This is a genomic window from Rhodoferax sp. GW821-FHT02C08 (assembly GCF_059421805.1).
In genome coordinates this window covers 1-57,671 of sequence record NZ_JBWKVR010000024.1, presented here as the reverse complement: position 1 = coordinate 57,671, position 57,671 = coordinate 1, and the positions used below count along the sequence as shown (strand labels likewise).

The following is a 57,671-nucleotide window of genomic DNA, read 5'->3' as shown; positions in this document are numbered from 1 at the left end:
CTGCTGTACTGTCAAAACGCGTGGCAAAAAGAGCATCCAGCCTACCCCAGGCCGGTCTGGAAATACTTTGTGTTCGTCGTAGAAAAATGGCCCGAATGACATCAATCCGACAGGCCAAATGTTTGCGGCACTTTGCATCCATTGCAGAGGGACCTGCCAGTCCGACAATGTCGGCTGCATTTTCAGATTCAGCGCGACGGTATCTGGCCGCCCAAGCACATTGTTGCGGGAAGAAAGGCTGGCACCTTCCGCCGCAACCTCTGCTCCGTTCCAGATGGAAATTGAGCGAACGTCCACAACGCCCTTGTTCTTGGTTCGCAGCACCGCGAGCGCTGCCGTCGTTGGCCCTTGGCTATCAAATGCCGGATATAGCAATGCTTCGCTTTTGCTTTTGTCGGAAGCGAGGAACCACTCCTGGAGCAAGGGCGATGCCTCGCCAATCACCTGGCAGAACTGAAACAGCTCATCCAACTGGTCTTCAATAGGAACCAACACCTGGTCAGGCCGGCGGAAGAAAATGTCTAGGGCTGGGAGCGAGGGGGTCATGGTTGGTACACCACTTCAAGGTCAGGATACGCAGCAGTAAAGATGCGAGAAAAATAGCGGTAGCTGATGGGCTGCATGAAGTGCCAGCGAAGTCGTATGGGTGGACGTGGTTTAGCGGCAGCGCCTTGTCTCATCGCTTCGTTAATCAATCCGTCTGCACCGGCAGTCCACCATGGTTGGACTTGGCGGAATTCGTCAAAAAACTGATCGTACCGAGCTTTTGCTTCTTTCAAAAGGCACTGACTCGAATCAAAGCCATCGAACTGGACGCCGTTAAAGCTCCATTCACCGATGACACCTGGGCCGATGGCCGGCATGCCTCCAATGCGTTGTTGGTACTCAATCGAATCCGCAGACCATCCTGCCGTGTTTCTAGGATAGATCGTTCCACAGTCTGGAGGGCACTTATCGCAAGCCTTGCGCTCCTTGGGGACACTGGCCGTCTGGGCCACCGCCTTGTCCTTGGCTTCGCTGGCTACTTGGTTACGTTTGCGGACCGCATCCGATACGACTACAGCACCGCCTACGGTGGCAGTGCCCCCCAACAAGACCGCAGCCGCTTCGGCAGCGCCTTCGACCAAGGGGACGACAAGAATAGCCATTACGGGGTTTCCTTCCGCATTTTGGAATTGATCACGGCCACCAGGTCCGTCCAGCGCTGTTCTGCTGTGGCGCCGGGCTTGCGCAGCCAAGCATCCACCGCCTGCACCGCGTGTAGGCCCGGTGCCGCAGCTTCGTAGTACAGAAACTGGGTCAACAGCTCCGGGCTGTGCAAGCACAGTGCCACTGCATAGTCATAGGCCCCGTACAGCCGCTGACGCAGCTGCTTGACGTCCTGCTCGGGGTGTTCGGCCACGATGTCGTCATATACCCGGTCCACGTAGCCGTAGGCTTCCAGCTGGGCGAGCTGCTGAAGTTGTGCTTCGGAAAACTCAAGCATGCGGACGTCCTGTCCAGACTCTTTGGCCGTGCCGCAGGAAATGCCACTCCTCGATCAGGTCGAAGAAGGCGGCTTTTTGGTCCTGCGTCATGACTGCGAACAGGTTCCCCAGCACGCGGGGATCTGCAATTCGCAGCAGCGCGGTTTGCCCGGTTGGGAGACGCATGTCCATGCGAAGCTGCAGCACCTGGGCCAGGCCTTCCATGTCCATTCTGGTGATCAGCCAGGACAGGGAGGGCTTTGCCGCTTCTAGGGCAAACCATGCGGAGATTTGTTCTGTGGAAACCTTGTCGATCTGGACCAGCCAGGGGCCTGCATGCGCCAAGGGGGCATCCTGCGTACCCTCAAAGAGAGCCCGGTTGACGCCATAAGTAGCTTGCAGGCGTTCACCCATGAGTTCTTCGTAGGCCAGGCCATCGATCAAGGCATACAGCCGCAGTGTCCGGTCTCCTTCATGGAGCGTGGAAAATCGCTTGATGACATCCATGCTCAGCTTCGCACCACCAAGGCTGCGGCATTGGCAGCGGCTTTTTGCAAGCACTCCAGGCAGATAGTGGGGGCCTCCTTAGCCACCAGCGCGGAAGCCGCAGCCAGATCCTCGGATGAGGCCGCGGCGGCCGCAGCGCCAGAATCGCTTGCAGTGCTCCAAGTGGTGGTGCTTTGCGCGGCAATGAGGGAGGCACCGCAGGCCGTCTTGTCACCATCCCGTGCCGGTGCCTGCCCCATGGCCGTCATGGTGGAGGCACCTTCCGTGATTGGGAATTGGCCTTTGCAGCGGGGGCATACCGTCATATCGCCTACGCGGGCGAGGTACTTGCCGTTGATGCTGGTGGTGAAGTCGGCGGAGACGACGGTGCCGCCATGGCTGGTGCGGTCACCGAGAACGATAAAGGGGCGGGCCAAAAGCTACCTCCGGTTGCATGCGCTGCCGGCACCGTGCGGCTGCGAGCTGTGGAAGATAGCGGGGAAATATCAGGGAACCGGCCTAGGTCAGCGCGAGGTGCGAGCCATTCGACTGCTCCTTCATCAAAAAGCAGGAAAACATGGACCGTTCCCGAAGGTCGATCGCTGGCTCCTGCTCAAGACGCGATGAAGCCACCATCCGCAGCCAAGCCATGGCCCACAACAGACGAAGCTTTGTTCGACGCCAGCCAGACGGCGGCTTCAGCGGCTTCTTCCACTGGCATTCCTTGTTGGAGCTTGATTTACAAAATGCGGTGCCTGGATACAGAATCGACACCGTCTTCAACCCACCACGATTCTTCCCAGGGAGGCCTTCATGCCCGACGACTCAATTAAGCCGGCAATACGCACGGCGCTGCGCTTGCACGAGATCGGAGATGACACCCCGTACAAGCTGTTCTTTGCTGGAAAGGGTAAGAGCGGGGGGAGTTTTGGCTTCATGCAAGGGGACCTCGCGGCGGGTCAGGACAACGTCAAGTCGACGTTTCGCACCGTCCTTGCTGCGGCCGGTGTCGCGCCGACCAAAATACAGGCCATCGAAGGTGTGCTGTCGGTACATTGCATCAACAATCCTCTTAGCGCCAACGACACAAAATTGGTCAATAAGGCACTCGACTCAGCTACGGGGCGCCCCCTCGTCGACGCAATGGATGAGGCAATCCTCGGCGATATCTACAAAGACCTCGACAAATGTATAAATACCGCCGCTGCGGCTGGCCGAACCATAGAAACCAAGGCTTTGCTCTACCTGGCCATGTGGATCAATATGACAGGCCCGCCGTCAACAGTTTTGAACTGGCTGGCTGGCAAACCTGTGAACTTGGCCAAACCCATAGGCAAGCCAGGTTTGGTCGTTGACGGGCTAGCGATGGAGAGCTATCTCCGGGCAACCAACTACTACTCGGAAAATCCGGGAAATTTCCCTCACGCAATGCAGTGTGCGGCTGCCGGTATGGCGGTGCTGGGCTGAACAATGCCGGCACACAGATTCCAAGTCTTTTTTCGTTGTGAAAAGTAAATTGGGATATTGAGCACTTGGCGTTACGCCGTCTATTACAAATCTTTCACTGGATCCAAAACGTACTCGGCACCCGTCACGGGTGACCAAGTTTTAAAACTGCTTCCACAGTCGGCCGCCATTTCTGTGCAAGCTGGCTGTAGCCATGTGCGGTGGGGTGGATTTCGTTCTCCCAGTCGTTGGATACACCCGCAGTATTTACATCGGCGCGCACGATGGTTCCCGCTGTGTCCACCACGTTGAGATTCATACCAGCCCTGTTTGCGGCGATGGTGTGCATCATGGTGGCCATGCGCAGAAACAATTCATCCGTCAGCGCAACCCAGTCTTCCTGTGGAATCGCATAAATATCGTGCAGCGCTTTGTAGAGCCACGGACCGGCTCCTGGAAAGGCCGGCGCATTGCGCGGTGTCGGATAGTCGTAGGTATGGAAAAACACCGGGATACCAGCATTCTGGCCGTTATCGCGCTCGGCCAAAAACAGATCAAAAACCGTTCCCATGTGCTGCACGAACGCGGTCCATCCGTCTTCACTGATATACCGGGCGACTCCAGAATCAGGACTTCCCCAGTCGCTGCGCAGGATACGCTGCTCCGGCTTGTTGGTCGGCGGCGCTTGCAAGGCATCGATCAAGTCGTTGCCGCCGCCGGAGAGGAAGATGCCATCCCACTTGTAGCTCAGATTGCCGCGCAGAAGGCGCAAGAAAGGTTTTTGCCAGACGGTATCCGTCATATGCGCAAGTTCTTCGCCTGGCCGCGCACAGTTCACCAGCACCATCGAGTCAGAAAACACCATCTGGTCTAGCAAGTTCGTGGTGGACCACGGCGGAATCGCGCCAATCGAAAACCAAGAGTCCCCTTGGGCCAAACACTTGTACGTATACCGCTCCATGGGGAATGGACTCTGGTTGCCCACAGGGGCCAATTGGCCGGGAGCAATGATCTTGGCGACGATATTGGGCATGGCGCATCCGATGTCTGGATTCGGGATGAACAATGTCTGTCGGATTCGAAACGCTGTCAATATTGGCGCGGCAATGCGGACCCCTCTCGTGCTCGACTGCGACAACTCCTAAACCATCGCGGATCGCATGTCACTAAAATCGAATGCGGATATCCTCCAAATTGGGTAAAACCCAATTCTGCATTCCTTCTCCAACCACTTCAAAAACCTCCATGGCCAAAACCTTCAGCAGCATCCAGCGTCAAATTGACAAACTACAAAAAGAAGCAGCGGCCATCAAGGTGAAAGAAGTCGGTGGTGTCATCGAACGTATCCGCGGTGCGATTGACTTCTATGGACTGACACCTGCCGATTTGTTTGAAACCAAAACACGGGCGCAAGCAAAAGGCAAACGCGCGGGTGCTGCGGGTTCGGTCGCAAAGGTCGCCGCCAACAAGACCAAGAAGAAGACCGAATCCGTCATCAAATACAAAGATGAAGCTGGCAATAGCTGGACCGGCCACGGCAAACGGCCGGGTTGGTTCAAGGCCGCCCTGGAAGCAGGCAAGATGGCCGAAGACCTGTTGGTCAAACCATAACCGTTCTGACGTTCTGAATTACCCACGCTGTGAGACTGAACTGTCCACACCTTGATGTGGCCCCGCCCGGTAAACTCGGCGCCGCATGATCCAGAAGAAGTCCCGTAAGCGTCGCAGTACCCATTCCAGTTCTCGCCACAACCAGAATCTCCCCTCCGCGACGGTCCGCCGCTTTGGTGTCGCGCTGGTCACCGCAGCGATCGTTGCGTTTCAGACCACCAGCTGCGGTTTGCAGCCGACAGCGTCAGGACCACGTACCGAGCAGAGCCGTGGCACAACAACATCTTCCCGGTTTGCCGCCTGCCCGCAGTTCTTCGCCAATGGGATCGCTCCCATGGCTCCGGGCATTCCCCAGCAACGCGAGCTGTGCTACGAGGGTTTTGCGGTGCTGCACAACGGCAGTACGCGGACTCCCGCCTTTGTGGCCGAGCGCTTGAACCGGCAATTTCTCTTGCAGGCCCGCGAGCAAGAGCGTACCAATCGATTCTTTGCGGATGCGCGCCTGCCCCAGGCCGAGCGCGCTGAACTCAGTGATTACAAGGGATCAGGTTTTGCCCGAGGGCATATGGCACCTGCAGCCGACATGTTCAATCCGACAGCCATGGCACAGTCTTTCAGCCTGGCCAACATGGTCCCGCAAAACCCAAAACATAATTCTGGCGCCTGGGCGAAGATTGAAGAAGACACGCGTGCCTACGTCATGCGGGCACAAGGGGACGTGTATGTCATCACCGGGCCTGTGTTTGGCCCGGGAAGCCCGGTGATTGGCACCAACAAGGTGCATGTGCCTACGCATTTGTTCAAACTGGTCTACGACGCCACGACGCAGAGGGCCTGGGCGCATTGGCAGCAGAACTCAGCGGAGTCCCGTCCGGGGCCACCGATCAGCTATGGCGAGCTGGAGCAACGCACTGGGATGGAGTGGCTGCCCGGTGCGGCACTCAAGTGACGTTCACACTTGCCTGGGACGTGAAAGTTCAGACAGGTAACCCAGACAGGTCAACGCCGAGATATGCCCCCACTGCCGGCTCACTGTGCAGCTTCTGCCATTAGTTGCTTGCCGCTCGGGTAGGCCGGCTCCTTGGCTCCTCGTTCTTCAAGCCAGTGCGTGCCCTTGCCGAACTTTTCTATTCCCAGACGCAGCAGCTCTTCATATTGCTGGCGGTTTTCTACCGTATCCGGTACCCAGTCACAGCCCTGCCAGTGTTTACCTTGGGTCAGGCTGATGACGCGCGTTCGGTATAAGCGAATCAGTTTCATTGCATCTCCTTTCACGCGGGTGGACAGAAATTACAACGGCAGCGAATATGGTGCTTTGTACCGCATTTCCTCGATGGAGGAGAGACTCCCGCAGGAAGTTTACGCAATGGCTGCGCGGTGGCCATGTTGACCAAGGATACCGGAGACACCAAGAACGCAATCGGTTAATCGACATGCTTGACTCAACGCGCTGACGAGCCGAACACCATATCAAACGGCGTTCATAAGCCAATTGGTTGATGCCGACACAGGGCCACTGCGAAAATTGGACTAGCGCTTGGTACAGTGCCAGCCATTTGAGCGCTTGAACTCGTACCGATGGCTACAACTGAAAACTTAGTCATAGGTGAATTCGCGGCACTTGCAACAGATCGGGATTGGCGGATCGATTGGATCGGGAACATTACCAAAGCCCGCAATGTCCACGCGCAGTATCTGGTGGACATCTACCTCAGTCCTGTGCGACAAGACCCCAAAGAAGACGTTAAGCAGGGCCACGAAAATCTCCCTCAATTAGCCATCCAGTCTCCGCGTGTTGTAGACGGCAGCCAACAGGTCCTCATACGTGTCGGTGTCGGGTACCTACCGCTTCTGTATATCGGTGCCGTCATCCGGGCTGGCAAAGTTGTATCGTCAGGTCGACCGGCGATCGCCAAGACGGTACGAGGCATCTCCGCAGGCAGTCCACTATTAACCCTGGATAAAAAGCTTCCCCGCTTCGGTCGCGTTGATCTCGGTGACGGCCTACGGATGGTCGAATCTACGGAGTATTCCGTCGGCAGGAAGGCCTACTCGGATGCCGCACACTCGCATGTAGTTGCTATGGCGGACATCGACGGCATCGACCCCTATTACCTGCTCATTCCCTGCATCGAAATCGTCCGATTCTTCTTCTGTGTCTCCAGCCTGCTGTCCAGACATCTGTTCGCCAACGGCTGGGACGGATTGATTTGGCCAGAGGGTTGCTCCACAGAGCGACTTCCCCAAGAAGTCACCGTGGGAACTCGCCGTGTGGCAGGTCTTGATGAAGAACATGTCCGCCATCTTGCATTCCTGCTGGTCGACGAATGTACCCAAACCAGCGTCAACAGCATCTGCCAATCGCTCCAGGAAACCAACTTGGGGCGCCTGAACAAGAGCGGCATCAAATGCACATTCCCTTTCATGGGTGTGGTGGACATGACGGCAGATGTGGTGAAGATTCCCATCAACAATGCCACCGGCTATCGCTATTTCGTCACGCGAATCCACACCTGTGAGCGTCCCATCCCGTTTCGGGCTTGCGTTGCCAATCCGGTCACGAGCATTAGGCGGGTCGATCGCGACGACGAAGATGCACAAACGGACGGCGAAACCCAGACGCATGGCGGAGGTATGCCACGGTTTGTTGTGCGCAACAGGGCCCAGCTTGCCCAATCTGGCGCGGCTACTGACGATGCCGGTGCACCCGGCAAAAACCTGGACCCAGTTGTTCTTGAACTGGATGAGCACCGGTTTATTGGGCTGGAAGAGATTCCAGTGTCGCAAGCACCGAAGATCGAGCCCATCGACGTGCCCCAAAAGAAGCCCCGGGTCGTCCAGGTGCAATCACAGACCATGTCTACCGCCGAACCGCGGGGAGCCAGCTCCGCAGCCATACCCCTCGAAATCATTTCGGTAGCGGATGAACCCTTCTTTCCGACCAAGGAATCCACGGTCGCGATGTTGTACGACGCGATTCCATTCTTGCAAGAGCGTGGGTTGCGTGTTCAGAAAAATTTGCCGCTACATCTTTTGAATTTCACGCCCAGCACCAGACGAAACCCGTCACGCTGGGCCACTTTTACTACTGGATCCGATGCCCAAGGGGAGCCGAAAACCCGATCTCGCCAACTTTGCTCGATCGTGGTGCGTATTCCAAACGTTGGCAGCTGCCTGGTCGTGGAGATTGAACGGCGCCTACAGTTTTTGGACGGACGCATTGCCGATGCCGAGCAATTCGGTATTGCGGCATTCCCTCTAGATCCGGCTAGAGACTCCAGGGAACTGCTGGCCCTGATTGCCACCTCCATTGTGGAGCGCCGTGGCTGGCCAGCCTACGACAAAAGGACCAAGGAATATGAATGCCACGATGGCCAGTGGATCCGTGGAGTTAAAAGCACTCACAACGACATCTCGACATCGGAAGAACTGGCCGAACGGATTCAAAAATCATTTGTCGAGAAATTCCCGAGATATTTTCCTAGTCTACAAACCAGCTGATCCGTCACCCATCACTGGGCTTTCTACAACCGAATCAGCCCCGTCATAGCGCGGCAGCACTGCCGCATGAACAGCACCCTGCTCTCTTGGAGAGCAATGAATTTGCGGTGCTTCAGGCCAAGGTAGCACTCTTCCAGTCCCGCTGCCACGATCCGAAACCCCACAATGATGAGGCAAAACGGCAGGCCCGCGACTACATAAAACAAGCCTCGGATCAAGGGAAGGTTCTTGGCATAGCGCATTATCTTGATCGCTTTGTCTATCGCCGGATCGTCCACATCCTGGACAAAGGTTTTGCCAGGCTCCAGCGAAATCCCAAACAGGTAAAGATCGGGGTCGCCTTGCCGGCTCTTGGCAAGATGGAACACGCATTCAGACTGAGACTGTAACGCCGCGTCCACTTTGCTTGCTAAGGCCCCGTGCACAGTGACTTTTTTCAATCGGCCATATTGCTGGAAGTCGATATGAAGATAGAGCCGGTGCCCCTCTTCCTCTCGGTCGTACTCGCCTGCTTCAGTCAGGACATCTTGGACGGTTATTTTTTCGAACTGTGCATCGAGCATGCTGATGGGCTTCCAGGGCTGGATTTCTGAATTGCCGCCGTTTGGCTGTAGATCTATCGGGAACCACCTCGACCACCACCTCCCCGGTAGATACATGCGCAAACGGCGTTCTGCATGTCTATTTGTACCATATATGCGGGTGCATAAAGTGCGCAAACTGGCGAGAGTCGTTGCATGCGCACCGCCCAGAACCACGCTTTGCTCAAGGCCCTCGCCGCCGAGCTGAAAGCGAGACGGGCGGGCTTGGAAATCAGTCAGGAAGAACTGGCCGATAAGGCGGAGTTGAACAGGACCTTTATTGGGAAGATTGAGACAGCGGCCAATCAGCCCAGCCTGACAGCCTTCGTGAGAATCGCCGAGGGCCTGGCCGTTGATCCGGTGGATCTGTTGCAGGAGGTCATGGGGCGGTACAAAAAAGAGTTGCGTGCGGCCAAGAAGCCCAGCTAGACAAGCTGGATTACATCAGCCAGAAAGTGCCAACCGTCGGCAAGGCGCGCCTGCACTCCCTCGCTACAACCACGTGCCCATCGAGATTTATCTGATGATGGCCGACAGTAAACTAAAACGACCGTAAACCAGAAAATCGTATCTTGTGAAAATTCTCAATTCCGTCATGACCGTCATTGGCTGGACCGTGGCCATTGCAGCCTTGCTGGCTGCGCTGGGTTTCGGCTATATACGCATGCACTACGGTCCTATCGATTTCCGTTTGCCAATTCACTCGCGATAAATCGTCTAGGCCACCAAAATATTGGTTCATGAGGCAACATTGCTCAATGCTCGCCATTCTTCAAAGCCTACATGTAGACATTGTCACGAGGCAGTAGCTTGTTAACTGTCCGCCCCCTGTGGGAAACGGCAGCTTCTTGGCATTGTGTGTCTATGTCGAGCTGACCACGTGTTCTGTGGCCCGAAGCGGCACAATTTTGTGAAATGCAATTCTGACCAGACTCTACTTCGTTGCTTGGAATATGTATTTTTGTTCATCCTTGAACTTTCATAGTCAACGCAAAGTAAAGTGAGCTGCAAACAAACTTAATGATATGAGCTCAACACCCCCTGTCACCCTCGTTGGTTCAGCAGCTAACCCATACGCTTCAGCGGCCGCGCAAACGAATGCACCATTGACGCCACGGCAGCAATTGTTGGGGCAAACACTTCCAAGTGGCTGGCGTCTTGATCAAATGCTACAGGCAACGCCAAATTCCTCTGGTAGCAATTTCGGCACGGGCTACATCGCCTCCCGGGGAAGCGATGTAGCATTTATTAAAGCGGTTGACTTTGTAGGGGCTATGAATGCGGCGGATCCAATCGTTGAATTGGGTAAGCTTATTGGAGAGTCCACGTTCGAGAAGGATGTACTGCAGTACTGCGCCAATCAGGGCATGAACCGCGTACTGCAATACATCGGCCATGAATACATCTACGTAGGCGATCCCACCAATCCATTGAATCGCGTTTCCTGCTTGATCATGGAGGCGGGTGACGACGATCTTCGCCGTTTAGTCCATAAAACCGAATCAAACAGTTGCTCCTGGTGCCTCTTCGTTTTACGAGATGTGGCCAAGGCCGTAGCACAACTTCACAAAGGTGGAATTGCACATCAAGATGTAAAGCCTTCTAACGTGATCGCAGTTAAAGAGCAACCGAGCTTATTAGGTCAAAAGAGTACGCCAATGAAGGTGGGAGATCTTGGGCGCGTAGTTCGTCGCCACGCAGTTGGGCCTTTCGATGCGTATCCATGGCCTGGTGATCTGAGATATTCCCCTCCGGAAAGATGGTATGGACATGTGCCTCAGGATTGGAACGACTCAAGAGAGGCATCAGATGCTTACATGCTAGGTAGTCTTCTTGTCTTCTTATTCACGGGGCTACCACTTCAAACGCTTATGGCTCAACGACTACCCCAAGCGTTTCAGCCCGGCGTGTGGGGTGGTGCCTACGATTCAGATTTGGTCCCCGTTATATTGAATGCAACTGTTGAAGTGTTTGAAGAAGTTCTTCGACCACTTTTGCAGACGGATATAGCCGATGAGGTAATTGATATTGCGAAGGTGCTCACTCATCCCGATCCCGCAGCTAGGGGGGATCGCAAAGCACGTCGACAAATTGGTCGCCCCGTGGGTATAGACCGCATTTACCAGCGGCTTGAGTTGCTCGCAGGCAGATGTGCAGCTATAGAGCGAGGCAAAGCACTGGCATGACCGTGAACTTGCCTCAGCGTCGTCTTATACCCAAGTGGCGCTCAACTGCGGCCACCCTTAGTGCACCTGATGCGGTGCCTCTGACCGAGCTTAAGCGGCCTTTGCCTGCTGGGTCTGCCGATGAGTTCGACAAAGTACTGCGCTTATGGACGGAAACCAGCGATCCTGGCGTAATGGGCGATCTGCTGTCATTCAGTGTTCATCCCGAGCTATCCGAAACGGTATTTAAGATCGGGTATCAGGCACTTCGAGCTGGCCAAGTATTGACTTCCGTACAGACGCGCTTCGTTGCCGATCTTGCCAAAACGCATGAGCAGCCGGTACTGGCCCTAGTTTCAGCACCGGCACCAGGAGGTACTCCATGGCAGCCGTTTCAAGGGCCTATTCGCCGACTAAGGGCATTGCTTCGTACAGATCAAGGTAATCCTCTCGCCTTGCTTGACTATGCGCAACTTCAGGCGGCGGTCGGTAAGATCGATGCAGCAGAGCGCGCGATACGCACGGCCCTGATGGAGGCCCCAAATAACAGGATAGTTCTCAGAACTGCGGCTCGATTCTTTGTCCATTCTGGGCACGCTGGGTATGCGCATTCGATCATTAGAAAGCATCCGCGTACGCTAGTGGATCCGTGGCTAATGGCAAGTGAAATTGCACTTGCTGATGCGGCCGACAATGATTCATTGATGGCTGCAAAAGGGAGGCGCTTCCTGCTAGACAATAAAGCAATGCCGGCTGCGCACCTTACCGAGCTTGCCGGGGCGATTGCAATGCGGGAGCTTGTTTCAGGGAACATGAAACTTGCACGCGAAGCTCAGCGTAAGGCGCTGCTCGCGCCTAACGACAACGTGATGGCACAGGCTATCGATATGCAAAATTTCTTTGGAGTGGAACTCCAAAGCTCTGCAATCCAAAGAGCAATTTCCAAGTCAAGTGAAGCCCAAGTATTGCAAGCGTGGGTTTATGGAAGTCCCGCTGACGCACTAAAGTCAGCAGTAGAGTGGCACAGCCAAGAACCATTCTCCAGCAGACCAGTTCAATTACTCACCTGTATATTGGCTTACCAGGGCAATCTAGAACAGGCTCAGCACTGGCTCAACGCTGGTTTGTTGGCGGACCCTGCTGACAACGGTCTTCTTATCAATCTCGCATTCGTTAAAACGCGTCGCAAGGACTATGAAGGAGCTCTCCATGCTATCAAGAGGCTTCGTGCGACCGACCCTAAGCGCGCTGAGCCATACATACTTGCAACTGAAGGCCTCACTGAGTACCAACACGGAAATTTCGAGCGCGGGGACTTACTCTATCGAAATGCGGTGGCCACATTCATTGAGCGGAAGGAGTTTGGCGCTGCCGGCTTTTGCAAGCTTAATCAAGCGTTATATGCAGAGGAAAATGGAAACCCGAATATTGAGCTTCTGATCGCAGAGACAAAAGATACGTTGCGAAAATATGGATCTTCAGATTGCACCATGCTCTTGAAAATCCATAGTGAGACGATTGTTAAGGCGCCTGAAGTTGAATTAGCACCTAAACGGAGACTTAGTCAGTGGGTTTTTGATCCAGCAACCAACACACTTACAGAGCGAACTGGTGTGACATCTATCGGTGCGCCCGGGTTGATAGTTCTGTCAGGTAATGAGAAGAACTCCTAAAGTGTTCCTCACGACTTAGATTTAATCCATTGACAGTGACCTCTCTGTCACACCCCCCCTCGATAAATGACTTCGCCCAGCCCATTCTTGATCGCGCAGAAATTCACGCCCCTGGCGTCAAAACCCAGCTTGTCGCGAACCTTGCTGTAGGCCTCACTCCGGTCGTCATGGTGGTGGCCATGGAATGTCCGAGCCACTTGCAGGGAACGAGCAAGAACATCCAATGCCTCAACTCCCATTGGGTGGCATGACGGCGCCTCGTGTGTCACCAGGATATCTGCACGCAATGTCAGGATTCAAGCGGCGCCAACAATATTACCAAGGAATTTCGAAGATGCCTCTGAAATGGACAAGGATCCCAGATATCTGTTGACACCTATATCCACCGCTTCTTGGTCAACGGCCCGAACTTCGCAGGAAGCAGCGAGTTCGTCGAACAGATCATTGCCGGTGAGCGTCCATGGTGCCTGCTGGGCCTTGCCACTCAATGAGGAATACGGATGAGAGGTCTCGCGCTGACTGACCATGGCACGCATTGGCAGGTACAGCCCACTTAGCTGCAATTGGGGAATGTGTTGCTTCAGGGCAAGCGCAATGCGTAAGCCTTCGCGGTCCAGATCTCCCCAAAAATAGGTGCGCTGGTGAGCAAACAACTCCGCCAGATCGTGCCCGCGGCCGGTTCGGCTAAGCACTTCGCAGCCCCTGCTTCTCACACTCTCCAGCAGTGCCAGACCCGCACTGCTGTCCGACATCATGTTGAGACCGTAGCCGTACGCCGCGACCAGCGCCAGTTCCGCGTCCAGGCCTGCTTTCACCGCAAGTTCGAAACTGGTGGTGTTCTCGATGAGAAGCACTCCATTGGGCTGGGCTGGTCCGGCTACGACCAAGTAGCGCGGCGTTGATGCTAGACGCTCGACACCCAACATTCTGAGCGTTGCAAGCGGTAAGCGGTTCAATGCCTTTGACGAACCCAACACTTGCTGAGCGCTCAAACTGAAGCCGAACGTGCTCCCGAGGGAGGGAGCCATTTCGCGAATCCGAATGAGACCGGCAATTACGTGCTGCATGTCGACTGCTTCGAGTCCGTCGAACAACTCGTGTGACGTCAGCAGTGCCTCGTAGAGCTCAGCATCGGCGGCGCTCTGCGCGAGCGCGCTCCGCCAGGCAAACTCTGTGGCTGGCTCCTCGACAATCGCAGCGATAACCGACAGAAACCCAGTGTATGGAAAACCCATCGTGTCCGGTGTGTACGAAACCAAGCCGGCCGCGCGTAGCTCGCGCAAGGCTCCGTAGATCGAAACTCGATCCGTCCGAAGGGCAGCCGCCGCTTGCTGCGCGACGACGGCGGCCCTAAGCCGACGACCGAAATGGCCTGAACGCCTTCGTAGCCATGCAAGTAGTAGCTCGCAGGTCTCATCCACCGTCCGCTCCCATGGCAGCTGGCAGGTGCTTGTGCATGAACGTGGCAAGACCGATTGAACCGTCAGGACGCCCATCATCAAACCTGACATAACTACGTTCGCCATCGACGTCCCGTCGGCCAACGCGCCTCCCGACGACGAACGACGGAAAGATGGTGGAGTTGTTCCGGTACTCCGGGTTATGAATCAGGCCAACCAGTTGCAGGTTGCTATCGGCTTCGCCCAGCCCTTTGAACGCCTCGTCGATGAGTGTACGGTCGGTCAGGTTACTGAACAGCCCATCGAAGAAGAGCACCCGCTGCGAACGACTGCGAAGCTTTTTCTTGGAGCCGCCGCCAAGATGGCGTCGCACGGCGCACTCCAGGTGGTATTCGGACTCGCGGATGAGCCAAAGCATCTGTAGCGCTGACTTCTGACCCTCAGACAACGAAGGCTGGACAGGCCGAGTCTCGCCATCCCACATACCTACGTGGCGGAATTGAACCGAAGGTTTCGTAAAGATGCGCTCGATCAGTGCCCGACGCACGTCGGCGCCGAGGTTGGCGTCAATGCCATTGACGCTACGGGTCAGCTGCTGCCGAGCCTTGGCCTCACGCTTGCGTCCCTCGATGTGATCGCGAAGGTCCTCCATGAGTCGCATAATGTCTTCGGTCGAAATCACATCGGCATCAATGGTGAAACGGGCATTGGGATTCCTCGCCATCACCGAATTCATTGTCGACAGGTTGCTCTTAGATGTTTCCACAAGGCGGGCTAGCGTCTCAATACTGGCAGACTCGATGACAACTGCCGAGTGCTTCAGCTCTTCAAGCTCGGACTGTTCTATTTTCAGCTGCTCATGCAGCCGGCTGCCAATGGTTGCAAGAGCCGCAAGCTGCTCAGAATTGCGGGCCTCCTGGATAGCCTCAATCTCGGCTTCAGAGAAACCGCCATCGTTCGATGCCCGCGCCTTTACGCAAAAGCTGTCACGCACCTGTTCAAAGCGATCACTGACGCGTGTCGCATTCTTGCGAGCTTCTGCGACTTCTTTGCCGGTGCGAGCGACGTCAATGGCTTCGACCTCCTCCCGAAGCGCTCCCAGAGCCGCGCGGTCGAACGATCCTTGGCCCGGGCGCCAGTCAAGCAACCTCACCCGGATACTCTCCGCCGCCAGATAGGCGGCATGGGACTCTGCTCTCGATGCACCGACTTCGCGAGTTTTGAGATCCTCTTCAAACGGAGCAACGGTGTTCCGGCGAGCGCAAAGAAAGTACGCAAGCTCATGGAGGGAGTCCGTCGCCAACTGCATTTCGATGATGTCGCCCTCAAGCCTTTCGACGGTAGTTGTAAGCTGTTGGGCTTTGGCTGTCGCTGTCATGCGGCGACTCTTGGCTTCGCCGATCAGCCGCTGCAACGTGACTTCGTCCTGCCCCTGATGATCCTTGAACGCCTGAGCACGGTGGTAACTGATCGACCTTAAGGGATCAAGCGCGTCGCGGGCACGCTCAAGTTTCCCACGGACTTCGTCATGGCGCTCCATGAAGGCTGCGCTCCCATCGGACTCAAACACCAACGCCCGTTCCAGCCGGCTCAGGGTCATCTGGAAGGTTGACATGAAAGTGAGCTCCCTTTCCTGGGCCAGGTCAAGTTCCGTTCGGAGCGTCCCCAGCCTGGTTTCAAGAATCGGCAACTCTGCCTCCAAAGCTGAAAGTTGCCGTTCAAGCAATGAGCGCTTCTCGGTCAGCGCCTGGAGCGTCTGATGGCCACCGCCTTGGATGAACTTTCGCGCACCATCATGGGCCACGACAGCCCCATGCGTCAGCAGCAGCGAGATTTGGGCCAGGGACTCCTCAATGCCGACAAGATTAGCTGCCAGTTCCTCGATCTCGCCGCCCAAAACCGACAACGTCTCGTGGCCGCCAGCGTCGACAAACTTCTTGGCGTCCTGAAGCGCCAACAAGGCCGCCTGCGTGACCAGCCGTCTGGCAACCTGAAGACGTGGCTCCAGTGTTGCCAGTTCGTCTTGAGCAGCTCTGGCTTTGTCGACCGAGCCCAGCTTCATCGCGTCCTGTGCTCGCAAGGCCTGGCGATACACGTCGGTGTGCGGCTTATATGCTTTCGCCTCCTCCTGCGCTGATTGCGCCAACGTCAGTTGCAATTGGCGTTTTTGCAGAAGGTCCTGCCGCTCTTCCTCGAGCGCCTGTGGGTCGAGAATCGCGCGTATTCGGCGAGACTTCGCGCCGGCAAAAAAATCCAGTGAGGCGGCCAACGATGTCTCACGGTCCGGTCCCCTCTTCAGCAAGGCAGCAAGCGGAGCGAGCAGAAACAGCGGCACATCGTGCTCACCGCTTTGCAAAACCGACAATGCGGATTCGGCCTGGGTCATTTCGGGTACGACTGGCGCATCCAGCAAGGGACCTAAAGCCGACAGCAGCGGCAGCGTCTCATCCTTGGAAAAGCCGAGGCCGAGGATGACATCCATGACGCGAGTAACCTGCACGTCCGCCTCTGCGAGGGCTTCGTGTGCAGCGACGTAATCTGGGTGGGCAACCTGCTTGATGTCATCAAGCGCAGACAATTCGCGGTCGAGTTCATCGACTGCAGTACGGGCCCATCGTTCCTTCTCGAGCGTGTCTGCATGCGCGACGTCAGTTTCACGGATCCATGTTGCGGGGTCTTGCCCGGTGCGCGCAAGGTGATCCTCAAGGCTGTTGGCAAGCGGTTGGTGCTGGGTGAAGAGCGCGTCAGCGACGCGCTGCGCCTCGAGAAGCCGGTCCAAGTCCCGCTGTGGGTCCGCCAGGTGAGGGTCGATTTCGCCGAACAACTCCTTGAAAGTTTTCGCAGCACTTGCAAGAGCTTGCAGAGATTCGAACACCTTTGACTTCATGTGACGTATACCTTCCGCCTGCTGCTTTTGCTGGTGAAGGCGCCGCTGTTCGACCTCTGGCGGTCCGACCTTCAACGGATCGACATCGCCAAAGATGTTGACGAATGCATCGTAGGCGTGGCTGTGCTCAGACAACAAGCCGTATTGAACAGCTGTCGTCGAGATATCTGTTTGCAGGCCTTTGGCCGCATTTGCAGCGGCATCACGCCACCCTTGGGCCTTTTCGACGTCAGAAGTGCGCGCGGCCTTATTGCGCTCGACTGTCGCACGTTCCGCCTTCAGATCAGCGACTTGATGCTCAGTGGATATAAGGCCAAGTTCCGCGCGGACCAACTTGAATTCCGCCCAGCCCGGAGAGAGTCGACCTACACGCTCAACATGCTGACTGATCTCATTATTACGGTCTTTGGACTGAGCAGAGAGCCAATCCGGTACACGACTGGGCGCACCATGAAACTCGTGGGGAATGAGGGGCAGCTGCGCGCAGAAATCCTGGTACGCCCCTTGATTCTCCTGCCACTCCCTAACCTGCTGTTCCAGACGCTCCTTCTCGGTCTCGGCTTCTCGACCTTCACGCTCTGATGTGCTGATGTCAGCCTTCAGGACTTCCTTCTGCAGCAAGAGCTTTCGATAATAGTGTCGGCAGGAATTGGTGTCGACGGTGTTGCTTGCGAACTCAAACGCTTGTTCGAGCACTGAAACAGGCTGGGCTGAATCTCCAGCTCGTCGGAAAGCGAGTTCCCGCGCAGCCTGAAGGCCATAGTAGCGAAGCGCGTTCCGCCGTCCTCCATGACCACCTGAAAACTTGCTATCACAATATAAATCAACAACTTGCGAACTTGTCGGATGGTGTCCTATCATCTCTTTCGTTGTTGACCCACGACCAGCAAGCTGATTTAGGTGGCTGGTGCTCAGACCCAATAGTCCGGCCAAACCAGCGCTTTCGATCAGGATACTGCCGTCCTTGTCCAAGACCATGGATTTCAAGCAGTCCCGGACCTCGGCGCCGAGGGTAAATTCGCCCAAGGGGCGAGGAACCCCTGGCATCCGAGCATCCCGAGAGTCGGTGTACCGTACAAGGAATGCCGCATCGACCGCTAGCTTCTGCAGTTGAGTCTGATACTCGGCCCAACCGATCTGGATCTTTCCGGCAGCCTCGACCACCGGCTGGAACTCCACCTCAAGGACCGCGCGGCGCTCAAGGTATGCCTGCTTACTCTCCACCTGCAACTTAGCATCAATGAAGCGGCCCATCGAATTCAAGATAGTGTCTTCGACACTACGTTCGCCTTCCTCTGCAGAATCGCCCATGACGTTGGTCAGCAGCTGAGGCGCGACAACCTGCCGGAAGTAGGCTTCGTCGAACCGCTCGCCTGGGCCAGGCGCTACCTTGCTGAAGGCCGCCGAGGCGTCCCCGGCACCTTCCCGGTGAAAGTGGACGTTCTGCCGAACAACCTCCTGGCTCATAAACATGCCGACGACCTTGCTCCATTCGGCGCTTGTGTGCCAAGCATTCCACTGAGCACCCCTGATCTTCTTGACAACAGCCTGGAGTTCAGTTGCGGAGGTGAACTGGATGACGGTGCCTTCCATCCGACTCGCCGGAGCTTCCTCCAGAAAGCCTGGATAACGGTAGAACCGAGGATTGTCATCGTCGCGGTTTGCGCAGACGCCAATCACGTACGTCTCAGCAGGGCACTCCTGCAGACTCCTTGTCATGAGGTCCCGCTGGGTGAGGTCCTCGTCCAGCAGGATCGCGAACTCAACTCGGATGTGGGTGGCGACCATACCTGCCGGTGAGCACCGCTCCAAGAACCTCCGCTTCAACACCCGGTCCTGACTCAGGAGGTAGAGGATTGCGTTGGTCACCGAGGTTTTACCGCCGCCATTGGGCACCTGGACGGCGGTGGACGCGCCGCCGAGGTTAATAACATTGGCGGGCCACAACGGGCGCCAGCTCGCAATGCCCATGCTGGGCTGCCAACCCTCGCAGAGGTAGTTAACGATCTCTATACGATTGATGTGCGCCATGCGGCCTCCTAAAGGTCCGAAGGATCGGCTGTACGTATCAGCAGATTCCGGCCGGCCTCGAGCGGCCCTATTGCCTGAATCCAGGGGTCGAGCCCCTGGAGGTGGTTGTTTTTTAACTCCAATGCGCCGAGCAGTGATTGTCTGTATCGCTCAGTCCCGAGGTCGTCGATGAGCGCGCCGTCCACCATCAGTTCGATGAAGCGGTCTGCATACTTGTCGACCTGGGCGCCGCTTTCCGAGACAAGGCAGCTATAAACGGCGTCGCCCTGGACCGCGTCTTGCCCGAGCTTGCGCACCATGTCGTTGATGTACTCGTGCGTCGCCTGAACAAGATCGGAACGCGTAAAGGTGGTCTCAACATAGCGCGCCACCTCGGTGGCAACGCGGTGGCGGCGGGTATAGAAGAGGAAAAGCAGCACGAACCACAGCTGGGTGAACCAGATTCGTCGCGCCGTGACCGAGTCATTTCTGACCTGCATGCGCTCGTCAATCCAACGTTCGCTGAATAGAGCGCTGACCTGATCAAGGCGGCGAATAAGTAGGAAAACCTTTCCGCCGGGGGCCAGGCCCTGCGTCTGGAAGCCATCGAAAAAGGCAAGTTCGAAGCCAAAGCCCTGCAATAGCCCCTCAAGCTCGATCCGCGAGTCAAGACCGGCTTCATTCAACAGCCTGGCAAGCTCGCGCTCTTCGAGACGACCTTTGACACGCGGGATCGTCTCCATACGTCGGTGTCGAAGCAGGAAGGCCACGACACGCCCCATCTCCACTCTGTTCATGCGTCAGCGCTCCTTTCCTGCCTCGCCAATTCAAGGTCGGAATAAATCAGCTCCCCCAGCAGCTCGACCGTCCGACTCGCCATCCCTCGCGGGATGCGGATTTCGATGGGTGCCTCATCGCCCAAAGACCAGGGCGCCACATAAATACCTAGCAGTTCAGAAAGCGCTGGCTGCCCGTCCAGCACACACCACCCCTTCTCCAGCGCCTCTGAGAGCGATAACGGGCCCAACGCCAATCGCGTTCTTATGAGGTCACCGTACTGGCTCAGGAAGCGCAATCGGATGTCCGGAACCTGGGGAATGCCCCCAAGTGTGTCGAAGCCAGGGGCGGCCTCTGTATTTACCGGGGCTACGCGCACCCTTCCCGCGACGTCCACTGGCGAAGGAAACAGTCCTCCGAGACTGAGCGGGCCAAAGTGCCGGAACAACGCAGACAGCTGACGATCGGTCGGAGGGCGTTTGACGAGATTCAGTGCAACGCCGAGGAAGTCTGTTGGAGCGACGGCGGAGCCACGATGCTTCGCAGCCATCTTGGTCAACTCCGCCAAGTCACGGCCGAAGGATTCCAACGCCTGGTACACGCGAAGGACTTGATGCTCCAGATCAAAGATGTCGACGGTCAGCGTTTCATCCAGTCCATCGTTGCCAGGGGAGCGCCACGCCTTTAAGTTTGCCTCGGCCTGCCGCAGCAGCTCGGAAGTCCTTTGAATGACATCGCGAAACCGGGGCATCTTGACCTTGAATACGTCGGACTCGCTATCCACCTGACCCCGTTCGATTTCTTGCCTGAGATCAACGCTGGCATACCGGATTGTGTCCAGCAGACCTTCAGCGAAACTCGGTACTACATCGAAGTCTCCGGTCTCGATAGCGCGTAGCAGCTTGAGGGCATCTCCCTCGGCGTAGATGAAGTTGCTGATGTTGGAGGAGAGGCTCACCACAGCACGACCAATCGCGGTGAGTCGATAGTCATCAGCGTAGTACGTCCGTTCCACCAGATTTGTTTGCTTGTCGCTGACAAGATCAGCTCTACCGTCCGAACGGTCAATAACCCATAACTCAGTCGGGCGCGAAAGCACGTTTAGCACGTAGCGCAGGTCGTCGGGATCAACGTCCGGCGAAACATCTCGGACTGAAATCAGGAGCGCGTCAAACCCCATAAACGCATTTCCGGATTCATGCGAAAAGGCCCGAAGTACGTCGAGTACATGACTAGCCAAATCCAGGTATCGCCCGTCACGCAGGCCCGCTCGCTCTTCCTGCGTGTAAACAGGCGCATTGCCGGGCTCTCGCTGGGCATCGTGAAGGTCGACCAGCCGTGCGCTCAATCGCAGTAGTGGGATGCAGTCCATTGCGAGGTAAGTTTGTCATCTGCATTAGTTATCTACAACGATAACATATCCTTTTGGATAATTGTTACCGATTTAATCCTAGCAGCGCGCATTGAACTGTATACTTTCACAGTTATCGCTCGTGAATAGTCATGCCGTGCTTCCCTCCAGCGCCAAACACCCCGTAGAAAGTCTTCAGGAAGATGCCTCACAACGCATCAGGGACATGGACGTCCTGGTTCGTTGGGAAGGTGAGCTTTCTAACGCGCGTATCCGCGAGGTCTTCGGGATTCAGGCGGTTCAGTCAAGCCGGCTGCTAGCTACCTACATTGCAGAGCGCGGAGCTGTAATTACTCGCTCAAGCCCGCGGGCGCCGATCAAGCCATCGACGCGATTCGACAAAGAAGTGCCTCCGACTTCGGCTGATGACTATCTTCGCCTGCTCTCTAGGGCGACCAACAAACTATTCGGTTCAAATCTGGTGGTTGAGGCTAGGCCATCTCTCTTAAGCGAGGATCCACAGCTCTTTGCAGATCTGTTGAGGGCCATCCGCTCGGCCACGGGACTGCGTATTACCTATGGCTCGATGAACCATCCCGATGGTGTGGAGAGAATCATTTTTCCGCATAGCCTGGTCCGTGCGCCACGACGATGGCATGCAAGGGCTTGGTGTAACCTGCGGATGGAGTTCAGGGACTTTGCTTTGGGGCGTGTGCTCTCGTTCCAGCCGTTAGATGAGTCTGCGCCAAAGCTTCGGCGACATGACACCGATTGGAACAAGTACGTCACGCTGAAGGTTGTAGCCCACCCTGAGTTCGGTGAGCGACATCAACGCCTCCTTCGTCGGGAGTACTTTGCTGGGAAAGCTTCGATGGCCCTTCGAGTCAGGCAGGCTCTAGCAAGCTACGTTATTCACGATCTACGACTCGCAACGGATTCCGCTCGTGATCGCCCTCCCCAGTTTCAGCTGTATTTGGAGAACAATCAGAGCCTCGGTGACCTGTTCAGCGTGGGCTAATTCCCCTTGTAGACCGCCGGTAGGTTTTCCGCATCTTGTTGCCTGGCGAATCATGGGCCGGAACATGACCTCGAAATCCGCTTCCTCGATCTTTGCTCGAGCCAACGCGGTGTCTGAGACGAACGGTACCACGGTGGGATAACGGATAGCGCGCGAGCAGCACACGTAAAACAGGCACCTTGTGCGATCAATCAACTCTCGATGCCAGTCACAATGTTCTTCTTGTCCGTATCTGACAGCGCAGTCGTGCCAAAATACTTTTCATAGGAAAGCCTACCTGGTCACACTCGCGTGTCCTGGTAACGCCGCGTCAAGAAGCTGAAGCTTTTAATCTCCCGCTGAAGCACTGCATCACGACAGTGCTTCCGAAACCGCTCCCCAATCGCACTGGCACTAAGCGGCCGACGCGTCCCCCTGCAAACAAATGCGCTTGTTGTCTCAGGTGGGGGCTCCAACTCAGGTCGAACGCTTCGCAGATACCAGCCCAACCAAGCAGCGGCATCATTTCTCTTGGTTGGCATGTGCCAGAAATCCGCACGACGATTGGATGCCAATGCCACAGCCTGATCGAGGGATAGCTTTGCCAGCTGCGTTTGCTCCAGCGCATAAATCCTTGCTAGCACCAGCATGACCTTATCCGCGAAAAGATGGCAACGCTCAACCGGATCCCGCTGCTGAGAAATCAAGTGGTCGATGTGGGCAAGTAGCAACGCAAAGCTGTCATCGCTAACCTGTGACGCATAAATTGAACTGACATGGCGTCGTTCAATTCCACGCCCAGAAATCACACGGGCCTTCTCGAAGGAATACTCCCCGGTGGTGGCATATGTGTGCTGCAGAATTGCGTCGGCTTCTACGGTAGACATCGGCGCGCGCCCCTGATCAATATTCAGCTTGACCACTTGATGCAACCAAAATGGCAATTGCTTGCGCGACGAAGTCACATTCACTGCGGTCCAGTTGTTCTGCTCCGCTACTTCCAAGAACTGCTTGGGCCAATCCTGAAGGAGCGCACAAGCACGGGAAATCAAGTCTCGCCGCATTGACAAGGGTGCCATGTCGAAACCTTGCCACTCGCTTCCCTTGTGCAACGCAAGCACTAGCGCGTTAATGCCCATAAAAAATGCCGGCGAGTACACCACGGAGTCGCCGATCCAGACCCATCCATCCTGCAGAGCCTTCGCAATCCAAGTCGCTGCAGAAATTTCGTCCACCGTGGCCAGTGGTGCATCTGCGAGCCCCAAATCAAAACAGCAAATCGAACAGCATGCGTGCAAACGGGAACTGACCGTTGTTTGGCGTCGCCAATGTATATCGACCCGATGGGGCGTGATCGGCTCTCCACATTGGGGACACTGATCAAGTAATTGCAGGCCATGGGTCAAACAAATTGTCACCCATGAGATCCGCCAAGCCTTCCTGTAGTACGGATTGGCATCTGCTCGTAAACACTGTGGACAGTACATCAGCGAAGGACGACGGCGCTTCCGGTGATAGATCCCCAGCGGCAGTATCCCCAGTGAACTGCCCTTGTAGTTCACCTGCTCGGAAATCACCCCCTCAAAGCTTACAAGGGTACATTGACGAAGGACGTTGAGGTCATTTGCGCTGGCCAAACTCAGTTTGGTCAACATGGCGTCAGGAACTGATCGATCAATATCTCGGTTCCATACTGGACTTGCCCAGCCGAACAGCACCGTGCACAAGGACTCCGCACGCAACCCATGGGCATGCGCAAAGCGCACCATCCAACTACTGAGCAGTTCATTGGACTCCGGCCTCAAATGGATCGGCCACAAGGTCTCAGGGATTCCTAGCAGAGCCATAGCCGCCCTTCTACTGAAGATGAACGCACCTCGAAACCCGAGGTGGTTCACCACACAACTAAAGCCGCGACCTATCCAATTTCGTCTGATGCCTAGTCTTCGGCGCGCATTTTTTCAGGATATCCGCGGTAATGCATTCAGTGCCACTCTTGATTGCCTCTTTCGCCGAGTCGTTAAGCAGCACAGAAATCCGGCCAATCGTCTCAACTCCAAACGAATGAATAAGTAGCGCAGTGTCCTTGCGCGACAACAGAGATGGTTTGCGTAGCGGCAAGACCTGTTCAAAATTCGCGAGCAGGGTCCGCATTTCGGTGCCAACCACCCAACGAGTCAACGGCTCTGGCTGAAAACGGTTTTCAATCTGGTCGCTCAGATGCAGCAACTGCAAGCTCTCAGGCGTTCCCGCGATCACTATCGACATCCGTAGTTCGTTGCTCAGGTGCTTCAGTGCAAACAAGAACTCGCGCTGCCGATTGGCGTTACCCGACAGCAGGTGATTGATCTCGTCCAGCATCAGAATCTTCGTCTCGACGATACGCAAAATGTCTTTGACCGCTTCCCGTCTGCTTTCGGGATTCTTGTTGGATGGCCGCGGCCGATTCAACATGCTCAAAAGCATGTCATATAGGTCGTTCGCATTGGCCGTCGGCGGCGTTTCCACCATCAGCACAGGCGCGATGATGTTGCGGCCATTAAGGTTCGGCTCTCCTGGGTGCAGCGTTGAGAATCGCTCCAGAATATGGGACTTCCCGTTGTCACTGCTCCCTACCAACATCATGTTCGGAGGTCTGTTGATGCGAGGCCGCTGCAGGAAATCCTCCAGCATTTTGATCACTTCGTTGGCACGCTGGTATGGAAGCCACCTGTCACTGTCGATATACGTGATGCGCTCTGCATCCGGAAGCATTGCCGCATGCGCCGCCTCCGGCAGCAGGTGCTCAAATGAAATGTCAGCAGCCGCCATACTAGACCTGAGCTTTCAGCGCGATCGGGGCCACCGCACCAGGCAGAGGTTGGATGATGTCGTCATCATCGTCATGCGCTGATAGCGAGCTATCAGACTCTACCGGTGGGGCCACGGCTGCACGACGCTGCTTTGGCACAGACTGGCGCTTGCTGTCCAGTTCACGTTGCTGATCACGCCTCGCCTTCTTGGTAGTTTTTGCCGCAGTTTTCCGAACGTCACGCATTTCGTCTAAGCCTTCGTGAATCACAGCGTGATTGACGTGGGTTCTATTTTCTCGGCGCACCCGTCGGTTGAGGATGGAATTTTCCCAATAAGTTATATGCTCCAACTCCCCCACGACAGGGATCGGAAAATATTGGTTTAGATCCGGATCCAAAAAGTACACCTCACTCATATCGTAAGGATCGTATTTAACGATGAACTTCCTGACCTGCTTAAGATCTGATGGGTCACGGGCACCTACCCATCGCCAAAGAACAGTATCCGAGTACTGACGCCGTGCTATTGCTATGCCGTAGTCTTGAATGGTCCGTTCCATCCCAGGTAGGAAGTCAATCCGCAGTCGGAACTCGTCAGTCTCGCGATCAGGAATACCAATCCCAGGCTTGTCGCCCACGCCCAGAATGCCGTTTTCCCACGCCTTAATCGGAGGCAGGTCCGCCAGACCCGAATGCGGCTTTTGGTGGTAATACTTGGTGATGTAGATCGTGAACCATCTTCGGAACTCTTGGATCGTCATGATGGCGCGCCCCGTCGAGTCGTATTCCATGCGATGGACCCAATTGGAGAAACGTGAGCCCTCCAGTTCATGGACACTCTGCAAGAACGTGCGAAATAAGCTCTCAATACTGCCGGCGTAGTTGGGTGTTCCCTTGGGTCGCTTACGTGCCTCAATACCGTGGACTTGGCATGCACGCAGAAAATGCGTAGCTTCGAACTCACTGGCGTTGTCGGTGTAAATCACGCTCGGCTTGCCATAGCATGGCCAATACGCTTCGACCCCCATTTCTTTGAGGAACCGCTCCTTCGGCAGAATCGCATGGGCCATGCATGCACCGGCGACACGCACACTCGGAGCCTCCATCATCAGCGTGAATCCCATGATGCAGCGTGTATTGATATCCAGGACGACGCTTAACGTTTGAGCACCATCGATCGGCCGGCGGTGGACCTCATCCACAATGCAGTAGTCCGACGGCGAGTGGTCCATCTGGCAAAGTCCCAGGGGGTACGCGATGTCTGGGTGTTTACCGCGGGTCAAGTCGTGTCGGCCTCGCGCCGCTTTACGTCCCTCACGGGCTTGAACAACCGCCTTTTGGGGTAGCGCTTTCAGGCGGCTAATAACTGTGGACTTATGGGGTACTGGCCAACCTTTTTTCTTGCAGCGCTCTTCCACCATTTCCGCAATCGTGGACATCCTCTTTCTCTGGTCGGAGAGGTAGTGCACCTTGAATACTGCCCTCATCAACCGAGCGACCTTGGGCAGAATCTTCTTAGTCCCTTTATCAGCACGGGGAAGTCGCATCAGGACCCGAAGGGACTGTGTTGCATCAAAATCGGCCATCAACCGGTACACCGCTGCGGGACTACGATCAAGTTCCCTTGCAGCCGCCTTTACTTTGGCTGCTTCTCGATAGTGGGGCCGTTCTTTCAACAGATCTTTTAAAACCAGCCATCTTTTGCGGGCAACAGCCCAACGCTGGTCCGACACTAGCGGTAACGCCTCTGCCAACAACCGCTTTGTACGATTCGACTGTGCCGAAGTTGTTTCGATATCGTCTACGGCCAATTCACTCACATGTACGGTCTGAACTTCGCCGTCGTCGACATATGCGACCAGGACGCTATCGGCACTTACGGTATCCAGAACAGCGCACTCACGGCTATCGTGCAACAGCACTGACCCCGGTTCAAAGCTGATGAGGCGGCTCATTGATCAATTTCCCAGATTTCAGAGCTCATCGAGAACGGTTCATCCCAGTCCACTCCGATATGTCCTTGTGCGATCAAGGTCCACAAATCCGGCGACCATGCTGCCTGGCTTTGGGGTGTCCGAGCGACACTATCCAGCAAGCTACGCGAGGTTGTGTCACCCATGCGCTGCAGCTGCTTGAGCAACACCTTTTTCTGGTCTGGGTCGCCCTTGCGGTCCAGATAGCGTTGGAAAAATTCCGCATTTTGCAACTTCGGTATGCGGATATCTGGCTCGCTAACTACTTGAAACCGCCAGCCTTGTTCGGGACAAAACAAGTTGGCGGCCGCAAGCTTAGCTGCAAGTTCATCATCAGGGTGGTCAGCGTATTCCTCTGGCTTGACTTCGAAGAGGGTGGTTTGCTTCACAACACCATCATGGTCCGCCTTGTACTTCACCAGCACGTCGGGGGTGTAAGTTCTGGCTTGTCCGAAGAGGGTGTACGGAATCTGAACATGCTGAGATAGGAACGACTCCACGGTCCTGTCTATACGCAGCAACATCAGGAAGTCGCGCTCCAGCATGGACTCGTACTGCTGGCTCTCAGCCATTTGTCCACGAACATACCGGGTGCTTACACCGATGTTTCGGGCCTTGTGCGAACCGGCTATGTGGGTGTTTTTCGCGTTTGCCATGTGTTTTGACTTTCGGCCACCGGGCATAAATTGCATCGCCGATATATTGCACATGAACCGCAGGGCAAAGTGGTTTAACGGCATTCAACCACTTGAAAGCCGACCCCGATGGAGCGGATCACCGTCGATTTATCATCAAATTTGATGACATTCACCTCGCGGCAACGCCCTCCAGCAATCCCCAATGAACTCGCGCTTGTTGGAGTCGATTTCATCGGATTGACGCCTAGCTGTTGGCGCCGCTTGAATCTTGACATCCATCGCAATGTCTGTGACGCTTTCAGCATCCCGGTAGACAAGCCGGTATGAAGCGCGCTTCATACCGGCGAGCTGAACGTAGCGATGCACGGACAACTCGAAGGTCGCCGTGAACTGCCGATGGAAATAGAATTTGGAGAACGCGGCAACGCGGCTCACCACATCGAGGTCCAACTCGTCTTCCAAATGCCGGTCAATGTAGTCCAGCGCCTGTTGCATCCGGGCCGCTCGATACCCCGTCCACTTTCAAATCTTTGTGATTACGTCGCAGACAGACCGTCGCGTCTGCGCCCCTGACGGCTTGAGATCATCTCGCTAGGTACCGGGGTCTTGCATCGGTCAGGATGACACTCGTCTGGAGGGGCTGTTCCTTCATGTTAACAAGTTCGCCCTCCCAAGGTCACATCGACCTTGCCATAGTTTGCCCCTGTCGAGAAGCCTGCCGTGGCTCCAGGCCCGTTGACAAAGGCCGCGAGTGCCTCGGCATGCCAGACGGCAAGCGTAGGAAACCTGCAGAACCCGCCTGGCTGGATATCGCTCCGGTCGATCCCCGCCAGGGACTGACATGCCAGCAGGAGCGGATTGCTATCAAAGAAGAGAGCGTGAAGGAAGTTGACGTCTGGCCAACTGGAATTGGCGGCAAGGTAGGTCGGCGAAGCAGGCGGGCGAGTGCCCCAGACCGAAGCCACCTTATTGCGCCAGCCCGGAGACCCTGATCGGGTGTCAGCGAGTTGGAGCTTGTAGAGCAGAAGTGCCGCTTCTCTCAGCGCGCCCGCGGGATCCGATGCCGCTTTCAAGTCCAAGGTGGTGAGGAAGTCCTGCGAGGTTGCGACCGTGGCTGTAGCGGAGATGGTTTCCGTGTTGTCGAGGTATGCATTCATCTTCAGGCCGCATGTGCTGGTCCAGGTATTGCTGGCCCACAAGCCATAAAGGATTGCCACTTCCTGGAATCCCGCTGAACTATCCAATAGCGACCGGACAGCCGCGAGGGACTTGGTCCCGTCCGCAATGCCGTTAAGTTCATGAGTCTGGATATTCGAGGTCGCATGACAAACCATTGCGGTCGCCAACTGATTCCAGAAATTCGAGGGTGTTCCCCAGTTGGTGGTCACAGCGTTTGCCTTTTCGCGAGCTGCCGCAAAGGGATCATTGGGTGCCAAAGTCATCAGGTTTGCGACGACAGGCGCACGGCTGAGTTGCCATACGATCAAAAGACCGAGATCACCCAGCCCGTGGTCGGCCGGGCCGTCGATTGCGATCAACCCTTCCGGGTTGTCACATTGCTGGTCGATGGAAGTGGCGCTTTGAGCTAGCCCCGATAGCGGATCAAAATTCGCGGCCACGAACATCGCTGCTGCGGTCCGCAGGAAATTACTGCGTGTCAGGGTCATACGGATGCTGCTTTCGCTGGTGCGGGGTGCGTCGACACCCAATCCGCTGGAACGGCGGCGAGCTGGCTCAGTACGGTGTTGCCCACCTGATTCATATAGTCGTCGGAAGGTCGGTCAGGCTTGGGCCCCGGCAAGAACATTTCGACGATCAACAGGATGACACCAGCGGCCGCACCAAATGGCCCCAAGGCCGCCAGTGCGCATTCCCCCACAGTCGCAGCCGCAACGACCGATGCCAGGGTGAGAACCGCAGCCGCGTCAGTCAGCGAGTCGAGGATCTTGTCCGTCGTCGAACCTCCTTGGGCGAAGTCCTCATAAACTTTATAGGTTGAGAATGCGACGGCAGCCGCAGCGGTCAGCACCGAAAAGCATTTCATGAACATGGTGGCGTCCGGCAACATTTTGGCAAGCGCTGAGGCGGTGTCTCCCTCACCCGCCTCCGCGAGCTCACCGGCTAGTCGTTCGGTTGTATCGGTGAAGTAGTCATGACCTAATTCAAGGCCGTCGAATAGGTTGTCGTCGATGACGTCAGAGACGTCGACATTCACCAGCTTTTCGACAACACTTTCGGGTAGCGCGCCATACACGGCGCTGGCCAGCTTGACAGTGAGGTCGACTGCGGAGACAACAGTTTGGGCGCGTTGCTCATCCGTCAGCGTATTCCAGCCCTTGAACGCCTTGATGACCTGGAAGAGCGCGAACGCAAAAGCGGCCACTGCGAATAGGTTGGCCAGACCCGCTGCCAGCTTATTACCTTGTAGCCAGGTATTGATTTTTCCGAGGATGCTATTGCCCTGCGAAGCAATAATGCCTGTGGCAATCTCGTTGGCCAATGCCGCCACGGTTCCAGCCGCCGCGATAGCTTGATGCATCTCATCCAGATATTGCTGGTATTGAGCCTTCTGGCCAGGATCCAATGAGGGGTCAGCAATATCTTCACTGAGCGTAATGAGAAGCTGAGTGATCCATGCAGGTAGGTAAGTTTGGAGGTCTGCTTGTGCTTCAGGCGTCGAGATTTCTGATCGGAGTGTCAAGACATGAGCCAGCGCCGTCATGGCTTTGGCGTGATAAAGGGTTGCGTAGGTGCACGGTTGTGCATTCGCGTCTCCTCCGATTGTCTGATTTGCAGTTGGGCTCAAAGCGAGGAGAAGCTCAGTTTGACGGTCAATCACGGTCGTCTTCAACCCGTCGCCGATAAACGCGAGTACCGCCTCCATAATTGCCGCCGGCGTGGTGATCGCCTGGAACAGCGTTTCTGCCCAATTCGTCGAGGTGTCGTTGATATAGTCCGTGATCCCGGGTGCGACTGCTTCGTATGCCAGCTGCGTTAGACGCGCGCTCTGATCGTTATATCCATCCAGTTTGGCCAGAGAGTTCTGGAAGAAGTATCTGAGCTTCAGCCTGTCGTCGTCGCTGATCGGCGTGCTCGGTCCGCCAGCGTCTGTCGCGATACCGCTCAGCAGTTGCAGGATGAACGGGTCACAAATGTTTGAGGCGTAGAAGCTTGGGTTGCTATTAACGACTGCGACCTCCTCGGCCGTCAGTGCAGGCTTGGGAGCGGATGTCAACTTGTCACGCCACCCGTCGTCCATGCTGTAGATGATGAAATCCTGGAACTTTTGTTTGGCAACGTCTCCTGAGCCTTCGGTGTCCAAGCTGACGAGATCGGCAAGACTTAGTGGAGGATCCGAGACGTCCTTCGCTACAAGCGAGGCGTGAGGACTCACGGATGCCGCGGCGGCACCGCGCCAACCGATTGCCGACCCGGCCTCGTCGTTTACCCACGGCGTCATCGTCCCCGAGAAGGTTTGGCCGTCAAATGCGATGGTGATCAGAGAGGCCTCTGGCAACTGGTAGCTGGTGCTGCCAACCGCCCACTCGTCAACCGCAACAGTGATAGGTACGGCCGCACCAACCGGCGTGAGCACCGCTATCGTCGTCGGAATAGTGCCGATCGTAGCGCTCGCGACGGGCAGGCCGCTGGTAAAGGAGATGCTAATCGTCAGAGGCGGGCCACCTTGGGTCCAGGTTGGCGTCGGGTCATTCGGGGACGGGCAGGTCTCAGTCGAAAAGGTGAGAGCATCAACAGTCATCAGAACCGGCGCTAAAGACGCAGTTCCGTCCTCAGTGACAAAACCCTGTAACCCCAGTCCATTCGAAATTGAACGCAACATGCCGGCTCGATGCCCTGTCGGCGTCATTTCGCTCCAACTGATCCCGCTTGCACTGAACATCGGCTTTGTGATCGCCTGGCCGTTGACGATGACCTGACCGAGATGGAGCTGAATGCGCAGTCCGGTGGGCGTTGAGTACGACCCGTTGAGCTCATACGGAAGCATCGGCAACGGTGAAGTCATATTCGACAGGAAGGCGAGGATGGGCAGATTGTTGGTCATGGTTTCTGAAGGCGGGTTGGAATAAGTCAAGCCACCGCCGTGGTGGCTTGATGGGGCCGAATCTCGTGGAAACGGGGCGAGCGTCAAGTCTTGGACATTCTGTCCCCCCACTGGATAACTTGGATTTGCATCACGAGGTTTTGAACCAAGGACGTCATCAATACAAGGGATCAATGGAACCCGGTCCTCGTGCCCGACTCAACTCTGTGGGCAAAGATATCGCTACAGTGGGCTGACTTTGAGGCGGAGCGTCCTACCCCCTTCAAACCTCAGTCACTTTTGGATATGGGCAGTGGTCCACCGCATGACTGCTTGCCATCGTTGCAATACTCAACGCCAGAGGGAGAGATTCATGAATATCTTAGTCCCCAGATATTTCGCCGTGATGATGCTTTGGATCTGCGCGCCGCTTCTGCTGCCCGCGCAAGCGCAGACGCAGGGCACCGTGACCGTGGCCTTGGTCCAATTGCAATCGTCGGATGCAGGTAATTTCGGAAAGATGCTAAATCTAGCGCAGCAGGCCAAAACGCAGGGTGCGCAACTGGTGGTCTTTCCCGAAGCCTCGGTGTTCGGCTGGCTAAACCCGGCCGTGTTCACCCAGGCGGCACCGATCCCCGGGATATACAGCGACCGCTTTGCTGCTATCGCCGCGCAGACCAATCTGTGGGTGGCTGTCGGGCTGGCCGAGCAAGGTCCCAAGGCAGGTCCAGGCGCCTTACCCAATGCCTACCAGGCCTACGATTCGGGTATCTTGATCAACCCGCAAGGCCAGATCGTATTGCACCACCGCAAGTTCAATGTGCTGAAAAATGCCTTTGACCCGGCTGCCTGCAAAAGCATCCTGAACCAGGACCAGTGCGCCTATACGCCGGGTGAACTGTCTGATATTGCAGTGGTGGATACACCTTTCGGCAAGACTTCGATGCTGGTGTGCGCTGACGCCTACACCTATGCTCCGGCAGAAGCCCTGGCGACACTTAAAGCGTTGCAGCCCGACTTCGTGATCGTGCCCTGGGGTATCACGGCCGGTGAGCAAAGCCAGTGCGGCAGCGACGGCTTCAACGCGACGGGCTATGCCGCGCAAACCGCCAGTTATCTGGGCAGCGCATTTGTTGTCGGCTCCAACGGTGTGGGGCCACGCAACTATGGAAAATACCTGCCATCGGTGTACTGCGGCGACAGCGGATACGCCACGCCCGCGGGCCAAAGTACACAGGCGCCAGATCCGGTGGCCGAGCTGATGGTGTTTCAGATCAGCAGCCGTTTCGATGCACAAGCCGGCCCCATCTGGACTAATGCCGACGCTCAGACCAAGTGCCCGGCCACCTGTACCAGCCATGCCGCACAGTGGAACGGCCAGTGGACAACAACCGTGTGGGGCCAAATGTCAGTGTGCGGTTGCTACAAGAACTTGGGCGTTAGCCAAAACTGAAGTGCCCCCTACAGCAAGAGATTAAGCAGGCTATGAGACGAAGCCTCGGAAAATATCAATGATCTCCACCGCCGGACCGCAGTCAGGACATTTAGCGCTTCTGGTTCGGCCAATCCTGAGGTACGAGAGCAGGTACGGTTACCCGCGGTGAACGTTTGACGTCGGTATGCATCACACAGTATGGTCACCAGGAGGGTTTTCACACAGCCTCGGCCAGATGCGGAAGTTCCTGAACGTCAACTTTGCAGCCGGCATTCATGCGCTGCCAAGCTAGTCGCTTACGGACGGAGCTCCACCCGCCTTATGAGCTCGCAATGCGCTTGCCGTATTTCTATCGTCGAGATTTCTCTGAAGATCTCTTTTCAGGTCATAGCTCGGAGATTTTTGATGTTTTTGGGTGTTGTTTATGTCGCCGAGCCTAGGTCGCTCGTATGGTGACCCCAAATGACATGACCGCATAGTTCTTTTGAGGAGGCGTATGACATCGAAGAAGGCGAAAGCCAAACCTGACGCAAGAATGCCCTGGCTGATGAAGCACTCAGCTCTGTCATACGCCAATCAGTGGTTCATGACAGATCAAACGCTGATGCGGGGACTCGTCGACGCTGATTCCGACGAAATCAACGCTGCTGTATTGGGTGACTTGGCAGCCAAGTACATGGTCGCCCGCGGTTTCAAGACGGATAAGGACGATCCTCATTCGGGCAGCCAACGATGGATCAAGGCGGCACGGCACTTGAAGGATTCCATCCTCAGAGATGAGCCAGCCGAAGTCAAGGTGCCTGCCCTGGCCATTCACCTGGGGCTAGTTGCGCCCGTGCAGAGCACGACTGGAACCAACTTGCTTTCGGCGGCAACCAAGTTTCTGTGGTTTGCCGGCCAACACAAGGTGCGCATTCTCGACAGACGAGCCGTTGAGGCGCTCGGCGGCCTTAGGGGGCTGCGGGGCAAATTGGGATCGGACTACGCGCTCTTCGATGAGGTCTGGCAAGAGCAATTCGACAGGCACCAAGATGTGTTGGGCGAGGCGGTCGCTGAACTTCCGGGTCAGCTTGATTGGAGTCTTATCCCTTCACAAGAGCATACCGAGGCGAAAGTAGTCTTCAAGCAGCCTTGGTTCATCGACCGTGTCTTCGACAAGTACCTCTGGACGTTGGGCGTGTCTGCCGAGGGCGGTGCGAACTCATTTGTTTAGTCATTTCTGGACGTGCAATATCGCGTGCAGCGTCTGCTTCAGCGGCGATTGCAGCCATCCTCGACGCAGGCGCCAGCGTCTGCAACCGCTGCAAAGCAGCATGTCGAAACACACGGTTTACCCGAATGTTTACGATTTTAAAAACCGTCTCTAAAGTCCAACGCCCCGCAAACCCGCATTACGATTTAACAACAGTTGAATTTAAAGTCGTAAACAAGTCCAATATTTCTGCTGCCTCCACGTTTTGTGGTTAGCACTAACACCTTCAAGCTCGGGTTCAGCTGAAATGGCTTTTTGCACGCGCCGACCGGCCCTGCAGCCATTGCAAACCGGCCAGCAGCGCGATCGACACCACAATGAGCAGTGTTGCCACCGCCGCAATCGTCGGGCTGAGGGACTCCCGCACACCGCTCCACATCTGCCGCGGCAGGGTCCGCTGCTCGGAGCCCGAGATGAACAGCGCCACCACGACTTCATCGAACGATGTGACAAACGCGAATAGCGCACCGGACGCAACACCGGGCACGATCACCGGCAGCATCACGCGAAAGAACGCCGTCACAGGCCCCGCACCGAGGCTTGCCGCGGCCCGCATCAGGTTGTGGTCAAAGCCCGATAGCGTCGCCGTGACGGTGATCACCACGAACGGCGCGCCCAGCGCCGTGTGCGCGAGCACCAGGCCGGTCAGCGTATTGAGCAGCCCCACGCGCGCAAAGCAGTAGTAAATACCGACCGCGCTAACAACCACTGGAATGATCATCGGAGAAATCAGCACCGCCATGATCGTGGCGCGTGCGGGGCAATCTTGCCGCGTCAACCCCAACGCCGCCAGCGTGCCCAGAACGGAGGACAAAATCGTGGCGAAAAAGGCGACGATGAGGCTGTTGCGCAGGGCGAGTTGCCATACCTCTGAACCAAAAAATTCACGATACCACTGCAGCGAGAAACCCGGCATAGGGTAGGTGAAGAAGGGCTCGGCATTGAACGACAGCGGCACGATGGCCAGAATTGGCGCGATCAGGAACAGCAGCACCAACACACAAAAGCCGCGCAGCGTGATGACGGTGAAACGTTGGAAATTGAACATCTGAGTCACCCCATGCGAAGTTTGTCGATACCAACGATGCGGTGGTACACCGCATACAGCACCAGCACAAGCAGCAGCAAGGTCGCGCTGAGCGCAGCCGCCATGCCCCAGTTGGTCACCTGACCTGCAAAATAGGCGATGAAATAGCTCAGCATCTGGTCTTGCGTACCACCCACCAGGGCGGGTGTAATGTAGTAGCCCAGGGCGAGAATGAACACCAGCAAGCCACCCGCGCTCACCCCCGGCAAACTCAATGGCAGGTACACCCGCAAGAAGGCCGCAATCGGCGGTGCGCCAAGCGAGGTGGCCGCACGCATGTAGTTTGGTGGAATGCTCTTCATGACGCTGTAGATGGGCAGCACCATAAAGGGCAGCAGAATGTGCGTCATGGCGATCAATACGCCGACGCGGTTGTGGATCAACTCGACCGGATGCGTCGGGTCAATCAGCCCGAGCCAGGCCAGCAGGCTGTTGACCACGCCGCCGCTTTGCAGCACCACCACCCACGCTGTCGTGCGCACCAGCAGCGAGGTCCAGAACGGCAGCAGCACCAGCAGCATCAGCTTGCGGGCCGTGGCGGGCGGGGCGGTGGCGATCCAGTAGGCCAGCGGGTAACCGAGCAGCAGGCACAAGACCATCACGGAGGCACTGATCGCAAACGTGCGCACGATGACATCGCGGTAGATCGCGTTGTCGTCGCTCGCCTGGCGGACCGCGCCCTGGGCATCGCGGCGCAAGTCGACAGCAGCGAGCAGATAAAAATCCGTTTGCTGCGGTAGCGCGCGCTGGATGACGCTCCAGGTGGCGGGGTCCAGCCAGGCTTCGTCGACCGTCTTCAGCCTTTCGAGCGCGCTGGCATCCTCCGGGTCCGCGCGGTTGACTTCACGGGCCGTCTTCAGCATCAGGGAACGGATGCCCGCCTGGTAGTAGTTGAGCCGCTTGGCTACCTCTGCCACGGCCTCACGCGGACTTGCGCGCAGGTCCGCAACCAACGCTTCGGCGATGGCCGCCGTGGGCGCTACGTCGCCTCCTTGCCGGCCTTCCAAGGCCGCTGCTGTCTTCGGCAACACGGCTGACACCTCGCGGTTGTCGACCGCACGCGTCAGCAGGATGGCGATGGGAACCAGAAACACTGCCATCAAGAAGATGAACAGTGGAGCGATCAAGGCCATCGCCTTCCACCGCCCAAGGTTGTGCAACCGTGCCAGGCGACGCCTGGCGGCCCGCTGCTCCCCCATGGGGGCGTCTTCCAGCACAGGCGGCGTCGGTAGGGTATTCATCGCTCCTCCAGCTAATACGCGCTATCAGCTCAGCGCGCCAGCCATTTGTTGAAGCGCTCGGTCAGTTCTTCCTCGTGATCGGCCCAGAACTGTGGCGACACCACGAAGGCGTTTTTCCCATTCGCTGGCGCATTGGGCAAATCAGGCCGAATGGCCTCAGGCACCTTGTCCATGGCTGCTTTCAGCGTGGGCCCATACGAGATGTATTGGGACTGGGTGGCCATCACCTCTGGCTTGACCGTGAACTGCACGAATTGCTGGGCCAATGCCAGGTTCTTGGTTCCCTTCGGGATCGCCCACAGATTGAAGTCCAGGCCCTGGCCGTCCCAGACGATCTTGAAATGCTTGCCGTTGTTTTTCACCGCGTCATAGATGCGGCCATTCCAGGCGGTGGTCATGACGACTTCGCCGTCGGCCAGCAGTTGCGGCGGTTGTGCACCGGCCGTCCACCACACCTTGACGTAAGGCCGCAGCTGTTCAAGCTTGTTAAAGGCCCGGTCGGCACCGGCCTTGGTGCCGAGTACCTTGTAGACATCCTTCGGTGGCACACCATCGGCGATCAGCGCAAATTCGAGCGTCGTCTTCGGTGACTTGCGCAGAGCGCGTGCACCGGGAAATTTCTTCACATCCCACAGGTCAGCCATGGTCTGCGGACCGCCATTCGGGAACTTGTCGGCGTTGTAGGCATAGATGGTGCCGAATACGATGGTCGCGACCGCGCAGTCCATCGCCGCACCTTCGATGAACTTATCTTTACCGCCGAGCTTGCTGTAGTCGATCTTCTCCAGCCAGCCTTCGTCGCAGCCTTGCAGTGCGTGACTGGGCTCGACGTCGACGACATCCCAGGTCACTTGTTTGGTCTCGACCATACCCTTGATCTTGGCCGGCGAACCGTCCCATTCATCCTGCAGCACCTTCTTGCCGGTGGCCTTGGCGAAAGGCTCCATGAAGGCCTTTTCCTGGCTCTTGGTGTAGGCGCCGCCCCAGGAGGTAACAGTCAAGGTGTCCTGGGCCATGGCGGGTAAGGCCCCGCATAGGCAAACGGATAAGACGGCAGCGGCGGTGGACGTGAGCGACTTGTTAAGCATCTGGAGACTCCTTGGGTTGTGGTGGAAAGAATTCGATGAAAGAAGACGGCAGATCACTGCAAAGGCAGCGCCTGGCAGCGATCGGCATCCCAGCCAACGGTGAGCTGGTCACCGGGACGCAGCGACGGTAGTGCGGCGTCGTTAGGCACCTTCACCATGAAATCGATAGCACCGCAGGTGTTCAGGCACAGACGGGTGTGGTCGCCGTGGTACACGAGATCGACCAAGCTTGCGGGGGCAGCGTTGAAGCTGTCGCTGGACGCGTGCGCACCAGGCAACACATCAGGCAACAAGCGCACCTTCTCGGGCCGCAGCGACAATGCGGCCGGCTGCCCTACCGCAAGGCCGGCTGTGGGTCGCGCGTTCACGATGCTCCCGTCGCCCAGGCGCAAAGTGCAGCGCTGAGGTGTCGTCGCCACCACCGTCCCCCGCAAGGTATTGCTTTCGCCGATGAACTGCGCCACAAATAGATTGGCCGGCGATTCGTACAAGTCCGCTGGCGGCGCCAACTGCTGCATGACGCCCTGGTCGAATACGCCGACGCGGTCTGACATCGTCAACGCCTCGGACTGGTCGTGGGTCACGTACACGACGTTGATGCCCAGGCGGCGGTGCAGCGCCTTGATCTCCAGCTGCATGTGTTCGCGCAACTGCTTATCCAGCGCACCAAGCGGCTCGTCCATCAGCACCAGTTTGGGCTCGAACACCATTGCGCGTGCCAGTGCCACGCGCTGCTGCTGGCCGCCGGAGAGTTGTGCCGGTCGCCGGCCTTCCATGCCGACGAGTCGCACCATGTCCAGTGCGCGCTTGGCCTGCTTGCCTGCGTCGGTCGTATTCATGCCGCGCATGCGCAGCGGAAATGCCACGTTGTCGGCCACGCTCATATGGGGAAAGAGGGCGTAGTTCTGAAACACCACGCCGATGTTGCGGCGGTGCGCCGGCACATGGTCTATGCGGTGGCCATCCAGATGGATTTCACCAGCCGTGGGCGCCTCGAAACCAGCCAACATCATGAGGCTGGTGGTTTTGCCCGAGCCGGACGGCCCCAGTAACGTCAGAAACTCGCCCGTAGCGACGCTGAGGTTCAGGCCCCTCACCACATAGTTGTCGCCGTCGTAGGACTTCTTAACCGCGTCGAAGCGGATAAATTCTTTGCTGCTCATTAGAAACCTCATGGGTTGGCATGACAATTAACCGGATTAGGCGTAATGTATGACCACACAATTAAAAAAACAAGCATTGTTTAATGCATTGTTTGGTGGTACAAACCCGAAACAGGCTGAAAATCACCCAGACAATAGAGACATGCATGCATTCGTTTTCTGACTTTCATCCCGTCAATGACGGAAGTGCCATCTACCTGCAATTAGCTGACGAAATCCAGCGGCGCGTTTCCGAAGGGACCTTGCAGGCAGGTGATCGCCTTCCACCACAACGCGAGTTTGCGCGCCTGCTGGACGTCAACGTAACCACGGTGACGCGGGCTTTCGCCGCCTTGCACCAACGGGGACTGGTGTCGAGCCGACCAGGTCGCGGCTCGGTCATCACCGCGCCGACCAGCACCATTGCGTTCACATCGGCCCCCGACACTGCCACGGGAATGATCGACCTCAGTGTCAATCGCCCAGCGACCACCGGCTATCTCGAATCGCTGGCACAACTGATGCCACGCCTGCCCAAAGATCCACGCTACGCAGCCCTGCAGGACTTTCATGCCCCGGAAGGCCCGGACTGGGCACGCGAAGCCGTCGCCACATGGCTTGCCCCAGCACTTGGGGTTTTCGATCCCACCCGTCTTGTCATCACGCATGGTGCGCAAAGCGCTCTGGGTTGCGTATTCGGTGCCATTGCACGCGCAGGCGATGTCGTGTTGGCCGATGCCATTACCTACCAGGGTATGGCCGCGCTGTGCCGCACGCTGGATATCGAGCTGCAACCGGTTGCCATGGACGAAGCGGGTCTGTTGCCCGAAGCACTCGATACGGCGTGCAAGGAACACCAGCCACGCGCGCTGTTTGTCGTGCCTTGCCTGCACAACCCGACAGCGATCACGCTGTCCAAAAACAGACGCGACCGCATTGTGGAAATCGCGCGGCGCCACAGCATGCTGATCGTCGAAGACGACGTGTACCGCCCCCTGGTAGACGACGCGCCGCCAGCGTTCGCCGAACTCGCCCCGGAGCGCACCATTTATGTCACAAGCATGTCCAAGACCGTGGCACCAGGACTGCGCTATGGCGCGGTCTTCGCACCCGGCGCCATGGTGGCCGACATCGCCGCGATGCAACGCGTCGCGTGCTGGAGCATCAGTCCTCTGAATGCATTGATCGCGACTCGCTTGATAGAAGACGGCCTGCTGGCGCAGATCATTGGCGGGCAGAAGGTCGAATTGCAGCTGCGCCAAACACTGCTACGCGAATGTCTGGATGGCTTCGACGTACAAACCGGCGATATGTCGACACATGCCTGGTTGCGCTTGCCGACGCCGTGGCGCGCCAATGCCTTTGTGGCCATCGCCCGCGAACGGGGTGTCGCCGTGCTGGCGGCAGATGCATTTGCCATTGGCCAGCATGCCGTGCCACATGCCGTCCGCATCAATGTGGCGGCAGCGCGCTCGCGCAGCGACCTGCAGCGGGGACTTGAGTTGCTGGTCGAGGTGATGCGCAGCGCGGAACGGCATGTGTCGAATCGCATCTGAAGCAATGCGATGAGTACCACCCCCAAAGTGGAAATTGCGATCGTCGGCGCCGGTGTGATCGGCCTCGCGACAGCCCTGCAATTGACCGATGAAGGTGCCGAAGTAGTGCTGATTGATCCCAACCCGCCTGGCTCGGGCGCGTCGTTTGGCAACGCTGCCACGATCGCGAGCTATGGATGTATACCAGTAGGCACGCCGCAAATCATATGGTCTTTGCCCCGCCTGCTATTCGATAGCGAAAGCCCGCTGTCGCTGCCGCCGTCTGCCCTTTTGTCATTGATGCCATGGCTTCTGCGCTTCGTGCGCGCATCCACATTTGCCGCAGCATCGGCCAGCGCGGCAGCACTGGCGCCGCTGTTGGCCAAAGCCGCTCCAGCCTGGGAACGCCGCTGGGCCGCGCTGCAGTGCGAAGCTCTGGTTCGGCGCGCCGGGTGTTTGTATCTCTATCGCAAAGCACCGTCCCCGCACGACTTCGACTTTGCATTGCGATCACGACATGGTGTACGGCAAGAGCAACTATCGCCAGCAGAGGTTGCACAGCTGGAGCCAGGTTTGGCGCCTCTGGTCCGACACGGCATATTCTTTCCGGACGCCATGCACATCGACTCGCCTGCATCGCTCATGGCAAGCATGGCGGCCGCACTCGAAAGCCGTGGTGTGCGGCATCTAAAGTTCCGTGCAGTCGGTCTGAAGGCCGAAGGCGCAGGTGTCAGACTCGAACTGCAGCACGACGGACAGCCGCAGTTCTTGCAGGCACGGCAGGTAGTGGTCACCGCGGGCGCGCATTCACTCGACTTGGCACGGCAGGCGGGCAATGCCGTGCCGCTCGACACCGAGCGCGGCTACCACGTGGAATACGAGATGGATGCACCGCTGGTGGGGCGCCCGGTGTGTCCTGTCGAGCGCGGCATCTACGCCACGCCCTTGCAGGGCAGGCTGCGTGTCGCGGGCACCGTGGAATTTGGTGGTGTCGTACGCCCTGCCAATCCCCGGCGCTGGGCTTTTCTCGACCGCGGTGCACGCGAGTTATTTCCTGCCCTGCCCCGTCCTGCATCGCAGTGGCTGGGCTTTCGTCCTTCGATGCCAGATTCAGTACCGGTGATTGGACGGGCCAGCGGCATACCTGGTGTGATGCTGGCTTTTGGCCATGGCCATCTAGGCCTTACCTTGGCGGCAGTCACAGCAGATCTGGTCGCGGCCGAACTGCTAGGGCACGCCAGTCCCAGTTCAGCGACGTCGATCGCTGCGTATTCTCCGCAGCGCTGGCAGCACTAAATGTAGTCAAGCAATTTTCGTGAATTCTGAACTGAGTAGCGTTTCGAACGCCTGGTGGCTCGTAACATATTGCTTCAGCCACCTGCAGTGTTGGCGCCAACTTCAGAATGATCAGCACGCCAGTAGTTTGATGACCACCCGAAATCCTTGCAGAACTAAGCTGGATAAACCTTCCTGGCGAAAAAGAGCGGTTTTTTGAAATTGGTACAAGCGTGCCCAAATGGTCAATTCAAAGTCGGCGTCAACAGTCGTGATCGTTCATTGTGGCGGAGCGTACCCCGCTTTCGTACATAGTGAGGATTTTCGTCAGCGGGAGCGGTGGCGACACCTCTGCCAGGAGCTCCGAACTGCCACCAGGATAGGAGCCCATCGAAGGCTCTAGTGACCCCATGCGTTGATTTAGATGGATAAGGTGGACGGCCGTTTCAGGCTGATAGCGGCAGTCCGCCAATGCATTTGCTAACGTCGGCTTGCTCGCAGAGCGGACATTTGAACGATAGAGGCCACTCAGCCACGAGCTATGGATTCAGCCTCAGCCTCTGCACGCGCTGCGAAAAACCAGCCAATCTTGATGAGGCTCAGCGAACCGGTGCTGATGCCCACCAGAACGGCGATGTAATTGCCCTTCAAGCCGCCGGCGCTACTTTTGCGGTCTGCGGCAACACGAAGACGCGCTCGCCAAAAACTGACATCAAGCACCAGCGGCTATCGAAAGTAAAGCAACTCTCTAGTTGTTAAATATCCATTGCTGGGTGGTACTGCCTGCATTGCAGGTCCACATTTGCAAAGGTGTACCGTTGACCGTTCCCAGCGCGGTCACATCCAGACAGAAGCCCTGGCTGGTGACGGTGCCGTTGGCGTTGAACGTCCATTTCTGGTTTGTCCCGCCGTTGCAGCTCCACAAACCGACTTTTGCGCCGTTGCTGGCCGTTCCGCCTTGCACATCCAGGCAACGGTTGCCGTTAGCTTGCAACTCGCCGCGGGCGGTGCGCACCAGCGTTTGATTCTGGCCGCCGTGGCAGTCCCATAGTTGTGCCTGCACACCCTCGTCGGTTCGGTTGTTGGGGATGTCCAGGCAGCGCCCTGACAATGTGTTGAACAGGTTGCCGCCATTGGTGCCGGAAATACTTTGCACGGTGATCGCATCCATGTCGGGTGCCCAGCCGCTGGCGCTGCCGAAGGTCAAGGTATTGGCGCCTTTGGCCAGTGACAGCATTAACGAAACGGTGCCAGGCGTGCTCCATGAACCGGTGGGTGGAAAAGACACCACGGTGGATTGCTGGCTGTTGACCTGCAGGGTCGCGCGGCGTGCCACAGTGTCGCCATTCACATAGGCAATATTGGCCAGCTTGACGCCAGGGTCAGTGGCGGTCACATTTTTATACGCCAACGTGGCACCATTGCCCACGTAGCCCACCCGCTGGGTGCCCGAGCAACTGGAGCAGGACGTGCGGGCCGCGGTGCCGGTCAGCACATTGCTGGTGGACTCCGCCTCATAGGTGGTGGTGGCACCCTCAGTACCCACGACGCTCAGCAGAATGGACCCATTGGCGGGCACCGTGGCCGTGTACGAGGTGGCAAAACTGCCGCTATTGGCACTGGCCCAGATGTCCCGTACGCTGGCTGAAGCGGTGGTCAGCCCGATGTCGGCCCAGCGCACGGTCATGGGAGCACTGGCCGCAGTGCGGTTCAACAACACCACGGCGCGCCGCCCGGTACCGCTGAGAACCCGGCTGTAGACCTGTAGGCCCATGCTGTCCTCGGCAACTTTCACGCCCTGCAAGCCACGTGCGTCCTGGTTGATGGCGATGACTTCGGAGTTGGTCAGTATGGCTTTGGTGGTCGCATTCATCTTGGTGAGGTCATTGCCCGCCATGAAGGGGGAACCGCCAATCAACCACAGGTTCATGTGGGTACGGCTTTCCGCATCGGTCAAGTCCACACCACCCGCACCATGTGCCACGCCATTGCCGACCATCAGCATGTCCAGATCGTTATAAAAGCCGGTGTGGTGGGCAGAAGGATGCAGGCCTTTGTCAAAGTTGACCAGCGCTTTTGCCAAGTTGGGTTTGAGGATCAATTGCGACAGCGGAACGACAGCGTTGCCCGCTACGCCCGCGGGCTTTTCCCAGTAAACGAGATCGTCACTGGTACGCCACATGGGGGCCAGCCCCGGAGCCCAGTTCCACGGCTCCTGGCGGCCCCAATTGCAGATCGATAACGCCATGGCGCGGCCGGTGACGGCGGTGGCATCGGCAATGGCTTTGCTGATCTTGGTGTAGGCCTCCACGGGATCGAGCACCGTGTTCTGGTAGCCCGTGCCACCGCCGCCACACCAGTCCACCTTGACGAAGTCGAAGCCCCACTGCTGGAAGAGCGTCGCGTCTTGCAATTCATGGCCACGCGTGCCGGCGGTATAGCCGTCCGATTGCGGAGCGGTGGTGTTGAAGTAGCCGCAGCCGCTCACACCTGCGTCGGTATAAATGCCGGCTTTCAAACCCTTGCTGTGGATATAGTCGGCGACAGCTTTCATGCCACCCGGCCATAGGGTAGCGTTTACAACCATGTTGCCCGATGCGTCGCGTTGGCCTTGCCACCAACCTTCATCGATATTGAAGTACGTATAGCCTGCATCTTTGAGGCCTCCTGGCGCAACGTAGGCGTCCACCTGCTGTTTGAGCATGTCGAAATTGAAGCCGGTGGCAAAAGCATTCCAGGTGGCCCAACCCATGGGCGGCGGCGGCACCTTGATCTGGTTGGCGGTGACTGTGGCCGATGCGATGGATGCGGCCATGCTGGCCACGGTGAGAGCCAAAAGTTGGACTGTACGCCGCAATGGATGGGATGTTGTGTGCGTTCCGAAGCCATGCGGTGGTGCATTCAGGCATGCAGCGGCCACGCGTTGTGAAAAACGAATCCTCATTATTTGTCTCCTATGCGGTTTTTATATGCATGTTGCGTATGGACGGCAGAGGCTCTGATGCTTCTTCCGTCGCATTCAACGTATGCTGTTTAGCTACAAGATGGCGGATAACCATCTTGCAGGTGCGCGGATCGTAGCCACGACGGAGATTCCGCACCAATAACGTATTGAGTCACTGACATACCAAAATGATGATCAGGGTCATTGCAAGCGCTCATCGCACATTAGACTAAAGTTGGCCTCTCAACATTGCGTGCGTGTCGGAAGGCATGGCCATGCTATTGCCCAGAGCCGCAGACTTTCAGCTGCTTCCCAGCAAGCTTCACGCTTCCGCTCATATTGGGACACGGCAGTACGCCCGCATTGTTTATCGTTGGGCCAATGAAATTGGCATTGATACAACGGAGTGTTGACGCCAAGTGCAGAATGCCCAGCATCGCCAGTAATTTGATGACAACCCCGAGTCCTTGTAGAGCGAAGCTGGACGCGCCTTTCCCGATATATGCGACCTATCAGTTCGGCATTGGCACAAGCGCCCTGAACTGGTCAATTCAAGGTCAGCTGCAACAGGATTTGGGGCCGCCCCAGTGGCCTCGAAGCGGCCATCTCAAATAGACGGATGGCAGACCCTCTCCTCAGTCTGCGTGTCCTTCTATCACCGTCCGCCAAGGATATTTCAGCGCGGTAGTCTGTTGTGATGAGAGCAGACCGGGAGCGCCGTAGGCCATCGCTGCATGCAAAAGCGCATTGGTTGCCCCCTGCCAAGGGGTTTGCAGTTCTCCCTCTCCGTCCGCATTGACGCAAATTGCGGCTGGGCCACTCACCATTTGTGCGCGATTGTGCATCTTGGAATACACCAGCGAAAGGGCGTAGCCAACAGGTGAGACCGTAGGCCCAACTCTGATTTGCAAAGTATTTCGGTGGTCAGCATCAAGGTAGACCGACTGTTTGTCTACTTCAGCAAGCCAATTCCCCCAAGCGGTCGCATAGATTTCAGACGATGATGGCTTGGTAACTTCCGCTAATGCAAACGCCTCATCGAGCGTAAGCGTGTCAATCTTGACAAGGATTTCCGCGACGTTCTCTCCATGAGTACCAAGAAGGAGTAGCGCCGGCAACTCCGCGACCACCGTAACTGCGACAGCCCTCGTGTAGTTAGCGTACGACATTGGTTGCTCACTGGCCGTTTCGAGAATCTCAACACGAAACAGCCGTCCGGGCCATCTAGCAACCGACACGTTGTCCAAAGAGCGATGCACAACTATCCAAGGCGGTTCAGTACTGGGATTTCGAATAGTGGAACCAACTTCGGCGTCACGCATACCGGTGGTCTCTGCGTCGGTGACGTAGACGAAGCCTTCTAAATTAGGCTGAGTTTCCAACGTCGGCATGCTGGGTCGCATGAAGGCTTTGAGGCGTTCGAGCATTCGTTAGCGTGGAGAAGGGGAGGAATAAAACGACGCAGCGAGCGTCTGGTTCTGGCCGATAGTACCTGTTCGCACCACATTTTCGGCCGGCTGCTTTCGCTGCATTGCAGCCATTGGCGAAGCCTACCTGCGCAGTTTTTATGTCAAACAAGCCTAGCCAGTATGGAGCGGACCGATGGACACCAAGCGGACAAAACCGAAGCCAGGACACCGGGACGCAGCGGTAAACAGGCCCGGGAGTATGGTCGTTTCTCCCCACGCCATGCTGGCGTGGGGCCGGATTCCGTCGCGTAGCAAGGCCGAAATCATCGAGGCCCTTGAACATGCGTCGCCTGTCAGCGATGCCAACATCCAAATTTTCAAAATAGATACCCAACTGCTCAAAATCCGAAACATGTCGTCCGGTTCTCGGGTCGTTTATGAGCATGAACAACAAGAACCGTACAACCGTCGAGACCAAAGCAGAACAGGAGCGGTGCGATAGACGCAGGCCCGCCGGCGATGGCGGCGAGTAACTGTTAATATCGCCATGTCAATCTACCGCGTCCCACACCAAGCAATCAGAGCTGAAATGTCGTGCGGTAGATGGACATTCAAAGACCGGCTCGGTACCGAGCGACCGGGTTCATGAAGACATGCAGGCATGCAGCCTACGTCCATTCTCGGGCTAGTGCTGCAAGCACAGGGAAGTCGGCCAGGTGATGTGTAGACCATGCCAGATGGTGGGGTTTATGTCTGCTGGCCCTCCAAGCCTGTTGGCACGCTGCGCCCACCGTACCAACTGCCACGGACCCAGCTCTGCCAGTCCCATGCATAGGCCGCGCTCTCCACTCCGTGCACGACGGGACACTGGGAGCCGTACAAAGCGCCCGAGAACTGATCCCGCCAGGGCTGTGGGATGTCGTTCAGGTCCACATAGAAGGGGCGTCCTTCGTGGTCGTGCACCGGCACGGCTGCAATCAATTCATCCCGGGTCATAGAACATCTCCAGCTCCAGTGGTATCCACTGCCGAATCAGCCATTAACGTGTACGCTCCTATTCTGATTGCTCTGACTGCATAGTCCAGCCACCATGCGCCTCCACATATTGTCAGACCTGCACCTGGATCACGCCACGTTTTCCATGCCGGATGTTGAGAGCGATGTCCTGGTGCTCGCTGGCGACATCTTGTCCCCAGGCCACAGGGCGTCGATCTGGGCAGCACGCCCTTCCGTCAACCTGGGGCGGCCAGTATTGCAACTCGGCGGTAACCACGAGTTCTACGACCAGACGCTGCAGCCGGAGCGTGCTCGAATGGCGGAGACTGCCGAGCGGACCGGCGTTCACTTGCTGGACCGCAGCTCGGTGGTGATAGATGGTGTGCGCTTCCTGGGCTGCATGCTGTGGACCGACTACCAGGTGCCTATCCGGGACTACGACGGGCAGCTGCGCAGCGACGCCCAACAGGGCATGATGGCTTGTGCCCGGACCATTGCCGACCATTTTTGCATCTCGGTCAAAGACGACAAAGGCTCACGTCTGGTGACGCCTTTGGATCTGCTGCAAGAACACCTGCTGGACCGGCGCTGGTTGCAGGAACAGTTGGCGGTTGAATTCGACGGGCCCACCGTGGTGGTTACGCACCATGCACCGCATCCCCTGTCGATTGCGCCACGGTACGCCGATGACTGGGTCACCACCGGTTTTGTGAATGCGCTGCCAAATACGTTTTTTGAGGTGCCCAAACTCTGGATCCATGGCCATACCCATTCCCGGTTTGACTACCAGGTCGGCAACTGCCGGGTGGTGTGCAATCCGCGGGGATACCGGATGCGTGATGGGAGCTTTGAGGTTCCGGAGTTTGAGCCTGGGTATGTAATTGAGGTGTCTCCATACGTTTGATTGCCCCACGACAGCCCAGAAGTTTTGTACATGAATACCAGCAAGCACTAAGTGCAAATTTAGGCCAATTAAACCAACCAATCTGATCCAAAGAAGCCACCCGTACGATCTCACACTACCTCATACGTAAGTCAGAAAAGGGCTGAATTGAGTCATTCCTCACCGACAGTCCGAGCGTCCGCTATGCCTATCACAAGACGTTTTACAAGCAGCGGTTCGTATGACTACAGTGCAACCGAAGCCGGCCACTCGGTCGCTTGGGCTGAGCAAAGAGATGTTCTTCCTTCAGTAGGCGCTCAGTACAGAGCGTTAGCCTCCGATCGGCTCCGACACGGACATTGAGACAAATGGATATTTCCAACACCGCGACCCGCAGCCCCTAAGGGCAGTGGATGTTGGGGCGCAGTGTGCTGACAGCATGGACCACAGCCGGGGACATCAATCCGATTGGCGGCGAACTTCAATGTCGACGATATGGCGAGGCGTCCGCCCAAGCCGAGGATCGCCGCTAGCGATGGCAACGATGCCGTCCTGCTCGTCGCCGGCCCACAGGCCGACAAGGTCGTGCAGGAAGAAGTCTGCGTAGGAGCGGCTCGCGTCCCGCACCTGCATCGCCACGACGGTGGCCTTGCTCGTGTGCAGTTGGGTCAAGTTCCTGACCAGCCGTGCCGGAGCGACCCAGAGCCTCAGGTGAGGCGCAGCCGGCGTCGTGAATAGGTAGTAGGCGTATTCGGACTGCTTGAGTATGTCCTCGCACTGCTGTAGGTCGACGCGTATTGTCGAACTGAAGCCCCTCCCCGACTCGGTGCCGCTGCGCTTCTTTACCTGCACCAGGGTGGCCCGCTGGATCACCGTTTCGCCCTGGTCCACGATGCGGGTCAGGAACAGCACATCTGCCCCCAGCGGAGCGCCAACATGCGTGCTGGCCCCTTCCTCCCGCTTGGTGGGCTGGCGCACTCTCACCGACAGACTCGGATACTGTGCCCGCGTAGTTGCCGAGAGCTGGCGCAACTGGCGGGTCGCTTCGTCCGCCGCCTCCTGAGTCATGGCAAGGAGGCGCGCCGTATGGACTTCTTCGTCCTCTCCCCAGGTCGCCGAATACTCGCTGCAAAACTCTCCCTCGATTCGGCTTAGCTCCCGATGGATGACCCGCTCTACGGACGGGTCGCCCAGCCAGGTTTGGGCGCCGACGCTGGGTAGCGCCGTGGCGTCCTCACCCTGGCCTACCAGCCCCTCCAGGTCCAGTGCCCCCTGAATGGACCGCACCAGCCCCTTGGCCCTCAGCTGCACCTGCCTTGGGCCAGAGCTGGCGAGTCCATTCGCAAAAGCCAGGTGATCCTCGTCATCCATCAATCGGAGAAGCACCGGCTCGACTTCGGCGAACGCCGTCTGCTCGAGCCAACGGCACGCGAAATCGAGGAGACCCTGGGCCAGCTCTGGCTGCCCCCTTACTTGGTCGAACAGATCTTGCCGCCAGGCCTCACGGGCGGCAGGGCCTAGTCGGCTCCACAGCACCTCCTGGTACCCCGCCCCGGATGGCAATTCCCGGAGGCTTGCAGTAACGCTTTGCTGGCCAGACTGCGCTGGGTCCCCGAAGTCGTGCCAGGCCGCGGCAAGCGCGAGATCCGAGGGCATGGTGTCCGCCAACAACGTAGCAAGCGCCGAGCAGGCGTTGGCAACGCATTCCTTGAAATTGTCTTTCTTCTCTGTCTTCGGATTGATTTTCCAGCGCACAAACAGGCTGCGCACATCGTCCGCCACGATCGCGCGGCAATATTGGATCAGCCGAGAAAAGACTGTCGGATCGGCTCGATCAAGAACCTGCTCGCAGGCCCATCGGGACGCCTGCACCGTCGGCGAATTCGCAAACAGCGAGAAGACGAGATCAGGCACTTTGCAGCCTGAATAGCCCGGGAGCATGCCAACATGGGTCTCCAGGTAGTCGCGTACATGCTGCCAATGCTGCTTGACCAACTGCTCGAAGGCCCAGTTATTCTGGTCGTGGCCGGGATCGACTAGTTGAAGGCCATCGATGCAATTGTCCTGCGACGTATTGGCCACTAGCGCCGCCATGATCTCCCGATCGTCCAAAAAACGATACCGGTCATATGAATTGGCATCAAGCAGCCAGCTCACCCATTTCGCACGGGGCGAGATCTCCGCCAGGATAGTTTCGCGCAAGGCCCGGGAGTCGCCTCGAAGCACGTCCTCCCTGAAGGCCTCCTCAGCAGACCGGTAGGCATTCTGGCCCACGATGGAAGATGAATCCTTGATCCCAGTGGATCCGTGACCGAGGATTGCTAGGGTCAGTGCTATCGGCCCCTGCCATGCAGCGTCCCTGAATTCGAACACAAAGTGCTCGCGATCGGTTTGCGAATTCCATGGGCAACGCGAAGCAACGCTTATGTTCTTGGCAGGCAGGTGGGCATAGTCCAGCCGAAGTATGCCCTCGCGGACGTCAAAATAGCGTCCCAGGTGATTGACGAGCGGCGGAGCCCAATCGGCCAGCAGGATGCTGGCAACTGCCAGTTCATTGTCGAAGCTAATCTTCTCGCTCAAGTTGTTCTCACTTTCTCCACAGCTGGCGCTGCCTGTCCGATACCGGTATACGGGCACCGGCGAACTGCGGCACGCTGGCCCAGTGAATTTCGAAAAATCCACCGTGGCACCGACGGCGCAAAGGCCAACGGGCCGGGTGCTTTCGCATACGGCCAGTCGTTCCTCACTCAAGTCACTCCCACTCGATTGTCAACTTGCGAGTGCGCCCAGAGCAGCATAAGGTATCGAATTAGCCATGTCCAATGCTTTGGGGCGGGGTGGGCTTTCGAAAGAGGAACTTGAAGATCTGGCCGGAGCAGAAGCAACTCGACTGCGCAAGCAGTACCTTGCGCAGGACATCAGCTTCAGCTTTGAGACGGTGTTTTCAGATCCGGCGATGGACAAAGCGCGCTTCATGGAAGAGGCCCGCCAGCGCGGCTATTTGGTGGTTCTGCTGGCGATCGGCTTGACGTCGATTGAAAAATCCAAGGAGCGCGTGGCCACACGCCATGCAAGAGGCGGACACAACATCCGCGCCGAAAAGCTGGAACAGCGCTACGGCCGTGTCTTGCGAAATTTCGCACTCGGAGCTAGCGCCGCCTCTCTGGCGATTTTTCTGGACAACAGCGAAGACTGCGATGAGGATGTACCTGGTGCCTACTGGGACATCGCCTTCATGGAGGGCGGAAGCCTAGTGTGCAAAGTGGAGTCACCTCCAGCATGGTGGCTAGAGGTTGAACGCATCCGGTCGGAACATTAGCAGGCCGTGTCGCTTGGCCACGCCAAGCGAGAGCCCGATGCCAGAGTTTGACAGCCACACAGCTCTAGGTCACTGGACTGCCGCTAGTCGGGTAGACAACCTATCTCTATCTGCAAGCTACTTCATTCTGGGAGGTTGCGAGTCGAGACTATGAACACGGATACTTCAGACGCGAATGGCAACTTTCGAAGGACGTCAAGAGTACCGACTTGGTTCAGCTCTCAAGCGGCTGCTTGTTAGTGTCACTCCAAAACTGACCAGCTAAACCGCAAAGATGAAGCTGGCAATAGCTGGACCGACCACGGCAAGCGACCTGGCTGGTTCAAGATGGCCCTGGAAGCAGGTAAGACGGCGGAAGACCTATTGGTTAAACCATAACCGACCTGAACTACCCAAGCTTTGAGACTGCGCTAGCCACATCTAGATGTGGCCCCGCCCGGTAAACTCGGCGCCGCATGATCCAGAAGAAGTCTAGTAAGCGTAGAAGCTCTAAGTCCAGCCCTCGTCACACCCAGAATCCTCCCTCCGCGACGGTACGTCGTTTTGGCGTCGCGCTGGTCACTGCAGCGATCATTGCGTTTCTGACCACCAGCTGCGGTTTGCAGCCGACAGCGTCCGGACCACGTACAGAGCAGAGCCGTGACGCAACAACATCTTCCCGGTTTGCCGCCTGCCCGCAGTTCTTCGCCAATGGGATTGCGCCCATAGCTCCAGGCATTCCCCAGCAGCGCGAACTGTGCTACGAGGGGTTTGCAGTGCTGCACAACGGCAATACCCGTACGCCCGCCTTTGTGGCAGAGCGGTTGAATCGCCAATTGCTGCTGCAGGCCCGTGGGCAAAAGCGTACAAACCGATTCTTTGCGGATGCACGCCTCCCCCTGGCCGAGCGCGCTGAACTCAGTGACTACAAGGGATCAGAATATGCCAAAGGGCATATGGCGCCTGCAGCCGACATGTTCAATCCGACAGCCATGGCACAGTCTTTCAGCCTGGCCAATATAGTTCCGCAGAACCCAAAACATAATTCTGGCGCCTGGGCAAAAATTGAAGAAGACACACGTGCCTACGTCATGCAAGCACAAGGGGATGTGTACGTCATCACTGGTCCGGTGTTTGGTCCTGGAAGCCCGGTGATTGGCACCAACCAGGTGCGCGTGCCTACGCACTTGTTCAAGCTGGTCTACGACGCCACAACGCAGAGGGCATGGGCCCATTGGCAGCAGAACTCGGCGGAAACGCGTCCAGGGCAACCCATCAGCTACGGTGAGCTGGAGCAACGCACTGGGATGGAGTGGCTGCCCGGTGCGGCACTCAAGTGACGTTCAAACTTGCCTCGGACGTGAAAGTTCAGATGGGCAGCCCAGACAAATCAACGCCGAGGTATGCACCCACTACCGGCTTATAGCGCAGCTTCTGCCATGAGTTGCTTGCCGCTCGGGTAGGTTGGTTCCTTGGCGCCACGCTCTTCCAACCAGTGGGTACCCTTGCCGAACTTTTCTATTCCCAGGTGGAGGAGTTCTTCGTATTTCTGGCGGTTTTCTACTGTGTCTGGTACCCAGTCATAACCCTGCCAGTGTTCACCTTGGGTCAGGCTGATGACACGCATTCGATACAAGCGAATCTGTTTCATTGCATCTCCTTTCACGCGGGTGGACAGAAATTACAACGGCAGCGAACATGGTGCTTTGTACCGCATTTCCGGGTTTCAGGAGAGGCTCATACGAAAGGTTTACTTGGCGCCCGCGCAGTTGCTACTGACAATCCCAAATTGACCAGGGGGCCATGGAAGTCCGCAATGAAAGATGGAGGTTTGATATGAATGCACCAACCCCGCCGACCAATTTCCGGTCGTGGCTTGACTACGCCGTAGCCACCATGGACGCCCAAAGGGCGCGCATGGACCGTATCTTCAGTGAGAACGACTCGCCATCTCCATCCCAGGACGATATCCGGGCTGCAGCCCAGGAGGAACTTGAACACCTCAGATGCATAGCAAACTTACCAGGGCTGCGCATGCTGCATAACTGGAAGATGGCCCTTTCGCAGAGACTGGGGCGCTCCGCCGAAGATATTCTTGAAAACAGCCTGGTAGCAGCAGACTTCCCCGATGGGAGTGTCCGTGTCCAATTCAAGGATGGCTCCGATCTGAGGTTTCAGCGGGCGTTTTACGTGGGTGCAACACCCGCTGAGGGGATCATTTATCGCGTCGCCGTGTTTACGGAGGATTGCGGGTACCACGAGTTCTGGATCGGCCCAGGGGACCGGATTTCGGCAACATCCACATCTGGCGCGCACTACACGCCCTCGGACGAAGACGTGGCATGGGATTCCATGGTGCCAATCGGCCGTGAACTGGGAAGCCTCGACTTCGACAGACTGATGGAAGAAGATGCGAAGAAGTTTGCGTCAGATTTGACCCGCTGGATCCTGCACAGCAGCGCCGCCCATGGGGCGCTGCAACTGGATGAAGACGAGGCATCCGACGCACGCAATGTTCAGCGCGCATTGCATGGGCTTGGGCAAGACGTTACTGTCGACGTCGCCGCTGCGGTGTGGAAGCAATACTCACAATCATTGGCAGCTAGTTGGATGTCAGGCGCGGAAACGGTTCAGTCTGCCGCCAGAACCCTGTATCTACATTGCCCCAGAAATAAGTGGGACCATGAACCCTTGAGTGGCGGCTGACTAGCCGCCTACATCGTAAGAGCAGCCCGCCTGGACGCTGGTATGGGGAGTCGTCGTATTTCCATACTCGATACGTAACGGGTATTGCCCGCTACAGCTGTTGCCGCCGACCGAAACTGTCAAGATTCAAGCGGCGCCAACAAGTTGGCACTTGGTCAATCCGCTGTTACCCGTCACGCCAAAAGCCACTGCCGCAGCTGTCCTTGAATCTCTGGCGATGACACGCCGGTTCGGCCATCGCAGACGATCAGCTCCGTCGGCGCAGGCTTGGGGAATTCGGACGGCATATCGTCCAGAATGCAAAAGTTGCGCACCTCGGGGTGCGAGGATAGCCAACGTTGAATAGATGGCCAGCGCGCCAAGCCAGGATCGGTCACACCAAGGCATATAGGCGCGGCGGTGCCCAAGCGTTGCACTAAAAAACTTGCCGGACTGGACTGCCGCGCCGAGGCGTGGATGACCAACCGCACGTCGCCATAGCCTTCCAATAGCTGCAGCAACTGGGGCAGCCAGACAAATTGCCGCATCGTGGTGGCCGGGCCACTGGTTGCATGCAGCACGCCGTCGAAGTCGAGGAAGATGATTCTCATAGGTAAACAGGGGGCATTGCAACCAGAATTCTCGCCGCCTCTGCGGCTATATCCATCACGGCTCGGCGCAAACTGGCTGGACCAGCTTGCTGCACGGCCTATCGACTGCCGGTTACCGGGATGCGCCCTCCTCCGCTGTATCGGCATGCGCTCGCCGTTTGGCCACATAGGCGAGCAGCACGAAGACAGATCCTACGGCCACAGAATCTAGGGCCCACTGGCCTCCAAGTCCATCGACCTGTAGAAGCCAAGCCCCGGCACCGGTGCCGACCATCAGCCATCCTGCATTCCAGAATGCGGTGCGGACTTTTTCGAGGGAGATATGGAGCACGAGCAGTTCCTGTGGGTGATGTGATGGGAATGTGGAAAGGTTCTTGTGTCCTGAAGCAATTTGCAGGAGGCTTGATATGAGGATTTTCTCTCCTTTCCGTACTATGACCAGGTGGGGTGGCATTCCTACCCAGGCCTCTCGGATCGGCAGCGTGTCCACCCGTCTGGCAGCGAGTTCGGCAGTCGGGCAGGCAGCCAAATTGTGAATGTGTCCTGTTCCCCCAATCCGCAACCTGTAGCTTTCACGTTGACCTTGATCGGCATCAAGCACATCGCGCGTTGGGGCATGCTGGAATCGCTAGGTAGCCATTTGAATTGCACCAGCGGTACGGTGAGCAGGTCGCCGGAAGCCAGCCGTACGGGACGTGGGGGATCATGTTGCTGGGTCCCTGACATATCCGGGGTCCACACAAATGCCGGCGCCTCGTTAGATGAGGAGTTAAGGCGGATGTTCTCTACGTAGCAAACACGTCCGCCGCGGTTCAACACCACAAGCGCCACAGCTTTGCCCATATGTCCTGTGATTTAGTCAAACCTTGCCAATTTGTCCAGTATGCTGAACAAATGAACGGTGTCGGACTCGCTGCCTGAGGTCTGCGCATGTCTGCATGCCAGTGGTGATTCACATCAAACCTCCTGCTAATTGCTTCAGGACACAAGGGCATGCGGACAGGACAACAGCACCTGCTTACTTTATTTTGCTATTGTCATGCAATCCATTGCGACATTCATTTACATACTCATCCAGAGTAATTGGATTATTTTTTGCATCCACTATTAAATTTTCTGGAATAGAAAAATATACCTCATAGTCGCTTTGTCTACTCATGGTTGGCTGCATGAAAGAGATGAAATACTTTCCTGTTTCACTATCAACCCCAACGCTAAACTGCAATTCTCTTGATACGAACTGGTCTATGAATCTCGGCATTTCAGTTTCCATCCTTAATGACAGTTGTTTTTAACATTTCTGGAGTAACTTTGGTTGCATCTATGACTGCCTCAAGGGTGCCATTTGGTAATTTACCACCAGGTATCCATTGCGGGTTAGCTCCGGCCTCATTTCCAGAAGGGATCCTTAGTCCTGCTTGCGACGGATTAGCAATATCAATTCGTATCAATGATGCTCCCTGCAGTTGAGATTCTGGAATGCCTAAATATTTGGCAATTTTTGCTGGGTCACCATTTGTAATTTTCATAATATCGTCAACCTCTGATTTTGGCATAATAAAAGATGTGCCGTCTGTTTGGCCCATTCCATATTTATTATAAGAAGTGTCTAGCATTATTCGAGAGGCACCATCAGTGTATTCAGCAAGGTTCTTTTCAATATATTCGGCAGTTAAATAAGTTGATGGGTCGGCGCGCTGTCCAATGGGTTTTTGTAAAACATTTTGGAAAATGTCGCTGGAACTTACTCCTGGCTTCAGTTCAACATTGCCTCTGTCCAGCATTGAAGCAAGAACCTGGGGATTTGGAATTTCCGTAGGTTGCCCTCTAAATGAACTCCTGTTCAAGCTAGTAGAAAGTGAGTCATTTTCAGCATTGAAGTTGTTTTCAACCTTCGTCTTCGCAGCATCGGCACTGGCAGTCTTCGTCGCCGCAGCAGCATCCGTTGCGACAACCGCGGTCTCCACCGCGACAGTCCTTAGCAGTTGTGTGGTAGCTGCGGCGCCGGCGGCTGTAGCAACAACTGTTGAGGATGTGTCAACGATATTCACCGTGCCAGTAAGACGGTCGCTGTTTGTATCGGCAGCCAAGGCGTTACTTGCATTGTTGACAAAGCCATTGCCCCATGCCTTGGTCGCGTCAATAGCGTTGCTGGTTTTTCCCGAGGGATCGGAGGCAAAGTCACTCACACCATCGACAGCCTTGACACCTAGTTTTGCGGTGTCCAGCAGCAGGTCACGATTCAATATCGTTGCATTTAAAAGTTGGGCGCTCCCTATCACCGTGTCGCCGGCGAACTTTTCCAGCCCCAGCCCGGCACCTAGCACATTGGTTGCAATTTGTTTGGCGGTTGTGGAGCCTTCCGCAGGTGCGTTCAATGCGTCCGTCGCGGCAGCACGCATCGTGTCAGCGGTATCGTTTGGAAAGGCGGGGGCCGTCAGAATCAGGGTGCCCGCTGCGGCCACCTTGCCAACGTCTCTGCCAACTGCCGTTGCTGCCTTAACGGTGGCATCTGCACCATGGGCCGCGTTGCTGGCTGCCTCCCCATATTGTCCAGCCTGCGCATACAGCAGTGCGGAAGTGGCATCCAGTATCGGCTGCGACTGCTGCATCTTCGCCTGCTGCTTCTCGGGAGTGCTTTCCCTAAACGCGTCGTATTCCAGCTGTTGCATGATCATCTGGTTCTTGCCAGACGCATCGGACACCACGTAGCTCACCGTGGCGCCATTGCTATCGACCAAGGTGGCTACTCCCCAGCCGTTGGCGATTGTTTCGGTCGATGCAACCTTGGTACCTTCCATCTTCAGCGTAGTGGTGCAACCGGTCAGGCTGGGGTTGTCTTTGCAGGCTGCCAGCTCTTTCTTGAAGTCGCTCAAATGCTGGCTCCGGTTATACGTATCCACCTCCTGCGCCGCGAGCATGGCCGTAGTGGCGTCATGCCCAGTGGCAGTAGCCAACACCATAGAGCCCAGCGCAGTCACCAGCTCCGCGTAC

General features: G+C 56.9%; 50 protein-coding genes and 1 pseudogene (1 of these 51 running past the window's edge). 19 read left to right on the top strand and 32 right to left on the bottom strand.

Annotation, left to right across the window (positions count from 1 at the left end; translation table 11 throughout):
* The 5 genes in view from AC07VY_RS22285 to AC07VY_RS22265 are tightly spaced (at most 2 nt apart) and all read right to left on the bottom strand, a layout consistent with a single transcriptional unit that may run on beyond the window.
* Positions 1–546: the 5' portion of a hypothetical protein gene (locus tag AC07VY_RS22285; protein ID WP_495099367.1), read on the bottom strand. The gene continues 180 nt to the left of window position 1, outside the view; the window shows 546 of its 726 coding nt (coding positions 1–546); it begins with the start codon at positions 544–546; its stop codon lies off the left edge, out of view.
* Positions 543–1,148 carry a restriction endonuclease fold toxin 5 domain-containing protein gene (locus AC07VY_RS22280; protein WP_495099366.1) on the bottom strand — a complete coding sequence of 202 codons (606 nt, stop codon included), beginning with the start codon at positions 1,146–1,148 and terminating at the stop codon, positions 543–545. The genes AC07VY_RS22285 and AC07VY_RS22280 overlap by 4 nt, the downstream gene beginning before the upstream one ends.
* Positions 1,148–1,486, bottom strand: a complete 339-nt coding sequence (locus AC07VY_RS22275; RefSeq protein ID WP_495099365.1) for a hypothetical protein — start codon at positions 1,484–1,486, stop codon at positions 1,148–1,150. The genes AC07VY_RS22280 and AC07VY_RS22275 overlap by 1 nt, the downstream gene beginning before the upstream one ends.
* The gene (locus AC07VY_RS22270) at positions 1,479–1,973 is read right to left on the bottom strand and encodes a DUF4123 domain-containing protein (protein ID WP_495099364.1); all 495 of its coding nucleotides are present in this window, start codon (positions 1,971–1,973) and stop codon (positions 1,479–1,481) included. The genes AC07VY_RS22275 and AC07VY_RS22270 overlap by 8 nt, the downstream gene beginning before the upstream one ends.
* Positions 1,974–1,975: 2 nt before the next feature.
* Entirely contained in the window at positions 1,976–2,389 is a 414-nt protein-coding gene (locus AC07VY_RS22265) for a PAAR domain-containing protein (protein ID WP_495099363.1), read from the bottom strand.
* A gap of 376 nt (positions 2,390–2,765) precedes the next feature.
* Between AC07VY_RS22265 and AC07VY_RS22260 the strand changes: the two genes are divergently transcribed.
* A complete protein-coding gene (locus AC07VY_RS22260) occupies positions 2,766–3,419 on the top strand; it encodes a hypothetical protein (RefSeq protein ID WP_495099362.1) in 654 nt (217 codons plus the stop codon).
* 124 nt (positions 3,420–3,543) lie between these two features.
* Here AC07VY_RS22260 and AC07VY_RS22255 read toward each other — a convergent pair whose 3' ends face one another.
* The gene (locus AC07VY_RS22255) at positions 3,544–4,431 is read right to left on the bottom strand and encodes an SGNH/GDSL hydrolase family protein (RefSeq protein WP_495099361.1); all 888 of its coding nucleotides are present in this window, start codon (positions 4,429–4,431) and stop codon (positions 3,544–3,546) included.
* 212 nt (positions 4,432–4,643) lie between these two features.
* Between AC07VY_RS22255 and AC07VY_RS22250 the strand changes: the two genes are divergently transcribed.
* Together AC07VY_RS22250 and AC07VY_RS22245 are read left to right on the top strand one after the other, a co-directional pair.
* Positions 4,644–5,009 (top strand): H-NS histone family protein, encoded by a 366-nt coding sequence (locus AC07VY_RS22250; protein WP_495099360.1) that lies wholly within the window; start codon positions 4,644–4,646, stop codon positions 5,007–5,009.
* 85 nt (positions 5,010–5,094) lie between these two features.
* Positions 5,095–5,958 carry a DNA/RNA non-specific endonuclease gene (locus tag AC07VY_RS22245; protein ID WP_495099359.1) on the top strand — a complete coding sequence of 288 codons (864 nt, stop codon included), beginning with the start codon at positions 5,095–5,097 and terminating at the stop codon, positions 5,956–5,958.
* 80 nt (positions 5,959–6,038) lie between these two features.
* On the opposite strand, the gene AC07VY_RS22240 is transcribed toward AC07VY_RS22245, so the two are convergent.
* On the bottom strand, positions 6,039–6,269 hold the full coding sequence (locus tag AC07VY_RS22240; RefSeq protein ID WP_495099358.1) for a hypothetical protein: 231 nt from the start codon (positions 6,267–6,269) through the stop codon (positions 6,039–6,041).
* Positions 6,270–6,587: 318 nt separating this feature from the next.
* Between AC07VY_RS22240 and AC07VY_RS22235 the strand changes: the two genes are divergently transcribed.
* Positions 6,588–8,510, top strand: a complete 1,923-nt coding sequence (locus tag AC07VY_RS22235) for a hypothetical protein (protein ID WP_495099357.1) — start codon at positions 6,588–6,590, stop codon at positions 8,508–8,510.
* A gap of 23 nt (positions 8,511–8,533) precedes the next feature.
* Here the strand turns inward: AC07VY_RS22235 and AC07VY_RS22230 are convergent, their stop codons facing one another.
* Complete coding sequence (locus AC07VY_RS22230; protein WP_495099356.1) at positions 8,534–9,073, bottom strand: hypothetical protein; 540 nt, start codon at positions 9,071–9,073, stop codon at positions 8,534–8,536.
* Positions 9,074–9,247: 174 nt separating this feature from the next.
* On the opposite strand from AC07VY_RS22230, the gene AC07VY_RS22225 reads away from it, so the two are divergent.
* The 4 genes from AC07VY_RS22225 to AC07VY_RS22210 all read left to right on the top strand — a co-directional run bounded on the left by AC07VY_RS22225 (position 9,248) and on the right by AC07VY_RS22210 (position 12,929).
* Positions 9,248–9,520 carry a helix-turn-helix domain-containing protein gene (locus AC07VY_RS22225; protein ID WP_495099355.1) on the top strand — a complete coding sequence of 91 codons (273 nt, stop codon included), beginning with the start codon at positions 9,248–9,250 and terminating at the stop codon, positions 9,518–9,520.
* 145 nt (positions 9,521–9,665) lie between these two features.
* Positions 9,666–9,803, top strand: coding sequence for a hypothetical protein (locus AC07VY_RS22220; protein WP_495099354.1), 138 nt, complete (start codon positions 9,666–9,668; stop codon positions 9,801–9,803).
* Positions 9,804–10,116: 313 nt separating this feature from the next.
* Positions 10,117–11,277, top strand: a complete 1,161-nt coding sequence (locus tag AC07VY_RS22215) for a protein kinase domain-containing protein (RefSeq protein WP_495099353.1) — start codon at positions 10,117–10,119, stop codon at positions 11,275–11,277.
* Positions 11,274–12,929, top strand: coding sequence for a tetratricopeptide repeat protein (locus AC07VY_RS22210; RefSeq protein ID WP_495099352.1), 1,656 nt, complete (start codon positions 11,274–11,276; stop codon positions 12,927–12,929). The genes AC07VY_RS22215 and AC07VY_RS22210 overlap by 4 nt, the downstream gene beginning before the upstream one ends.
* 296 nt (positions 12,930–13,225) lie before the next feature.
* Here AC07VY_RS22210 and AC07VY_RS22205 read toward each other — a convergent pair whose 3' ends face one another.
* From AC07VY_RS22205 to AC07VY_RS22190, 4 genes are all read right to left on the bottom strand, one after another.
* Positions 13,226–14,164 (bottom strand): Wadjet anti-phage system protein JetD domain-containing protein, encoded by a 939-nt coding sequence (locus tag AC07VY_RS22205; protein ID WP_495099351.1) that lies wholly within the window; start codon positions 14,162–14,164, stop codon positions 13,226–13,228.
* A 178-nt stretch (positions 14,165–14,342) separates the two neighbouring features.
* Positions 14,343–19,247, bottom strand: coding sequence for a hypothetical protein (locus AC07VY_RS22200; RefSeq protein ID WP_495099350.1), 4,905 nt, complete (start codon positions 19,245–19,247; stop codon positions 14,343–14,345).
* An 8-nt stretch (positions 19,248–19,255) separates the two neighbouring features.
* Positions 19,256–19,969, bottom strand: a complete 714-nt coding sequence (locus tag AC07VY_RS22195) for a hypothetical protein (RefSeq protein WP_495119505.1) — start codon at positions 19,967–19,969, stop codon at positions 19,256–19,258.
* 50 nt (positions 19,970–20,019) lie between these two features.
* A complete protein-coding gene (locus AC07VY_RS22190) occupies positions 20,020–21,375 on the bottom strand; it encodes a hypothetical protein (RefSeq protein WP_495119504.1) in 1,356 nt (451 codons plus the stop codon).
* A gap of 121 nt (positions 21,376–21,496) precedes the next feature.
* Here AC07VY_RS22190 and AC07VY_RS22185 point away from each other — a divergent pair, with 121 nt between their 5' ends.
* Complete coding sequence (locus AC07VY_RS22185) at positions 21,497–22,372, top strand: helix-turn-helix transcriptional regulator (protein ID WP_495099379.1); 876 nt, start codon at positions 21,497–21,499, stop codon at positions 22,370–22,372.
* 281 nt (positions 22,373–22,653) lie between these two features.
* Here the strand turns inward: AC07VY_RS22185 and AC07VY_RS22180 are convergent, their stop codons facing one another.
* The 7 genes from AC07VY_RS22180 to AC07VY_RS22150 form a co-directional block, all read right to left on the bottom strand.
* Positions 22,654–24,198 (bottom strand): TniQ family protein, encoded by a 1,545-nt coding sequence (locus AC07VY_RS22180; RefSeq protein ID WP_495099347.1) that lies wholly within the window; start codon positions 24,196–24,198, stop codon positions 22,654–22,656.
* A 58-nt stretch (positions 24,199–24,256) separates the two neighbouring features.
* Complete coding sequence (locus AC07VY_RS22175; RefSeq protein WP_495099346.1) at positions 24,257–25,162, bottom strand: TniB family NTP-binding protein; 906 nt, start codon at positions 25,160–25,162, stop codon at positions 24,257–24,259.
* Between the two features lies 1 nt (position 25,163).
* A complete protein-coding gene (locus AC07VY_RS22170; RefSeq protein ID WP_495099345.1) occupies positions 25,164–27,098 on the bottom strand; it encodes a TnsB C-terminal domain-containing protein in 1,935 nt (644 codons plus the stop codon).
* Positions 27,095–27,772, bottom strand: coding sequence for a TnsA endonuclease N-terminal domain-containing protein (locus tag AC07VY_RS22165; RefSeq protein ID WP_495099344.1), 678 nt, complete (start codon positions 27,770–27,772; stop codon positions 27,095–27,097). The genes AC07VY_RS22170 and AC07VY_RS22165 overlap by 4 nt, the downstream gene beginning before the upstream one ends.
* A gap of 135 nt (positions 27,773–27,907) precedes the next feature.
* Entirely contained in the window at positions 27,908–28,249 is a 342-nt protein-coding gene (locus AC07VY_RS22160; protein WP_495099343.1) for a hypothetical protein, read from the bottom strand.
* Between the two features lie 158 nt (positions 28,250–28,407).
* Positions 28,408–29,421: a hypothetical protein gene (locus AC07VY_RS22155; protein ID WP_495099342.1), complete on the bottom strand. Its 1,014-nt coding sequence runs from the start codon at positions 29,419–29,421 to the stop codon at positions 28,408–28,410.
* Complete coding sequence (locus AC07VY_RS22150) at positions 29,418–31,817, bottom strand: hypothetical protein (RefSeq protein WP_495099341.1); 2,400 nt, start codon at positions 31,815–31,817, stop codon at positions 29,418–29,420. Before AC07VY_RS22150 ends, AC07VY_RS22155 begins: the two co-directional genes overlap by 4 nt.
* Before the next feature lie 352 nt (positions 31,818–32,169).
* Here AC07VY_RS22150 and AC07VY_RS22145 point away from each other — a divergent pair, with 352 nt between their 5' ends.
* Together AC07VY_RS22145 and AC07VY_RS22140 are read left to right on the top strand one after the other, a co-directional pair.
* Positions 32,170–33,249 (top strand): nitrilase-related carbon-nitrogen hydrolase, encoded by a 1,080-nt coding sequence (locus tag AC07VY_RS22145; protein WP_495099340.1) that lies wholly within the window; start codon positions 32,170–32,172, stop codon positions 33,247–33,249.
* 478 nt (positions 33,250–33,727) lie between these two features.
* Positions 33,728–34,444, top strand: a complete 717-nt coding sequence (locus AC07VY_RS22140) for a hypothetical protein (RefSeq protein WP_495099339.1) — start codon at positions 33,728–33,730, stop codon at positions 34,442–34,444.
* Between the two features lie 277 nt (positions 34,445–34,721).
* On the opposite strand, the gene AC07VY_RS22135 is transcribed toward AC07VY_RS22140, so the two are convergent.
* From AC07VY_RS22135 to AC07VY_RS22120, 4 genes are read right to left on the bottom strand one after another with little or no spacing between them, the layout of a single operon-like run.
* Positions 34,722–35,531 (bottom strand): ABC transporter permease, encoded by an 810-nt coding sequence (locus tag AC07VY_RS22135; protein ID WP_495099338.1) that lies wholly within the window; start codon positions 35,529–35,531, stop codon positions 34,722–34,724.
* A gap of 5 nt (positions 35,532–35,536) precedes the next feature.
* Positions 35,537–36,811 carry an ABC transporter permease gene (locus AC07VY_RS22130; RefSeq protein ID WP_495099337.1) on the bottom strand — a complete coding sequence of 425 codons (1,275 nt, stop codon included), beginning with the start codon at positions 36,809–36,811 and terminating at the stop codon, positions 35,537–35,539.
* Between the two features lie 29 nt (positions 36,812–36,840).
* Positions 36,841–37,899 (bottom strand): ABC transporter substrate-binding protein, encoded by a 1,059-nt coding sequence (locus AC07VY_RS22125; protein ID WP_495099336.1) that lies wholly within the window; start codon positions 37,897–37,899, stop codon positions 36,841–36,843.
* A gap of 53 nt (positions 37,900–37,952) precedes the next feature.
* Positions 37,953–39,062, bottom strand: coding sequence for an ABC transporter ATP-binding protein (locus tag AC07VY_RS22120; protein WP_495099335.1), 1,110 nt, complete (start codon positions 39,060–39,062; stop codon positions 37,953–37,955).
* A 146-nt stretch (positions 39,063–39,208) separates the two neighbouring features.
* Here AC07VY_RS22120 and AC07VY_RS22115 point away from each other — a divergent pair, with 146 nt between their 5' ends.
* Together AC07VY_RS22115 and AC07VY_RS22110 are read left to right on the top strand one after the other, a co-directional pair.
* Entirely contained in the window at positions 39,209–40,597 is a 1,389-nt protein-coding gene (locus AC07VY_RS22115) for an aminotransferase-like domain-containing protein (RefSeq protein ID WP_495099334.1), read from the top strand.
* Between the two features lie 9 nt (positions 40,598–40,606).
* Complete coding sequence (locus tag AC07VY_RS22110; protein WP_495099333.1) at positions 40,607–41,872, top strand: NAD(P)/FAD-dependent oxidoreductase; 1,266 nt, start codon at positions 40,607–40,609, stop codon at positions 41,870–41,872.
* Between the two features lie 507 nt (positions 41,873–42,379).
* Here AC07VY_RS22110 and AC07VY_RS22105 read toward each other — a convergent pair.
* The 3 genes from AC07VY_RS22105 to AC07VY_RS22095 all read right to left on the bottom strand — a co-directional run bounded on the left by AC07VY_RS22105 (position 42,380) and on the right by AC07VY_RS22095 (position 46,222).
* Positions 42,380–42,571 carry a hypothetical protein gene (locus AC07VY_RS22105; RefSeq protein ID WP_495099332.1) on the bottom strand — a complete coding sequence of 64 codons (192 nt, stop codon included), beginning with the start codon at positions 42,569–42,571 and terminating at the stop codon, positions 42,380–42,382.
* 28 nt (positions 42,572–42,599) lie between these two features.
* Complete coding sequence (locus tag AC07VY_RS22100; RefSeq protein ID WP_495099331.1) at positions 42,600–44,687, bottom strand: ricin-type beta-trefoil lectin domain protein; 2,088 nt, start codon at positions 44,685–44,687, stop codon at positions 42,600–42,602.
* Positions 44,688–45,430: 743 nt separating this feature from the next.
* On the bottom strand, positions 45,431–46,222 hold the full coding sequence (locus AC07VY_RS22095) for a hypothetical protein (RefSeq protein WP_495099330.1): 792 nt from the start codon (positions 46,220–46,222) through the stop codon (positions 45,431–45,433).
* Positions 46,223–46,463: 241 nt separating this feature from the next.
* On the opposite strand from AC07VY_RS22095, the gene AC07VY_RS22090 reads away from it, so the two are divergent.
* A complete protein-coding gene (locus AC07VY_RS22090) occupies positions 46,464–46,706 on the top strand; it encodes a hypothetical protein (protein ID WP_495099329.1) in 243 nt (80 codons plus the stop codon).
* Between the two features lie 245 nt (positions 46,707–46,951).
* On the opposite strand, the gene AC07VY_RS22085 is transcribed toward AC07VY_RS22090, so the two are convergent.
* On the bottom strand, positions 46,952–47,200 hold the full coding sequence (locus AC07VY_RS22085; protein WP_495099328.1) for a hypothetical protein: 249 nt from the start codon (positions 47,198–47,200) through the stop codon (positions 46,952–46,954).
* Between the two features lie 94 nt (positions 47,201–47,294).
* Between AC07VY_RS22085 and AC07VY_RS22080 the strand changes: the two genes are divergently transcribed.
* Complete coding sequence (locus AC07VY_RS22080) at positions 47,295–48,104, top strand: metallophosphoesterase (RefSeq protein ID WP_495099327.1); 810 nt, start codon at positions 47,295–47,297, stop codon at positions 48,102–48,104.
* A gap of 438 nt (positions 48,105–48,542) precedes the next feature.
* Here the strand turns inward: AC07VY_RS22080 and AC07VY_RS22075 are convergent, their stop codons facing one another.
* Positions 48,543–50,663, bottom strand: coding sequence for a hypothetical protein (locus tag AC07VY_RS22075; protein ID WP_495099326.1), 2,121 nt, complete (start codon positions 50,661–50,663; stop codon positions 48,543–48,545).
* A gap of 235 nt (positions 50,664–50,898) precedes the next feature.
* Between AC07VY_RS22075 and AC07VY_RS22070 the strand changes: the two genes are divergently transcribed.
* From AC07VY_RS22070 to AC07VY_RS22060, 3 genes and pseudogenes are all read left to right on the top strand, one after another.
* Complete coding sequence (locus AC07VY_RS22070) at positions 50,899–51,402, top strand: hypothetical protein (protein WP_495099325.1); 504 nt, start codon at positions 50,899–50,901, stop codon at positions 51,400–51,402.
* Positions 51,403–51,687: 285 nt separating this feature from the next.
* Positions 51,688–51,780: pseudogene (locus tag AC07VY_RS22065) on the top strand (H-NS family nucleoid-associated regulatory protein); the annotation flags it as partial.
* A 77-nt stretch (positions 51,781–51,857) separates the two neighbouring features.
* Positions 51,858–52,721: a DNA/RNA non-specific endonuclease gene (locus AC07VY_RS22060; RefSeq protein ID WP_495099324.1), complete on the top strand. Its 864-nt coding sequence runs from the start codon at positions 51,858–51,860 to the stop codon at positions 52,719–52,721.
* A gap of 80 nt (positions 52,722–52,801) precedes the next feature.
* Here the strand turns inward: AC07VY_RS22060 and AC07VY_RS22055 are convergent, their stop codons facing one another.
* Positions 52,802–53,032, bottom strand: a complete 231-nt coding sequence (locus AC07VY_RS22055; RefSeq protein WP_495099323.1) for a hypothetical protein — start codon at positions 53,030–53,032, stop codon at positions 52,802–52,804.
* A 185-nt stretch (positions 53,033–53,217) separates the two neighbouring features.
* Between AC07VY_RS22055 and AC07VY_RS22050 the strand changes: the two genes are divergently transcribed.
* A complete protein-coding gene (locus AC07VY_RS22050) occupies positions 53,218–54,087 on the top strand; it encodes a hypothetical protein (protein WP_495099322.1) in 870 nt (289 codons plus the stop codon).
* Between the two features lie 173 nt (positions 54,088–54,260).
* Here the strand turns inward: AC07VY_RS22050 and AC07VY_RS22045 are convergent, their stop codons facing one another.
* The 3 genes from AC07VY_RS22045 to AC07VY_RS22035 form a co-directional block, all read right to left on the bottom strand.
* Positions 54,261–54,677 (bottom strand): HAD domain-containing protein, encoded by a 417-nt coding sequence (locus AC07VY_RS22045; RefSeq protein ID WP_495099321.1) that lies wholly within the window; start codon positions 54,675–54,677, stop codon positions 54,261–54,263.
* 1,018 nt (positions 54,678–55,695) lie between these two features.
* Positions 55,696–55,938 (bottom strand): hypothetical protein, encoded by a 243-nt coding sequence (locus AC07VY_RS22040; RefSeq protein ID WP_495099320.1) that lies wholly within the window; start codon positions 55,936–55,938, stop codon positions 55,696–55,698.
* Between the two features lies 1 nt (position 55,939).
* The coding region (locus AC07VY_RS22035) for a hypothetical protein (RefSeq protein WP_495099319.1) at positions 55,940–57,671 on the bottom strand (1,732 nt) is incomplete at its 5' end.

Bases quoted from the DNA above. Each gene is read 5' to 3' on its own strand.
- AC07VY_RS22280 (WP_495099366.1), bottom strand. From the start codon at position 1,148: ATGGCTATTCTTGTCGTCCCCTTGGTCGAAGGCGCTGCCGAAGCGGCT.
- AC07VY_RS22275 (WP_495099365.1), bottom strand. From the start codon at position 1,486: ATGCTTGAGTTTTCCGAAGCACAACTTCAGCAGCTCGCCCAGCTGGAA.
- AC07VY_RS22270 (WP_495099364.1), bottom strand. From the start codon at position 1,973: ATGGATGTCATCAAGCGATTTTCCACGCTCCATGAAGGAGACCGGACA.
- AC07VY_RS22260 (WP_495099362.1), top strand. From the start codon at position 2,766: ATGCCCGACGACTCAATTAAGCCGGCAATACGCACGGCGCTGCGCTTG.
- AC07VY_RS22255 (WP_495099361.1), bottom strand. From the start codon at position 4,431: ATGCCCAATATCGTCGCCAAGATCATTGCTCCCGGCCAATTGGCCCCT.
- AC07VY_RS22250 (WP_495099360.1), top strand. From the start codon at position 4,644: ATGGCCAAAACCTTCAGCAGCATCCAGCGTCAAATTGACAAACTACAA.
- AC07VY_RS22245 (WP_495099359.1), top strand. From the start codon at position 5,095: ATGATCCAGAAGAAGTCCCGTAAGCGTCGCAGTACCCATTCCAGTTCT.
- AC07VY_RS22240 (WP_495099358.1), bottom strand. From the start codon at position 6,269: ATGAAACTGATTCGCTTATACCGAACGCGCGTCATCAGCCTGACCCAA.
- AC07VY_RS22235 (WP_495099357.1), top strand. From the start codon at position 6,588: ATGGCTACAACTGAAAACTTAGTCATAGGTGAATTCGCGGCACTTGCA.
- AC07VY_RS22230 (WP_495099356.1), bottom strand. From the start codon at position 9,073: ATGCTCGATGCACAGTTCGAAAAAATAACCGTCCAAGATGTCCTGACT.
- AC07VY_RS22225 (WP_495099355.1), top strand. From the start codon at position 9,248: ATGCGCACCGCCCAGAACCACGCTTTGCTCAAGGCCCTCGCCGCCGAG.
- AC07VY_RS22215 (WP_495099353.1), top strand. From the start codon at position 10,117: ATGAGCTCAACACCCCCTGTCACCCTCGTTGGTTCAGCAGCTAACCCA.
- AC07VY_RS22210 (WP_495099352.1), top strand. From the start codon at position 11,274: ATGACCGTGAACTTGCCTCAGCGTCGTCTTATACCCAAGTGGCGCTCA.
- AC07VY_RS22205 (WP_495099351.1), bottom strand. From the start codon at position 14,164: ATGGGTTTTCCATACACTGGGTTTCTGTCGGTTATCGCTGCGATTGTC.
- AC07VY_RS22200 (WP_495099350.1), bottom strand. From the start codon at position 19,247: ATGGCGCACATCAATCGTATAGAGATCGTTAACTACCTCTGCGAGGGT.
- AC07VY_RS22195 (WP_495119505.1), bottom strand. From the start codon at position 19,969: ATGGAGACGATCCCGCGTGTCAAAGGTCGTCTCGAAGAGCGCGAGCTT.
- AC07VY_RS22190 (WP_495119504.1), bottom strand. From the start codon at position 21,375: ATGGACTGCATCCCACTACTGCGATTGAGCGCACGGCTGGTCGACCTT.
- AC07VY_RS22180 (WP_495099347.1), bottom strand. From the start codon at position 24,198: ATGGCTCTGCTAGGAATCCCTGAGACCTTGTGGCCGATCCATTTGAGG.
- AC07VY_RS22175 (WP_495099346.1), bottom strand. From the start codon at position 25,162: ATGGCGGCTGCTGACATTTCATTTGAGCACCTGCTGCCGGAGGCGGCG.
- AC07VY_RS22170 (WP_495099345.1), bottom strand. From the start codon at position 27,098: ATGAGCCGCCTCATCAGCTTTGAACCGGGGTCAGTGCTGTTGCACGAT.
- AC07VY_RS22165 (WP_495099344.1), bottom strand. From the start codon at position 27,772: ATGGCAAACGCGAAAAACACCCACATAGCCGGTTCGCACAAGGCCCGA.
- AC07VY_RS22160 (WP_495099343.1), bottom strand. From the start codon at position 28,249: ATGCAACAGGCGCTGGACTACATTGACCGGCATTTGGAAGACGAGTTG.
- AC07VY_RS22155 (WP_495099342.1), bottom strand. From the start codon at position 29,421: ATGACCCTGACACGCAGTAATTTCCTGCGGACCGCAGCAGCGATGTTC.
- AC07VY_RS22150 (WP_495099341.1), bottom strand. From the start codon at position 31,817: ATGACCAACAATCTGCCCATCCTCGCCTTCCTGTCGAATATGACTTCA.
- AC07VY_RS22145 (WP_495099340.1), top strand. From the start codon at position 32,170: ATGAATATCTTAGTCCCCAGATATTTCGCCGTGATGATGCTTTGGATC.
- AC07VY_RS22140 (WP_495099339.1), top strand. From the start codon at position 33,728: ATGACATCGAAGAAGGCGAAAGCCAAACCTGACGCAAGAATGCCCTGG.
- AC07VY_RS22135 (WP_495099338.1), bottom strand. From the start codon at position 35,531: ATGTTCAATTTCCAACGTTTCACCGTCATCACGCTGCGCGGCTTTTGT.
- AC07VY_RS22130 (WP_495099337.1), bottom strand. From the start codon at position 36,811: ATGAATACCCTACCGACGCCGCCTGTGCTGGAAGACGCCCCCATGGGG.
- AC07VY_RS22125 (WP_495099336.1), bottom strand. From the start codon at position 37,899: ATGCTTAACAAGTCGCTCACGTCCACCGCCGCTGCCGTCTTATCCGTT.
- AC07VY_RS22120 (WP_495099335.1), bottom strand. From the start codon at position 39,062: ATGAGCAGCAAAGAATTTATCCGCTTCGACGCGGTTAAGAAGTCCTAC.
- AC07VY_RS22115 (WP_495099334.1), top strand. From the start codon at position 39,209: ATGCATTCGTTTTCTGACTTTCATCCCGTCAATGACGGAAGTGCCATC.
- AC07VY_RS22110 (WP_495099333.1), top strand. From the start codon at position 40,607: ATGAGTACCACCCCCAAAGTGGAAATTGCGATCGTCGGCGCCGGTGTG.
- AC07VY_RS22095 (WP_495099330.1), bottom strand. From the start codon at position 46,222: ATGCTCGAACGCCTCAAAGCCTTCATGCGACCCAGCATGCCGACGTTG.
- AC07VY_RS22090 (WP_495099329.1), top strand. From the start codon at position 46,464: ATGGTCGTTTCTCCCCACGCCATGCTGGCGTGGGGCCGGATTCCGTCG.
- AC07VY_RS22085 (WP_495099328.1), bottom strand. From the start codon at position 47,200: ATGACCCGGGATGAATTGATTGCAGCCGTGCCGGTGCACGACCACGAA.
- AC07VY_RS22080 (WP_495099327.1), top strand. From the start codon at position 47,295: ATGCGCCTCCACATATTGTCAGACCTGCACCTGGATCACGCCACGTTT.
- AC07VY_RS22070 (WP_495099325.1), top strand. From the start codon at position 50,899: ATGTCCAATGCTTTGGGGCGGGGTGGGCTTTCGAAAGAGGAACTTGAA.
- AC07VY_RS22060 (WP_495099324.1), top strand. From the start codon at position 51,858: ATGATCCAGAAGAAGTCTAGTAAGCGTAGAAGCTCTAAGTCCAGCCCT.
- AC07VY_RS22055 (WP_495099323.1), bottom strand. From the start codon at position 53,032: ATGAAACAGATTCGCTTGTATCGAATGCGTGTCATCAGCCTGACCCAA.
- AC07VY_RS22050 (WP_495099322.1), top strand. From the start codon at position 53,218: ATGAATGCACCAACCCCGCCGACCAATTTCCGGTCGTGGCTTGACTAC.
- AC07VY_RS22045 (WP_495099321.1), bottom strand. From the start codon at position 54,677: ATGAGAATCATCTTCCTCGACTTCGACGGCGTGCTGCATGCAACCAGT.
- AC07VY_RS22040 (WP_495099320.1), bottom strand. From the start codon at position 55,938: ATGCCGAGATTCATAGACCAGTTCGTATCAAGAGAATTGCAGTTTAGC.